The sequence below is a fragment of the Polaromonas sp. A23 genome, from assembly GCF_002001015.1.
GTDB lineage: Bacteria > Pseudomonadota > Gammaproteobacteria > Burkholderiales > Burkholderiaceae_C > Polaromonas.
Genome location: NZ_MUNO01000037.1, coordinates 113,757 through 171,427, shown reverse-complemented (window position 1 = coordinate 171,427; position 57,671 = coordinate 113,757). Strand labels below are relative to the sequence as shown.

General features: G+C 60.3%; 42 protein-coding genes (2 of these 42 cut by a window edge). 32 read left to right on the top strand and 10 right to left on the bottom strand.

The annotated features are described in order from the left end of the window. From bamA to B0B52_RS17620, 12 genes are all read left to right on the top strand, one after another. A protein-coding gene (gene bamA / locus B0B52_RS17680) for an outer membrane protein assembly factor BamA (RefSeq protein WP_077594985.1) crosses the window boundary here: on the top strand, window positions 1–2,271 show its 3' portion. Its footprint begins 36 nt before the window's first position; the window shows 2,271 of its 2,307 coding nt (coding positions 37–2,307); the start codon falls outside the window, past its left edge; the stop codon is at window positions 2,269–2,271. Continuing rightward, window positions 2,271–2,777: an OmpH family outer membrane protein gene (locus B0B52_RS17675; protein ID WP_077594984.1), complete on the top strand. Its 507-nt coding sequence runs from the start codon at window positions 2,271–2,273 to the stop codon at window positions 2,775–2,777. The genes bamA and B0B52_RS17675 overlap by 1 nt, the downstream gene beginning before the upstream one ends. A 23-nt stretch (window positions 2,778–2,800) precedes the next feature. After that, complete coding sequence (gene lpxD / locus B0B52_RS17670; protein ID WP_077594983.1) at window positions 2,801–3,868, top strand: UDP-3-O-(3-hydroxymyristoyl)glucosamine N-acyltransferase; 1,068 nt, start codon at window positions 2,801–2,803, stop codon at window positions 3,866–3,868. After that, window positions 3,865–4,305: a 3-hydroxyacyl-ACP dehydratase FabZ gene (gene fabZ, locus B0B52_RS17665; protein ID WP_077594982.1), complete on the top strand. Its 441-nt coding sequence runs from the start codon at window positions 3,865–3,867 to the stop codon at window positions 4,303–4,305. The genes lpxD and fabZ overlap by 4 nt, the downstream gene beginning before the upstream one ends. Before the next feature lie 155 nt (window positions 4,306–4,460). Then, entirely contained in the window at window positions 4,461–5,255 is a 795-nt protein-coding gene (gene lpxA, locus B0B52_RS17660) for an acyl-ACP--UDP-N-acetylglucosamine O-acyltransferase (protein WP_077594981.1), read from the top strand. 84 nt (window positions 5,256–5,339) lie between these two features. Then, on the top strand, window positions 5,340–6,470 hold the full coding sequence (gene lpxB / locus B0B52_RS17655) for a lipid-A-disaccharide synthase (RefSeq protein WP_077595049.1): 1,131 nt from the start codon (window positions 5,340–5,342) through the stop codon (window positions 6,468–6,470). Next, on the top strand, window positions 6,442–7,059 hold the full coding sequence (gene rnhB / locus B0B52_RS17650; RefSeq protein ID WP_077594980.1) for a ribonuclease HII: 618 nt from the start codon (window positions 6,442–6,444) through the stop codon (window positions 7,057–7,059). Before lpxB ends, rnhB begins: the two co-directional genes overlap by 29 nt. Beyond that, entirely contained in the window at window positions 7,056–7,844 is a 789-nt protein-coding gene (locus tag B0B52_RS17645) for an RNA methyltransferase (RefSeq protein ID WP_254425747.1), read from the top strand. Before rnhB ends, B0B52_RS17645 begins: the two co-directional genes overlap by 4 nt. Window positions 7,845–8,032: 188 nt before the next feature. Then, on the top strand, window positions 8,033–9,214 hold the full coding sequence (carA, locus tag B0B52_RS17640) for a glutamine-hydrolyzing carbamoyl-phosphate synthase small subunit (protein ID WP_077594978.1): 1,182 nt from the start codon (window positions 8,033–8,035) through the stop codon (window positions 9,212–9,214). Continuing rightward, the gene (gene carB, locus B0B52_RS17635; RefSeq protein WP_077594977.1) at window positions 9,207–12,437 is read left to right on the top strand and encodes a carbamoyl-phosphate synthase large subunit; all 3,231 of its coding nucleotides are present in this window, start codon (window positions 9,207–9,209) and stop codon (window positions 12,435–12,437) included. The genes carA and carB overlap by 8 nt, the downstream gene beginning before the upstream one ends. Before the next feature lie 321 nt (window positions 12,438–12,758). After that, window positions 12,759–13,235, top strand: a complete 477-nt coding sequence (gene greA, locus B0B52_RS17625; RefSeq protein ID WP_077594975.1) for a transcription elongation factor GreA — start codon at window positions 12,759–12,761, stop codon at window positions 13,233–13,235. A 12-nt stretch (window positions 13,236–13,247) separates the two neighbouring features. After that, the gene (locus tag B0B52_RS17620) at window positions 13,248–13,685 is read left to right on the top strand and encodes a DUF4149 domain-containing protein (protein ID WP_077594974.1); all 438 of its coding nucleotides are present in this window, start codon (window positions 13,248–13,250) and stop codon (window positions 13,683–13,685) included. 79 nt (window positions 13,686–13,764) lie between these two features. Here B0B52_RS17620 and folD read toward each other — a convergent pair whose 3' ends face one another. The 3 genes from folD to B0B52_RS17605 all read right to left on the bottom strand — a co-directional run bounded on the left by folD (window position 13,765) and on the right by B0B52_RS17605 (window position 17,940). Beyond that, the gene (folD, locus tag B0B52_RS17615) at window positions 13,765–14,631 is read right to left on the bottom strand and encodes a bifunctional methylenetetrahydrofolate dehydrogenase/methenyltetrahydrofolate cyclohydrolase FolD (protein WP_077594973.1); all 867 of its coding nucleotides are present in this window, start codon (window positions 14,629–14,631) and stop codon (window positions 13,765–13,767) included. Between the two features lie 84 nt (window positions 14,632–14,715). Continuing rightward, complete coding sequence (locus tag B0B52_RS17610; RefSeq protein WP_077594972.1) at window positions 14,716–15,342, bottom strand: response regulator transcription factor; 627 nt, start codon at window positions 15,340–15,342, stop codon at window positions 14,716–14,718. Between the two features lie 36 nt (window positions 15,343–15,378). After that, window positions 15,379–17,940 (bottom strand): PAS domain S-box protein, encoded by a 2,562-nt coding sequence (locus tag B0B52_RS17605; RefSeq protein WP_077594971.1) that lies wholly within the window; start codon window positions 17,938–17,940, stop codon window positions 15,379–15,381. Window positions 17,941–18,213: 273 nt separating this feature from the next. Here B0B52_RS17605 and aceE point away from each other — a divergent pair, with 273 nt between their 5' ends. From aceE to B0B52_RS17560, 8 genes are all read left to right on the top strand, one after another. Further along, window positions 18,214–20,964, top strand: coding sequence for a pyruvate dehydrogenase (acetyl-transferring), homodimeric type (gene aceE, locus B0B52_RS17600; RefSeq protein WP_077594970.1), 2,751 nt, complete (start codon window positions 18,214–18,216; stop codon window positions 20,962–20,964). Window positions 20,965–21,008: 44 nt separating this feature from the next. Further along, complete coding sequence (gene aceF / locus B0B52_RS17595; RefSeq protein ID WP_077594969.1) at window positions 21,009–22,673, top strand: dihydrolipoyllysine-residue acetyltransferase; 1,665 nt, start codon at window positions 21,009–21,011, stop codon at window positions 22,671–22,673. Window positions 22,674–22,862: 189 nt separating this feature from the next. Further along, on the top strand, window positions 22,863–23,447 hold the full coding sequence (locus B0B52_RS17590) for an MFS transporter (protein ID WP_077594968.1): 585 nt from the start codon (window positions 22,863–22,865) through the stop codon (window positions 23,445–23,447). Window positions 23,448–23,475: 28 nt separating this feature from the next. After that, a complete protein-coding gene (gene lpdA / locus B0B52_RS17585; RefSeq protein WP_077594967.1) occupies window positions 23,476–25,293 on the top strand; it encodes a dihydrolipoyl dehydrogenase in 1,818 nt (605 codons plus the stop codon). A 554-nt stretch (window positions 25,294–25,847) separates the two neighbouring features. Beyond that, window positions 25,848–27,260 carry a reverse transcriptase family protein gene (locus tag B0B52_RS17580; protein WP_077594966.1) on the top strand — a complete coding sequence of 471 codons (1,413 nt, stop codon included), beginning with the start codon at window positions 25,848–25,850 and terminating at the stop codon, window positions 27,258–27,260. Between the two features lie 723 nt (window positions 27,261–27,983). Beyond that, window positions 27,984–29,690: a ShlB/FhaC/HecB family hemolysin secretion/activation protein gene (locus B0B52_RS17570; protein ID WP_077594965.1), complete on the top strand. Its 1,707-nt coding sequence runs from the start codon at window positions 27,984–27,986 to the stop codon at window positions 29,688–29,690. Between the two features lie 110 nt (window positions 29,691–29,800). Next, complete coding sequence (locus B0B52_RS17565) at window positions 29,801–33,790, top strand: filamentous hemagglutinin N-terminal domain-containing protein (RefSeq protein ID WP_168173581.1); 3,990 nt, start codon at window positions 29,801–29,803, stop codon at window positions 33,788–33,790. A 155-nt stretch (window positions 33,791–33,945) separates the two neighbouring features. Continuing rightward, a complete protein-coding gene (locus tag B0B52_RS17560) occupies window positions 33,946–34,944 on the top strand; it encodes a tripartite tricarboxylate transporter substrate binding protein (protein WP_077594963.1) in 999 nt (332 codons plus the stop codon). Window positions 34,945–34,967: 23 nt separating this feature from the next. Here B0B52_RS17560 and B0B52_RS17555 read toward each other — a convergent pair whose 3' ends face one another. Together B0B52_RS17555 and B0B52_RS17550 are read right to left on the bottom strand one after the other, a co-directional pair. Then, window positions 34,968–35,726: a DUF4239 domain-containing protein gene (locus B0B52_RS17555; protein ID WP_077594962.1), complete on the bottom strand. Its 759-nt coding sequence runs from the start codon at window positions 35,724–35,726 to the stop codon at window positions 34,968–34,970. Between the two features lie 91 nt (window positions 35,727–35,817). Further along, the gene (locus B0B52_RS17550; protein WP_077594961.1) at window positions 35,818–36,372 is read right to left on the bottom strand and encodes a C40 family peptidase; all 555 of its coding nucleotides are present in this window, start codon (window positions 36,370–36,372) and stop codon (window positions 35,818–35,820) included. A gap of 224 nt (window positions 36,373–36,596) precedes the next feature. Between B0B52_RS17550 and B0B52_RS17545 the strand changes: the two genes are divergently transcribed. After that, window positions 36,597–37,733 (top strand): PQQ-dependent sugar dehydrogenase, encoded by a 1,137-nt coding sequence (locus B0B52_RS17545; RefSeq protein WP_077594960.1) that lies wholly within the window; start codon window positions 36,597–36,599, stop codon window positions 37,731–37,733. A gap of 45 nt (window positions 37,734–37,778) precedes the next feature. Here the strand turns inward: B0B52_RS17545 and B0B52_RS17540 are convergent, their stop codons facing one another. Further along, entirely contained in the window at window positions 37,779–38,648 is an 870-nt protein-coding gene (locus B0B52_RS17540) for a helix-turn-helix domain-containing protein (RefSeq protein ID WP_077594959.1), read from the bottom strand. 14 nt (window positions 38,649–38,662) lie between these two features. After that, window positions 38,663–39,019, bottom strand: coding sequence for a nuclear transport factor 2 family protein (locus tag B0B52_RS17535; protein WP_077594958.1), 357 nt, complete (start codon window positions 39,017–39,019; stop codon window positions 38,663–38,665). Window positions 39,020–39,261: 242 nt separating this feature from the next. Between B0B52_RS17535 and asd the strand changes: the two genes are divergently transcribed. Further along, complete coding sequence (asd, locus tag B0B52_RS17530; protein WP_077594957.1) at window positions 39,262–40,116, top strand: archaetidylserine decarboxylase; 855 nt, start codon at window positions 39,262–39,264, stop codon at window positions 40,114–40,116. Window positions 40,117–40,291: 175 nt separating this feature from the next. Here asd and B0B52_RS22775 read toward each other — a convergent pair whose 3' ends face one another. Continuing rightward, window positions 40,292–40,414 carry a hypothetical protein gene (locus tag B0B52_RS22775; protein ID WP_256387528.1) on the bottom strand — a complete coding sequence of 41 codons (123 nt, stop codon included), beginning with the start codon at window positions 40,412–40,414 and terminating at the stop codon, window positions 40,292–40,294. Here B0B52_RS22775 and B0B52_RS17525 point away from each other — a divergent pair. After that, the gene (locus tag B0B52_RS17525) at window positions 40,413–41,369 is read left to right on the top strand and encodes a class I SAM-dependent methyltransferase (protein ID WP_077594956.1); all 957 of its coding nucleotides are present in this window, start codon (window positions 40,413–40,415) and stop codon (window positions 41,367–41,369) included. The genes B0B52_RS22775 and B0B52_RS17525 overlap by 2 nt on opposite strands. Before the next feature lie 11 nt (window positions 41,370–41,380). Here the strand turns inward: B0B52_RS17525 and B0B52_RS22300 are convergent, their stop codons facing one another. Continuing rightward, on the bottom strand, window positions 41,381–41,599 hold the full coding sequence (locus B0B52_RS22300) for a hypothetical protein (RefSeq protein ID WP_168173580.1): 219 nt from the start codon (window positions 41,597–41,599) through the stop codon (window positions 41,381–41,383). A gap of 115 nt (window positions 41,600–41,714) precedes the next feature. Between B0B52_RS22300 and B0B52_RS17520 the strand changes: the two genes are divergently transcribed. From B0B52_RS17520 to B0B52_RS17495, 6 genes are all read left to right on the top strand, one after another. Further along, window positions 41,715–47,723, top strand: coding sequence for a HAMP domain-containing protein (locus B0B52_RS17520; RefSeq protein WP_217349812.1), 6,009 nt, complete (start codon window positions 41,715–41,717; stop codon window positions 47,721–47,723). Continuing rightward, the gene (locus B0B52_RS17515; RefSeq protein ID WP_254425746.1) at window positions 47,708–49,882 is read left to right on the top strand and encodes a response regulator; all 2,175 of its coding nucleotides are present in this window, start codon (window positions 47,708–47,710) and stop codon (window positions 49,880–49,882) included. Before B0B52_RS17520 ends, B0B52_RS17515 begins: the two co-directional genes overlap by 16 nt. A 119-nt stretch (window positions 49,883–50,001) precedes the next feature. Further along, on the top strand, window positions 50,002–50,805 hold the full coding sequence (locus tag B0B52_RS17510) for an ABC transporter permease (protein WP_139351997.1): 804 nt from the start codon (window positions 50,002–50,004) through the stop codon (window positions 50,803–50,805). A 30-nt stretch (window positions 50,806–50,835) separates the two neighbouring features. After that, window positions 50,836–51,840, top strand: coding sequence for an MlaD family protein (locus B0B52_RS17505; protein ID WP_077594953.1), 1,005 nt, complete (start codon window positions 50,836–50,838; stop codon window positions 51,838–51,840). Next, window positions 51,837–52,517: a hypothetical protein gene (locus tag B0B52_RS17500; RefSeq protein WP_077594952.1), complete on the top strand. Its 681-nt coding sequence runs from the start codon at window positions 51,837–51,839 to the stop codon at window positions 52,515–52,517. The genes B0B52_RS17505 and B0B52_RS17500 overlap by 4 nt, the downstream gene beginning before the upstream one ends. After that, window positions 52,514–53,755 carry a YbfB/YjiJ family MFS transporter gene (locus tag B0B52_RS17495; RefSeq protein WP_371327408.1) on the top strand — a complete coding sequence of 414 codons (1,242 nt, stop codon included), beginning with the start codon at window positions 52,514–52,516 and terminating at the stop codon, window positions 53,753–53,755. The genes B0B52_RS17500 and B0B52_RS17495 overlap by 4 nt, the downstream gene beginning before the upstream one ends. Before the next feature lie 95 nt (window positions 53,756–53,850). On the opposite strand, the gene B0B52_RS17490 is transcribed toward B0B52_RS17495, so the two are convergent. Next, on the bottom strand, window positions 53,851–54,438 hold the full coding sequence (locus tag B0B52_RS17490; RefSeq protein ID WP_077594951.1) for a restriction endonuclease: 588 nt from the start codon (window positions 54,436–54,438) through the stop codon (window positions 53,851–53,853). A 138-nt stretch (window positions 54,439–54,576) separates the two neighbouring features. Between B0B52_RS17490 and B0B52_RS22520 the strand changes: the two genes are divergently transcribed. The 3 genes from B0B52_RS22520 to serA all read left to right on the top strand — a co-directional run. After that, window positions 54,577–54,753: a hypothetical protein gene (locus B0B52_RS22520; RefSeq protein WP_168173579.1), complete on the top strand. Its 177-nt coding sequence runs from the start codon at window positions 54,577–54,579 to the stop codon at window positions 54,751–54,753. After that, on the top strand, window positions 54,750–57,002 hold the full coding sequence (locus B0B52_RS17485) for an ATP-binding protein (protein WP_077594950.1): 2,253 nt from the start codon (window positions 54,750–54,752) through the stop codon (window positions 57,000–57,002). The genes B0B52_RS22520 and B0B52_RS17485 overlap by 4 nt, the downstream gene beginning before the upstream one ends. Window positions 57,003–57,285: 283 nt before the next feature. Then, window positions 57,286–57,671, top strand: partial view of a phosphoglycerate dehydrogenase gene (gene serA / locus B0B52_RS17480; protein WP_077594949.1) — the 5' end (the start) only. It continues 844 nt past the right edge of the window; the window shows 386 of its 1,230 coding nt (coding positions 1–386); it begins with the start codon at window positions 57,286–57,288; its stop codon lies off the right edge, out of view.

The following is a 57,671-nucleotide window of genomic DNA, read 5'->3' as shown; positions in this document are numbered from 1 at the left end:
GTTTCTGCGGTCGTGGCCAGTTTTCTGATAGCGCATGCCGCCTGGGCGGTGGATCCTTTTACAGTGCGCGATATTCGCGTTGAAGGCCTGCAGCGGGTTGAGCCTGGAACCATTTTTGCCTCGTTGCCTTTTCGCGTGGGCGAAACCTATACCGATGACAAGGGCGCCGGCGCGATTCGCGCACTGTTTGGTCTGGGCTTGTTCAAGGATGTACGGCTGGAAGTCAGTGGTGACGTACTGGTGGTGATTGTCGAGGAGCGCCCAACAGTGGCCGACGTGGACTTCGTCGGCGCCAAAGAGTTTGACAAGGAAGTGCTGAAGAAAGCCCTGCGCGAGATCGGCTTGGCCGACGGCCGGCCCTTCGACAAGGCCCTGGCTGACCGGGCGGAGCAGGAACTCAAGCGCCAGTACATCAACCGCAGTCTGTACGGCGCCGAGGTGCTGACCACCGTGACACCGATCGAGCGCAACCGGGTCAATGTGACCTTCAGCGTCGTCGAAGGCGATGTCGCCAAGATCAAGGAAATCCGCATCGTTGGAAACAAGGCTTTCAGCGAGTCAACATTGAGAAACCTGTTTGACTTGGATACCGGCGGCTGGCTCAGCTGGTACACCAAGTCTGACCGTTACTCTCGCGCCAAGTTCAATGCCGATATTGAGACCTTGCGTTCCTATTATTTGACTCGGGGCTATCTCGAGTTCAAGGTTGACTCCACCCAGGTCGCCATATCGCCAAACAAGCAAGATATTTCCTTGACGCTCAACATCACAGAAGGTGAGCGTTTTACTGTGTCCGGTGTCAAGCTGGAAGGTAATTATCTTGAGCGTGAGGAAGAGTTCAAGACTCTGGTGACCATCAAACCCGGTGAGGCTTACAACGCCGACCAGGTCGCGCAAACCGTCAAGGCGTTTACCGAGTATTTCGGCAGTTTCGGCTACGCGTTCGCTAAGGTGGAAGCCCGCCCTGAAATTGACCGCACCAATAACAGGGTGGCATTTGTCCTGCAGGGCGAACCTTCCCGTCGGGCCTATGTGCGCCGCATCAATGTCAGCGGGAACAATCGTACACGTGATGAAGTGGTCCGCCGCGAATTCAGGCAGTTTGAAGCTTCGTGGTATGACGGTGACAAGATCCGCCTCTCGCGAGACCGCGTGGATCGTCTGGGCTATTTCACCGAAGTCAACATTGACACGCAAGAAGTTCCCGGCACAACCGATCAGGTGGACCTGAATATGGCCGTGGTCGAAAAACCAACAGGAAATCTTCAATTGGGTGCGGGCTATTCCAGCGCCGACAAGGTGTCGCTTTCTTTTGGTTTCAAGCAGGAAAACGCCTTTGGTACGGGCAACTACCTTGGCCTTGAAGTTAATACCGGAAAATACAACCGGCAGCTCGTCGTGAGCACGGTCGACCCCTATTTCACGGCAGATGGCATTTCCCGGACGATTGACGTCTATACGCGCACATCCCGGCCTTACGACAGCCAGAAGGGTACGTTTGGTGCTGATTACGCGCTTAAAACAACCGGCGCAAGCATTCGGTTCGGCGTGCCTTTCAGCGAAGTTGATACGGTTTACTTCGGTGCTGGGGTGGAGCAAATCGATATTTCGGGAACCAATCTGCCGGTGGTCTACCAAGACTACACCCGTACTTTTGGCGCCAAAAGTAACACCTTTCCTTTAACAATAGGCTGGTCGCGTGATGAACGCGACAGCGCATTGGTCCCCACAAGCGGGCGTTTCCAGCGGGTATACGGCGACTGGGGCGTACTGGGCGACGCCAGATTCCTGCGTAGCAACTACCAGTTCCAGCAGTACATTCCGCTGAACAAGCAGTTCACCATTGCCGTGAACACCGAGCTAGGTTGGGGCAAGGGGCTCAATGGACAGCCATTCCCGGTGTTCAAGAACTCCTACTCAGGTGGTTTGGGTTCAGTCCGGGGTTTTGAGCCTGGTTCACTTGGGCCACGCGACTCCCAGGGCAACTCCATCGGCGGCCCGAAAAAAATCACGCTCAATGCCGAATTGCTGGCTCCCTTCCCTGGCGCCGGCAATGACAGGACATTGCGGTTGTTTGGTTTTGTGGACGCAGGCAATGTGTTTGGCGAGAACGAAAAATACAACCTTCGCGAGCTTCGAGCCTCCACCGGTATAGGTGTCAGCTGGATTTCTCCGCTGGGGCCGCTGCGCCTGGCATTCGCCCATCCCGTGAAGAAGAAGCCGGGGGATAAAATCCAGAGATTGCAATTTCAGATTGGTACATCGTTCTAATGAAACATCTTTCATACAAGTTTCTTCTGGCTGCCGTCATGGCACTTGTCACTTTCGCTGCGGGTGCGCAGGAGTTCAAGGTCGGCATCGTCAATATTGACCGGATCTTCCGCGAGGCCAATAGCGCCAAGGCGGCGCAAGCCAAGCTGGAGCAGGAGTTCGGCAAGCGGGAGAAGGAACTTACCGACCTTGGCACGCAGCTCAAGTCGCTAGCGGATAAATTTGACCGTGAGGCACCGACACTTGCTGAAAGCCAGCGTGCCACGCGCCAGAAGCAGCTGGTGGAACAGGACCGCGAATTCCAGCGCAAGCGCCGTGAATTCCAGGAAGACCTCAATGCACGGAAAAATGAAGAACTGCAACAGGTCATTGAACGCGCGAACAAAGTTGTTAAGGCCGTTGCCGAGGCCGAAAAATACGATCTGGTGTTGCAGGAAGCGGTTTATGCCAATCCCAAGCATGACATCACCGACAAGGTCATCAAGGCACTCAACGCCGCCCGATAGGCGCTCACACGGACAAGCCAGGTGTGACGCTTAGACTCGGGGACATTGTTGCGTCGCTCGCCGGCGAATTTGACGCCCGGCTGGTGGGGAATCCGGATGTCCTCATTGAAAGGCTCGCCCCGCTCGAATCGGCCGGAGCCGCCGAACTCACTTTTCTAAGTCATCCCAAGTACCAGGCTAAGCTCGGCCAGTCCGCTGCGGCCTGCGTGGTGGTGGGCCCGGGAGCTGCAGAACCCGCCATGCAGCGCGGGGCCTGCATCATCGTCGATGACCCCTACTTGTACTTTGCCCGTATCACCCAGTTCTGGAAGCAGCGCCACCAGCCACTTCATACGCCCGGTGTACACCCCAGTGCCTTCATCGACCCCCTGGCAAAGCTGGCGCCCGACGTGACGGTTGGGGCTTTTTCGAGCGTGGGTTCCCATGCGGTATTGGGCTCAGGCGTCCGTGTGGGTGCGCATGGCGTGATCGGTAATGATGTTCGAATCGGTACAGACACCCATCTGTCGGCCCGTGTGACCGTGGCAGACGGGTGTTCTCTCGGGGCGCGCTGTATCGTGCATCCCGGCGCCGTGATCGGTGCCGATGGCTTTGGTTTTGCGCCGCATGAAGGCCGCTGGGAGAAAATTGAACAGCTGGGGGTAGTGCGCATTGGCAACGACGTGGAGATTGGTGCCAACACCTGCATTGACCGGGGTTCGCTGCAGGACACGGTGATCGAAGACGGCGTCAAGCTGGACAACCTGGTGCAGATCGGCCATAACGTGCGGATAGGGCGGCATTCGGCCCTCGCAGGCTGTGCGGGAGTGGCGGGCAGTGCCATCATCGGCGCCCATTGCACCGTGGGCGGCGGTGCTGTGGTGCTGGGGCATTTGAGCCTTGCTGATCATGTGCATGTTTCGGCTGCTTCGGTGGTAACGCGGTCGATTCACAAGCCGGGGCATTACACCGGGCTGTTTCCCATCGACGACAATGCACAGTGGGAAAAAAATGCAGCCACGCTCAAGCAGCTTCACGCTTTGCGTGAACGCCTCAAATTGCTCGAGCAAACGACTGAAAAAGCCTCTGGAAAGACCGAAGAAAAATCATGATGGACATTCACCAAATTCTCAAGCAACTCCCGCACCGTTTCCCCTTTCTGCTGGTGGATCGTGTGCTTGAGCTCGACAAGGGCAAACGCATCAAGGCTCTGAAAAATGTCACGATCAACGAGCCTTTTTTCACCGGGCACTTTCCGCACAGGCCAGTGATGCCGGGCGTGCTGATGCTTGAAGCCATGGCCCAGGTAGCAGCTTTGCTGGCTTTCGATATGCAGGGTGTGACACCCGATGACAAGACGGTGTATTACTTTGCCGGAATCGACGGCGCGCGTTTCAAGCGGCCGGTGGAGCCAGGTGACCAGTTGATCATGGAGCTGACACTGGACCGGCTGAAGGCCGGCGTATTCAAGTTCAAGGGAACGGCGCATGTCGAGGGCAACATGGTCTGTGAGGCCGAACTCATGTGCACCATGCGCACTATTGCTTGAATGGCCCCCACGCTTTTCGCTTCGCGTAATGCGCTGCCCCCCGAGGGGGCCGCTGCGCCTGCGGCCCGGCAAAGCCGGTTCCGCGGCCCCGGCTTGAAGGGGAGTTTGCCCGCAGTGCCGCTGGCCCATGTCTTCGCTGCACAGTACATTTTTTCATGACCACCATTCATTCCACAGCGCTGGTTGACCCCCAGGCCCAGCTCGACAGTAGCGTCAGCGTTGGGCCCTATACCGTCATCGGCCCGAACGTCAAGGTTGCCGCCGGCACCACCATAGGCGCGCACTGCGTCATCGAAGGCCACACGACGATAGGACGTGATAACCGCATTTTTCAGTTCAATTCGCTGGGTGCGATTCCGCAGGACAAGAAGTATGCCGGCGAGCCTGGCGAGCTGGTGATCGGCGACCGCAACACCATTCGCGAGTTTTGCACTTTCAATATCGGCACGCCTGGCGGCGGCGGGGTGACCAGGCTGGGCAACGACAACTGGATGATGGCGTACGTGCACCTGGCGCACGATTGCCTGGTGGGCAACAACACCACCTTCGCCAATAACTCGCAACTGGCCGGTCACGTGACGGTCGACGACTGGGTGATTCTTGGCGGCTTTACCGTGGTCCACCAGTTTGTGCGGATCGGCGCGCACAGCATGACGGCCATGTGTTCGTTGCTGTTTGCCGATTTGCCGCCTTTTGTGATGTGCCAGGGGCAGCCCGCCGAGGCGCGTTCGATGAATTTTGAGGGCCTGCGCCGGCGGGGGTTCTCTCCCGAGCGCATTGCCGCGGTGAAGGCCATGCACAAGGCTCTGTACCGTGAGGACTTGCCCCTGGACACGGCTCAGACGCAGATTGCTGGTCTGAGCGAAAAGTACCCTGAGTCCGTTCCGGACGTGCAGATGATGCTCTCATTTTTGCAGCAGACCACACCGCAGCGCGGTATCGTCCGGTAGGCGCTGATGTCTCTGGTGTCAACCCCTCTGCCCAGCCGTCCTGAGGCGGGTGGGCCCGCTGCGCAGCACGCACCCGACATGGTGATGGTGGCTGGCGAAACTTCCGGGGATTTGCTCGCCAGCTTGCTGCTTGACGGTTTTCGCACGCGCTGGCCGGGTCTGCGGGTCAGTGGCATAGGCGGGCCCCAGATGGTGAGCCGGGGTTTTGAGGCCTTGTGGCCCAGTGAAAAACTGGCGGTGCGCGGGTATGTCGAGGTGCTACGGCACTACCGGGAAATTGTCGGCATTCGCAGGCAATTAAAGGAAAAACTGCTGCAGCAACGCCCCGACGTTTTTATTGGGGTGGATGCCCCCGACTTCAACCTCGACCTGGAGGTTGACCTCAAGGCGGTCGGCATCCGCACCGTGCATTTCATCAGCCCGTCGGTCTGGGCCTGGCGTGCTGATCGGGTGGAAAAAATCCGCCGCAGTGTTGATCACGTTTTGTGCATTTTTCCTTTTGAGCCGGCCTTGCTGGCGCAGCACGGTATTGCCGCCACCTACGTGGGCCACCCGCTGGCCAGCATGATCCCGATGCAGCCCAATCGATTGCAGGCTCGCCAGCAGCTGGGGTTGCAGGCCGACGACCTGGTGCTGGCGGTGTTGCCGGGCAGCCGGCGTTCCGAGATCCAGTACCTGGCTGACCGGTTCTTTCAGGCTGCAGTCCTTGTCAGGCGGTCGCATCCAGCTATCAAAATAATAGTTCCCGCCGTGCCCGCCCTGCGCGAACTCATCGCCCAGGCGGTGAGGGCGGCCGGCATGCAGGATGATGTGCAGATTGTTGCCGGGCAATCCCACGCAGTGCTGGCGGCCTGCGACGTCACCCTGATTGCCAGCGGCACCGCAACGCTGGAGGCGGCGCTGTTCAAGCGGCCCATGGTGATCGCCTACAACATGAACTGGCTGTCCTGGCAGATCATGCGCCGCAAGAAGCTGCAGCCCTGGGTCGGTCTGCCCAACATTCTGTGCCGCGATTTTGTGGTGCCCGAACTGCTGCAGGACGCTGCCACGCCAAAAGCGCTGGCCGATGCTGTTTTGCAGTGGATAGATGCGAAAATCTCCGCACCCGAAAAAATTGCCGCCGTCGAACAACGATTCAGCCAGCTGCACCAAGAGTTGCAGCGCGATACCGCCCAACTAGCCACCGATGCGATCCAGAACATTCTTGAAAGCTGAGCAGGTCACCCTGTCCTGGGACACCCCCGGCCTGTGGGCCGGTGTCGACGAGGCCGGGCGTGGGCCGCTGGCCGGCCCGGTGGTGGCGGCTGCGGTGATCCTGGACGACCTCAAGCCCATCAAGGGCCTGGCCGATTCCAAGGTGCTGACGGCACTGCGCCGGGAAAAGCTTTACGACGAAATCCTCGCCAAGGCCCTGTGCTGCTCGATCGCCCAGGCCAGCGTGGAAGAAATCGACAGCCTCAATATTCTGCAGGCCACGATGCTGGCGATGAAACGTGCCGTGGAGGGTTTGCGCCTGAAGCCGGTGAAGGTGCTGGTCGATGGCAATCGCCTGCCGGTGCTCAGCATGCTGGCGGAAGCGATCGTCAAAGGCGATGCGTTGGTGCCATCAATTTCCGCCGCGTCCATTCTGGCCAAAGTCCATCGGGACCGCTGGTGCGAGCAATTCCACCTTGAGTATCCGCAATACGGCTTCGCCGGCCACAAAGGCTACGGCACGGCCGAGCACCTGGCGGCCTTGCGCGAGCACGGCGCATGCCCGCAGCATCGCCGTTCCTTCAGCCCGGTGGCCGAGGTTCTGCGTTGAGTGCTGCGTCGGCAGCCCCCGTCTTTGTCACATCGCGCGACAACGCCCTGGTCAAGGAGCTGCGCAGGCTGTCGCAGGACAGCACGGCCTACCGCAAGCAGGGGCGGGTCTGGCTGGAAGGCGACCATTTGTGCCGTGCGGCGCTGGCGCGCGGCCTGAAACCGCAGATTGCCGTTTTTTCCGAATCATTCTGGCCTGTAGCCCCTGTCGAATGGGCACAGTCCGCTATCAAAACCATAGTCATTTCGGATGCCTTGCTGCCCGACATCAGTGGCCTGGAATCTCCGGCGCGCATGGGGTTTGTGCTGGATCTGCCGGCACCTGCTGCCTTGTTGCCCGGCGCAGCCTCGCTGATCCTGGACCGCGTGCAGGACGCCGGCAACGTCGGCTCCATGCTGCGCAGCGCTGCGGCCTTCGGTTTCAGCCAGGTGATTGCGCTCAAGGGCACGGCTGCGCTCTGGTCGCCCAAGGTGCTGCGCGCCGGCATGGGTGCGCATTTTTCGCTGCAGCTGCTGGAGGCGGTGGAGCCGCAGGCGCTGGACGCACTGACAGTACCCATCCTCGTAACCAGTTCACACGATGGCGGCTCTTTGCACCAGCAAAGCCTGCCCATGCCCTGCGCCTGGGCCATGGGGCACGAGGGGCAGGGCGTCGGCGACGAGCTGATGGCGAGAGCCCGCCTGAAGGTGCGCATTGACCAGCCCGGCGGAGAGGAGTCGCTCAATGTTGCCGCTGCCGCAGCGATCTGCCTGTACGCTAGCTCCTTGGCAACGCAACCGGGCTGAAGTAGGGGGGCATGTCTTAAATGCATAAAGACCTTCGCTTCCTCAAGCTATAATCAAGGGCTTTTCAAAACACAGCTTCGCCCGAGCGCACACCAAGCCAACACCCTCACAAAAGCAGCCCGCAAGAGTCTTGACCGAGACGTTTCTTGTGCACGCTTGGGCGAACCGTAACCAATCCGGAGAACCCAGTGCTTTTGTCTCTACAGGGAAATACCCCGCACGCCATCCTGGCGCTCGCAGACGGCACGGTCTTTATCGGCAATTCCATCGGAGCCGCGGGCTCCACGGTCGGTGAGGTGGTGTTCAACACCGCCATGACCGGCTACCAGGAAATCCTCACGGATCCCAGCTACTGCCAGCAGATCGTCACCCTCACGTACCCCCACATCGGTAACTACGGCATCAGTGCCGAGGATGTGGAAGCCGACAAGGTCCATGCAGCCGGCCTGATCATCAAGGACCTGCCGCTGATCGCGTCGAACTTCCGCAGCACCATGACCCTGTCCGAGTACCTGGTCAGGGAAAAAACGGTGGCGATTGCCAACATCGACACGCGCCAGCTCACCCGCATGCTGCGTACCAAGGGCGCGCAGAACGGCTGTATCCTGGCCCTGCCGCTGGGCGAGGCAGTGTCGCCGGAAGCGATTGAGAAAGCCGTGGCCGCTGCCCGCGGCGTGCCCAGCATGGCTGGCCTGGACCTGGCCAAGGTCGTCTCCTGCAAGCAGGCCTACGAATGGACCCAGACCGAGTGGAAGCTGGGCTCGGGTTACGGTGTGCAGATCACGCCGAAATTTCACGTGGTGGCGTTTGACTTCGGTGTGAAGAAAAACATCCTGCGCATGATGGCCGCGCGTGGCGCGCGCATCACCGTGGTGCCGGCACAAACCCCTGCGGCCGACGTGCTCAAGCTCAAGCCTGACGGCATCTTCCTGGCCAATGGCCCCGGAGATCCCGAGCCCTGCGACTACGCGATCACAGCCGTGCGCGAGCTGATCGAAACCGGCATCCCGACCTTCGGCATCTGCCTGGGTCACCAGATCATGGCACTGGCCAGCGGCGCCAAAACCTTCAAGATGAAGTTCGGCCACCACGGTGCCAACCATCCGGTGAAAGACCTCGACAATGGCCGCGTCAGCATCACCAGCCAGAACCACGGTTTTGCGGTGGACGAAAAAACACTGCCGGCCAATCTGCGGCCGACCCACATCAGCCTGTTCGACGGCACGCTGCAGGGTTTGGCCCGCACTGACAAGCCGGCTTTCTGCTTCCAGGGTCACCCGGAAGCATCACCTGGCCCGCACGACATTTCGTATTTGTTTGACCGTTTCACCGCGCTGATGGAACAGGCTCAGGAGAAGAAGAATGCCTAAGCGCACAGACATCAAAAGCGTCCTCATCATCGGGGCCGGCCCCATCATCATCGGCCAGGCCTGCGAGTTCGACTACTCCGGCGTACAGGCCTGCAAGGCGCTGCGCGAAGAGGGCTACAAGGTCATCCTGATCAACAGCAATCCGGCGACCATCATGACCGACCCGGCCACGGCCGACGTCACTTACATCGAGCCCATCACCTGGCAGACAGTCGAGAAAATCATTGCCAAGGAGCGTCCCGACGCGATCCTGCCGACCATGGGTGGGCAGACCGCGCTCAACTGCGCGCTCGACTTGTGGCACAACGGCGTGCTCGACAAATACAAGGTTGAACTGATTGGCGCCACCCCGGAGGCGATCGACAAGGCCGAAGACCGGCTGAAGTTCAAGGACGCGATGACCAAGATCGGCCTGGGCTCCGCACGCTCGGGCATTGCGCACAGCATGGACGAAGCCTGGGCGGTTCAGAAAACGCTCGGTTTCCCGACCGTGATTCGCCCCAGCTTCACACTGGGCGGCACTGGCGGCGGCATTGCCTATAACTCGGAAGAGTTCGAGGTCATCTGCAAGCGCGGCCTGGAAGCCTCGCCGACCAACGAGCTGCTGATTGAAGAGTCACTGCTGGGCTGGAAAGAGTACGAGATGGAAGTGGTGCGCGACAAGGCGGACAACTGCATCATCGTCTGCTCGATTGAAAACCTGGACCCCATGGGTGTGCATACCGGCGACTCGATCACCGTGGCGCCTGCACAGACCCTGACCGACAAGGAATACCAGATTCTCCGCAATGCCTCGCTGGCCGTGTTGCGCGAGATCGGCGTGGACACCGGCGGCTCCAACGTGCAGTTCTCGATCAACCCGGTTGATGGCCGAATGGTCGTGATCGAGATGAATCCGCGTGTCTCGCGTTCCTCGGCATTGGCTTCCAAGGCCACGGGTTTCCCGATCGCCAAGGTCGCGGCCAAGTTGGCCATCGGCTACACGCTGGACGAGCTGCGCAACGAAATCACCGGTGGTGCAACGCCGGCGAGTTTCGAGCCCAGTATCGATTACGTGGTCACCAAGATTCCGCGTTTTGCCTTCGAGAAATTTCCGGCAGCCGATTCGCGCCTGACCACGCAGATGAAGTCGGTCGGCGAAGTCATGGCCATGGGCCGTACCTTCCAGGAGTCCTTCCAGAAAGCCCTGCGCGGCCTGGAAGTCGGCGTGGACGGCATGAACGAAAAAACCCAGGATCGCGAGGTGCTCGAGAAAGAACTGGGCGCGCCCGGCCCGGACCGCATCTGGTACGTCGGCGACGCTTTCGCGCTCGGCATGAGCGTTGACGAAGTGTTTGCGCTGACCAAGATCGACCCCTGGTTCCTGGTGCAGATCGAACAGATCGTCAAGATCGAACTTGAACTGGAAACCACTTCGCTGGACAAAATTGACGAACCGACACTGCGCGCACTCAAGCAAAAGGGCTTTTCGGACCGGCGCCTGGCCAAGCAGCTCAAAACCACGGACACCGCCATCCGCGAGAAGCGGCTTGAGTTGGGCGTGCGCCCGGTCTACAAACGGGTGGACACCTGCGCCGCCGAGTTTGCGACCAACACCGCCTACATGTATTCGACCTATGAAGGCGAGGGCAGCGAGTGCGAAGCCGAACCGACCGACAACAAAAAAATCATGGTGCTGGGCGGCGGGCCCAATCGCATCGGCCAGGGCATCGAGTTTGACTATTGCTGCGTGCATGCCGCGCTCGCCATGCGCGAGGATGGCTACGAGACCATCATGGTCAACTGCAACCCCGAAACCGTTTCTACCGACTATGACACCAGCGACCGCCTGTATTTCGAGCCGCTGACGCTGGAAGACGTGCTGGAAATTGTCGACAAGGAAAAACCACTGGGCGTGATCGTCCAGTACGGTGGGCAGACGCCTTTGAAACTCGCGCTGGATCTCGAGAAAAACGGCGTGCCCATCATCGGTACCTCGCCCGACATGATCGACGCGGCCGAAGACCGCGAGCGCTTCCAGAAACTGCTGCATGAGCTCAAGCTGCGTCAGCCGCCTAATGCGACGGCCCGCACCGAGCCTGAAGCGCTGGAAAAAGCCGCAGCGCTGGGTTATCCGCTGGTGGTGCGCCCCAGTTACGTGCTGGGCGGTCGTGCGATGGAAATCGTGCACGAGCAGCGCGACCTGGAGCGCTACATGCGCGAAGCCGTCAAGGTCAGCCATGACTCGCCGGTGCTGCTGGATCGCTTTCTGAACGACGCGATTGAATGTGACGTCGATTGCATCCGCGATTCGGAAGGCGTGACTTTTATCGGTGGCGTGATGGAGCACATCGAGCAAGCCGGGGTTCACAGCGGCGACTCGGCCTGTTCATTGCCGCCTTATTCACTGAATGCGGAAACGGTCACCGAGATCAAGCGCCAGACCGCGGCCATGGCCAAAGCCCTGAACGTGGTGGGGCTGATGAACGTGCAGTTCGCCATCCAGCATGTGGACGGCAAGGACGTGATCTACGTGCTCGAGGTGAACCCGCGTGCATCGCGTACTGTGCCTTTTGTCAGCAAGGCCACTGGCATCCAGCTAGCCAAGGTGGCCGCGCGCTGCATGGTGGGCCAGACGCTGGCGTCGCAGGGCATCAAAAACGAAGTGACACCGCCGTACTTCAGCGTCAAGGAAGCAGTGTTTCCTTTCGTCAAGTTCCCTGGCGTGGACACCATTCTCGGTCCCGAGATGAAGTCAACCGGCGAGGTCATGGGTGTGGGCAAGACTTTCGGCGAGGCTTTTGTGAAGTCGCAGCTCGGTGCCGGCACCAAGCTGCCGACCTCGGGCACGGTTTTCCTGACGGTCAAGAACAACGACAAGCCGCGCGCTGTGGAAGTGGCGCGTGCGCTGGCGGCGCTGAAGTTCGACATTGTTGCCACCAAGGGCACGGCCGCAGCCATCAACGCAGCCGGCATCCCCTGCGGCGTGGTCAACAAGGTCACCGAGGGCCGGCCGCATGTGGTGGACATGATCAAGAACAACGAGATTGCACTGGTCATCAACACGGTGGAAGAGCGGCGAAACGCGATTGCCGATTCGCGGCAGATCCGCACCTCGGCGTTGCTGGCCCGGGTCACCACCTACACGACCATCGCCGGCGCCGAAGCGGCGGTGGAGGGCATGAAATACCTGGACAACCTGACGGTTTATTCGGTTCAGGAACTTCACGCCCAGCTGGCCTGAAAGGCCCCCACGGTCGTTCGCTTCGCGTAACTCCCGAGGCCTTGCAGGCCGCGGCTCACGAGACGCTTTGCCTCTGTCGCCCGTCCAAGCCAGCGCAGGCAGGCTTGGAGCCGTGGGCTCCAGCCCCTCAGGGGCCGCTGCGCCTGCAGACTGGCAAGCCAGCTTGGCTGGTAGGGGAAGACCCCATCGGTGTTTGCTTTGCCGTGGCTTGCCTGGATGGTTCTGCTCCCGATTTTTTGCATTAAACTGGCGCCAAGACAACATGTAATGACGCCGCCGCCAGGTGACTGGTGGCGGTTTCGCTTTTGGAGGACTCAAACCATGGCAACCATTCCTATTACCAAACGGGGCGCAGAAAAGCTCAAGGTCGAACTGCACCAGCTCAAGACCGTGGATCGCCCCTGGGTGATCAACTCGATTTCCGAAGCCCGTGCGCAGGGTGACCTGAGCGAAAACGCTGAATACGATGCTGCCAAGGACCGCCAGGGTTTTATCGAAGGCCGTATCCAGGAAATTGAAGGCAAGCTGTCGGCTGCGCAGATCATCGATCCTTCCGAAGTCGATGCCGGCGGCAAGGTGGTGTTCGGCTCGACCATCGAGCTCGAAGACGAAGACACCGGCGACAAGGTGACCTACCAGATCGTGGGCGAGGACGAGGCCGACATCAAACTGGGCCTGGTCAACATCAGCTCACCAATTGCGCGTGCGCTGATCGGCAAGGACGAGGGCGATACCGCCGAGGTGCAGGCACCGGGCGGCATCAAGCGCTACGAGATCATTGCGGTGATGTACATCTAGCCTTCTGCACGCATGAAATCACGCCTGAGCATTGTGCTGGCCGCCCTCTGGTGGGGCAGCCTGACGGGCTTGGGGTTTGTCGTGGTGCCCATGCTATTTGCCCATCTGCCCAGCCCGGCGATGGCCGGCACCATGGCGGCAAAACTTTTCACTGCGCAAACCTGGCTCAGCATTGCCTGCAGCTTCCTGCTGCTCCTGGTTCTCAATAAAAACAGGGCTCAAGCCCTTTCCCCGCTTGCGCAAGCTGCTATCAAATATGTAGTGGCCGGCCTGTTGCTGGCGGTGCTGGTGGAGTTTGGCGTGGCACCGAACATCGTCACTGCGCGCGCCAGCGGCGGTGACCTCCGCTTCTGGCACGGCCTGGGCACGGCGATGCATATCGCGCAGTGGCTGGCCGCCGGCTGGACCTTGTGGTGTCTGAGCCGCTCGACGAACGCCGGCGAAGCTTGAACCGCTTCTGACAAGCAGGGGCCGCGGATCCGGCTCCGCCGGTCCGCAGGCGCAGCGGCCCCCACGGGGGGGCAGGGAGTTACACGGAGTGAACGACCGTGGGGGCTTTTTCAGCGGCCTCAAGCGTATTGACCAGCAGCATCGTGATGGTCATGGGCCCGACGCCGCCGGGTACCGGCGTGATCCAGCCGGCCACTTCCTTCACGCCGTCAAAATCCACGTCGCCGCAGAGTTTGCCTTCGTCATTGCGGTTCATGCCCACGTCGATCACCACCGCGCCGGGCTTGACCATGTCGGCCGTCAGCACATTGCGCTTGCCCACGGCAGCGACCACCACATCGGCCTGAAGCGTCAGGGCCTTGAGGTTTTGCGTGCCGCTGTGGCAGATGGTGACCGTGGCGTTTTTCTGCAGCAGCATCAGCGCCATCGGCTTGCCGACGATGTTGCTGCGGCCTATCACTACCGCATGTTTGCCCTTCAGGTCATAACCAATGCTTTCCAGCATCTTCATGCAGCCATAGGGCGTGCAGGGCCAGAAGCCGGGCTGGCCGACCATCAGGGCACCGGCGCTGGCCACGTGAAATCCGTCGACATCCTTGGCGGGCGAGATGGCTTCAATCACCTTCTGCGCATCGATGTGCGCAGGCAGGGGGAGTTGCACCAGGATGCCGTGGATGGCCGGGTCGCGGTTCAGCGCGTCCACGCGGGCCAGCAAATCGGCTTCGCTCAGTGTGGCTGGGTGGCGCTCCAGCACCGAATGCAGGCCGCTGTCTTCGCAGGCCTTGACCTTGTTGCGCACATACACCTGGCTGGCCGGGTTTTCGCCCACCAGCACCACGGCCAGGCCCGGGACGATGCCGCGTGCACGCAGCGCGGCGGCGCGCCGGGTGACATCTCCGCGCAATTGTTTGGACAGGGCGTTGCCATCAATGAGTTGTGCAGTCATGGTTCCGTTCTTCAAGTAAAAACGCCCGCTGGTCAAGTAACCACGGGCGCAGTCAGCTATCTAAACGATAGCGGCAAGAAAAGTTCAGGCCTTGGGTGCGCTCGAACCCAGGGCGATTTTCAGCAGGTCGGCCACGGTGTTGGCGTTGAGCTTTTCCATGATGTTGGCGCGGTGCGCCTCCACCGTCTTGATGCTGATGCCCAGGTCGTCGGCGATCTGCTTGTTCAGGCGACCGGCGACGATGCGTTCGAGCACCTGGGCTTCACGCGAGGTCAGCTTGGCGAGTAGGGCGTCGCGGCTGGCGGACTGCTGGTGTTCGCTGAAGGCTTCCTTGGCCTGGTCCAGCATGCGTTCAACCAGGCTGACAAGGGCTTCTTCCTGAAAAGGCTTCTGGATGAAATCCATGGCGCCTTTCTTCATGGTGTTCACGGCCATGGGCACGTCGCCATGGCCGGTGATGAAGACGATAGGCAAGGGCGATTTGCGTTCGACCAGGCGGTCCTGCAGTTCCAGGCCGGTCATGCCGCCCATGCGGATGTCGACGATCAGGCAGGCGACCTCGCGCGGGTCGTAACGGCTGAGGAAAGTTTCGGCGGAGTCGTAGCATCGGACGCGGTAGTCCTTGCCTTCGAGCAGCCACTGGAGCGAGTCACGCACGCCCTCGTCGTCATCAACGACATAGACGGTACCTTTTTTCGGAATCAAGCTCATGCCAAACCTTTGCGTGGACGGTATCGAAATACCTTGTCAGGAAATGCCAGTTGGGGTGGCGGGCGCTTCTGCAGCGGCGGCTGGCAAAAGCAGGGGTGTCACAGGAATCCAGAAGGTAAACCGGCACCCCACCACTTCGTCACCATTGTAGAGGTTCTCGGCCTGCATCCTGCCCTGGTGCGACTCGACAATGCTGCGGCACAGTTTCAGGCCGATGCCCATGCCTTCGGCCTTGGTCGAGTAGAAGGCTTCGTAGAGGCGGCTCATTACCTCGGGCGACAGTCCCTTGCCCGAATCCAGCACCGAAAACTCGATCACATCCTGGTCAGCGATGTTCTTCGGCACCACGCGCAACTCCACACTGCGGCGTGCGGTGGGCCGACGTGCCTGCGCGATCGATTCGGCACCGTTTTTCATCAGGTTGATCAGCACCTGCTCGATCAGGATGGGGTCCACCATCACGGACGGCAGGCGCGCGGCGATGTAGTGGCTCAGCCGCACGTTGTGGCGGCGCAGTTCAATGTCGGCCAGCTCCATTGCGTTGCTCACCATGGTGGCAACGTCGGACGAGGTCCGGTTCGGCTCGCTGCGTTTCACGAAAGAACGTATACGCTGGATGATCTGCCCGGCGCGGTGCGCCTGCTTCGCGGTTTTCTCCAGCGCTACCAACAAGTCCTCGTTGCTGATCTGTTGGCCCTTGATGCGCGACACCATGCCGTTGCAATAGTTGTTGATGGCCGTCAGCGGCTGGTTCAGCTCATGCGCCACGCTGGACGCCATCTCGCCCATGGTGATCAGGCGGCTGGCAGACTGCGCTCGTTCGGCTTGCTGGGCGGCCTGCTCTTCGGCATGGCGGCGCGGCGTGATGTCAGTGGCAATCACCATCTGCGCCAGCCGGCCGTCCACCCAGGTCAGGTAGCGCGAGCGCACTTCCAGCCATTTGCCGAGTTCGGGTACAAAAATCTCGGCATTTTCTGTCTGCGCGGCGGTCAGCGTATCCGTTGGAAAGCCCGCCAGGCCGTCGACAGCATCCAGGGTGTCGTCGGTCGGTGTCACAGCGGGCACGCCAGCCTGGGCAATCAGGTTCATGTGCCCGGCGACTTCGCCGCCAAACCAGGCGCGGTACAGCTTGTTGGCAAACAGCAGCTCTTCGCTGCCCAGCGGCGCGACCGACACGGCGGCGTCCAGGCCCTCCAGCACCGTGGTGAAGCGTTCGTAGGAGGCTGACAGCTCTTCGCGGACCCGCTTGGGCTCGGTGATGTCGGTGACCGAGGTCATCCAGCCGGTTTGCTGTCCACGCGGGTCGATCAGCGGCGAGACATACATGCGGGCGTCGAAAATCGCGCCGCTTTTGCGTTTGATGTGTACCTCGAAGCCGCCCGGCGTGGAGCGGCCGTGCAGCTCGTCGTCAAGCCGCGCCGCCAGTGTTTCCCTGTCCTGTTCGGGCCAGTAAGGGAAAGGGGCGGTGCGGCCCACCAGCTCGCCCTCGCTCCATCCGGTCATCTGGCAAAACGCCGGGTTGACGTAAGTGATGCGGCCCTGCAGGTCGAGCGCACGCATGCCAGTCAACATGGAGTTTTCCATCGCCCGGCGGAAATTGGTCTCCGAGATCAGCGCTTCCTGCGCCTGGACGCGGCGACGGGTGTGGCGCCAGGTGCCCAGCAGCATCCAGACCGTCAGCGCACTCAGCGCACTGACCAGCCAGAAAAAACCGCTGCCGACCACGCCCAGAGAAGCGCGATACCCTTGCGCCTTGAGCAGCAGGCCATTGCCGACGGGGGACACGGGAATTTCGTACTCCTGGGCCTCGTCGGACAGCGGCAGCAATCTGGCCGCCCGGTTTCTGGCCGGCGGCAGGTGGCCTGCCAACACCTTGCCCTGGTCATCAAGCAGCGCTACTGCATATTTGGCGGTGACCTCATTGGGCACACCAAAGCGCAGCAGTCCGTCGATGGAATATTCACCCATGATGACGCCATCAAATCGACCCTGGTCGTCCAGTGGCACCTGCAGCTGCAGACTGGGCGCGTTGTAGCTGGAGTCGTCCTTGACCGTCAGCGGGCGTGAATAAACAGGCTGGCGCAAATCACGCGCCAGGCCGAAGGTGCTTTCCGTCTCACCGCGCTTGAGCTGTTCGCCCGCCGACTGCACCTGCGATGCATTGGCGCTGGGCGAAACGTAGGAAGATTTCACCCGGCGGCGCGAATCAATCCAGGTGACCGACAGAAGTTCGGGGTATTGGTTCACCAGCGACTCTGCCTGTGCGATGAATTCATCGCTGTCTACATCCTTGTTGGAGACATCGCGGCCCAGCCGCATCAGCTGTTCCTGGCGCTCCAGCAGGCGAAGGCGCAGCCTTTGCTGGGCGTATTCAACGTCGCGCTTCACCGCCTGTTGTTCGCGGTCAATTTCCTCGACGCGCAGGTAGGCAAATGCCGCAATCACGGCAGCCAGAAAGAGCATCACCGCCAACAGGGGGCCGAGCGTAACGAAGCGGTCCTGCCTCGTCGGCGATTGGCGGCGCCACCAGCGCCGCCAGCGGGTCAGCGGCGTGCTGCCCGGCGGCGAGTCAAAGGTGGAGTTTTGGGGCAGGGTCATGTCGGGCTGACAAGTTTAAGTGAGTTCCTTTGAGGTGAGGCCTTTCATGGGCTTCTGCCCCGCAGATTTGTGAGTGGAGGGCGAGAAACTTCAGGTCCGGCAGTGCTCAGATACGGTCTTTAATGCATTTCATAATGCGAAAGTAAAAAGCACTATTTGAAATTTTGAAAAAAATGTGGGAAACTAGAGGCTTGAATCTAAATTGCGTTAACGTGATGAAGACGCCAGTCAATCAACAGCTAGCCAACTAGCTACCAGCAGGAGACAAAACCAATGGCTGCAAATCCGGAACAGGCACGTGTCGACACTTTGGGCAGTGCCGCCAATGACGTCCAGGACAAGGACACCCAGGAAACCCGTGAGTGGATGGACGCGCTGTCCGCCGTCATCGAAAGCGAAGGTCCCGAGCGTGCGCATTTCCTGCTCGAGCAACTCCTGGAGCACGCCCGTCAGAAAAGCATCGACATGCCTTTCTCGGCCAATACGGGCTACGTCAACACCATCGAGGCTGATCACGAAGAGCGTTCCCCTGGCAATCTCGAGATCGAAGAACGCTTGCGCGCCTATATGCGCTGGAACGCCATGGCCATGGTGGTCAAGGCCAACCGACTCCATCCAGCCGACGGCGGCGACCTGGGCGGCCACATCGGCTCCTTTGCCTCGCTGGCCAGCCTGTTCGGCGCCGGCTTCAATCATTTCTGGCACGCAGAGAGCGAAAACCATGGCGGCGACTGCCTCTACATCCAGGGCCACGTGTCGCCCGGTGTCTACGCCCGCGCTTACCTTGAAGGCCGTCTGACCGAAGAGCAATTGCTCAACTTCCGCCAGGAAGTCGACGGCAAGGGCCTGTCCAGCTATCCGCACCCCAAGCTGATGCCCGAGTTCTGGCAGTTCCCTACCGTCTCGATGGGCCTCGGCCCATTGATGGCTATTTACCAGGCCCGTTTCCTGAAGTACCTGCACGCCCGCGGCATCGCCAACACTGAAAACCGCAAGATCTGGGTTTTTTGCGGTGACGGCGAGATGGATGAAGTTGAGTCGATGGGCGCCATCGGCCTGGCCGCGCGCGAGAAGCTCGACAACCTCGTCTTCGTCATCAACTGCAACCTGCAGCGCCTGGACGGCCCTGTGCGCGGCAACGGCAAGATCATCCAGGAGCTCGAAGGTGAGTTCCGCGGTGCCGGCTGGAATGTCATCAAGCTCATCTGGGGCAGCAACTGGGATCCGCTGCTGGCGCGCGACAAGGACGGCGCGCTGCGCAAGGTCATGATGGATACGCTGGACGGCGACTATCAGGCCATGAAGGCCAATGACGGCGCCTATGTCCGCAAGCACTTCTTCGGCCAGGACCCACGCACGCTCGAGATGGTCGCCAAGATGAGCGACGACGACATCTGGAACCTGCGCCGCGGCGGCCACGACTCGCAAAAGGTCTATGCGGCCTTCCACGCAGCCGTCAAGCACGAGGGCCAGCCTACCGTCCTGCTGATCAAGACCGTCAAGGGCTTCGGCATGGGCAAAATCGGCGAAGGCAAGAACAACGTCCACCAGACCAAGAAGCTGGCCGACGAAGACATCAAGGCTTTCCGCGACCGCTTCAATATCCCGATTCCCGACAGCCAGCTGGCCGACATCCCGTTCTACAAGCCGGCTGAAGACACGCCCGAGATGCGTTACCTGCACGAGCGCCGCAAGGCCCTGGGCGGCTACCTGCCGCATCGCCGCGTTAAGGCCGACGAGCAGTTCACCGTGCCGTCACTCGAAACCTTCAAATCGGTGATCGAACCCACGGCCGAAGGCCGCGAAATCTCGACCACGCAAGCCTATGTGCGCTTCCTCACGCAGTTGCTGCGCGACCAGGCCCTGGGCCCGCGCGTGGTGCCCATCCTGGTGGACGAAGCCCGCACCTTCGGCATGGAAGGCCTGTTCCGCCAAATCGGCATCTACAACCCCGATGGCCAGAAGTACACGCCGGTCGACAAAGACCAGGTCATGTACTACAAGGAAGACAAGCAGGGCCAGATCCTGCAGGAAGGTATCAACGAAGCCGGCGGCATGAGCAGCTGGATTGCGGCGGCCACCTCGTACAGCACCAACAACCGGATCATGATCCCGTTCTACGTGTACTACTCGATGTTCGGCTTCCAGCGCGTCGGCGACCTGGCCTGGGCGGCCGGCGACATGCAGGCGCGCGGTTTCCTGCTGGGTGGCACTTCGGGCCGCACCACGCTGAACGGCGAAGGCCTGCAGCACGAAGACGGCCATAGCCACATCATGGCGGGCACCATTCCCAACTGCATCAGCTACGACCCGACCTTCGCGCATGAAGTCGGCGTCATCCTGCACCATGGCCTCAAGCGCATGGTGGAAAAACAGGACAACGTGTATTTCTACCTGACGCTGCTCAATGAAAACTACGCCATGCCCGGCCTCAAGGCCGGCACCGAAGAGCAGATCATCAAGGGCATGTACCTCTGCAAGGAAGGCGCCAACGTGCCATCGAAGGGCACCTCCGGGCCTGCGCCGCGCGTGCAACTCCTCGGCTCCGGCACCATCCTGCGCGAATCCATTGCGGCGCAGGAGCTGCTTGAAAAAGAATGGGGCGTTGCCGCCAACGTGTGGAGCTGCCCGAGCTTCAACGAGCTGGCCAGAGACGGCCAGGATGCCGAGCGCTGGAACCTGCTCCACCCGAGCGACAAGCCCCGCGTGCCCTTCGTAGGCCAGCAGCTCGAAAAGCACGCCGGCCCTGTCGTGGCGTCTACCGACTACATGAAGGCCTACGCCGAGCAGATCCGCTCCTTCATTCCCAAGGGCCGCACTTTCAAAGTTCTGGGCACCGACGGTTTCGGCCGCAGCGACTTCCGCAGCAAGCTGCGCGAGCACTTCGAGATCAACCGCCACTACATCGTGGTTGCGGCGCTCAAGGCTCTCAGCGAGGAAGGCACGGTCCCGGTCGCCAAGGTGACTGAAGCCATCAAGAAGTACGGCATTAAGGCCGACAAGATCAATCCCCTTTATGCTTGATATACAACCTTGCGTAGAAGCCTGAAGCAATCGGAGACAAGAACATGGCATTGGTAGATATTCAAGTTCCTGACATCGGGGATTTCGACGAAGTGACGGTGATTGAGCTGTTGGTCAAGCCCGGCGATACCGTCAAGGCGGAGCAGTCGCTCATCACCGTGGAGTCCGACAAGGCATCCATGGAAATCCCGTCCAGCCATGCTGGCGTGGTCAAGGAGCTCAAAGTCAAGCTGGGCGACAAGGTCAAGCAGGGCTCCGTGGTCCTGACGCTGGAAGTGGCCGGCGCCGAAGCCGCCCCTTCAGCATCAAAACCGGCTGCGGCCCAGACTACACCTGCGCAAGCTGCTAGTAAATCTGTAGCAGCACCAGTCCCGGCGCCGGCGCCTGCTGCAGCCCCCGCCGCTTCCGGTCCGGTGGAAGTCCGTGTGCCCGACATCGGCGACTTCAAGGACGTGTCCGTCATTGAAGTCCTGGTCAAGCCAGGCGACACCATCAAGGCCGAGCAGTCGCTGATCACCGTGGAGTCCGACAAGGCTTCGATGGAAATCCCGTCGTCTGCCGCAGGTGTGCTCAAGGAACTCAAGGTCAAGATGGGCGACGTCGTCAACATCGGCGACCTGCTGGCCATCCTGGAAGGTTCCACGGCTGCAAGCGCATCGCCCGCACCAGCCCCCGCTGCCGCGCCGGCCGCAGCATCTGCTGCTGCCCCTGCACCGGCAACTTCATCCGCTCCAACGAGCCAGCCAGTCCACAACCCCACCACTGCGCCTCAGGGCAATCTGCCGCATGCTTCGCCCTCGGTGCGCAAGTTTGCGCGCGAGCTCGGTGTACCGCTTGGTGAAGTCAAGGGCAGCGGTCCGAAAGGCCGCATCACGCTGGACGATGTACAGAGTTTTACCAAATCCGTCATGGCCGGCGACGTGCGTACCCAGGCACAGGCGGCCAAGGCGCCTGCCTCGTCAGGCGGCGGTGCAGGTTTGGACCTGCTGCCGTGGCCCAAGGTCGACTTCACCAAGTTCGGCCCGGTTGAGCGCAAGGACATGTCGCGCATCAAGAAGATCAGCGGCGCCAATCTGCATCGCAACTGGGTGATGATTCCGCATGTCTGCAATCACGACGATGCCGACATCACCGAGCTCGAAACCTTCCGCGTGCTGATGAACAAGGAGAACGAGAAGGCCGGCATCAAGATCACCATGCTTGCGTTCCTGATCAAGGCGTCCGTCGCGGCACTCAAGAAATTTCCGGAGTTCAATGCCTCGCTTGACGGGGACCAATTGGTCCTCAAGCAGTACTACAACGTTGCGTTTGCGGCAGACACACCGAATGGCCTGGTGGTCCCGGTCATCAAGGACGCTGACAAAAAAGGCGTGGTGCAGATCTCGCAGGAAATGGGCGAGCTGGCCAAGAAAGCGCGCGACGGCAAGTTGAGTCCGGCGGACATGCAGGGTGCCTGTTTCACAATCTCTTCGCTGGGCGGCATTGGTGGGCGTTATTTCACGCCCATCATCAACGCGCCGGAAGTCGCCATTCTTGGCGTGTGCAAGTCCAGCACGGAGCCCGTCTGGGACGGTAAGGCCTTCCAGCCCCGCCTTATGCTGCCGCTCTCCCTGAGCTGGGACCACCGCGTGATAGACGGCGCGGCCGCGGCGCGTTTCAATGCCTACCTGGGCCAGATCCTGGGCGACTTCCGCCGGGTATTGCTTTGACCCCCACGCTTTTCACTTCGTGTAATGCGCGAGGCCTTGCAGGCCGCGACTCGCGAGACGCTTCGCCTCTGTCGCCTGTCCAAACCTGCTCAAGCAGGTTTGGAGCCGCAGGCTCCAGCCCCTCGGGGGCGCTGCGCCTGCGGTCTGGCAGAGCCAGTCCCGCAGCCCTGGCTTGAAGGGATTCGCTTCATGACGACTTTGGTTGCCGTGAGGAAAGCCGGGCAGGCCGTGATTGCCACGGATGCGTTGATCACTTTTGGAGATACGCGTCTGACCAATCGCTTCGAGGTCAACGACAAGATCTTCAAGGTCGACTCCCCGACCGGCGGCAGTTACGTGGGCATGGCTGGCACGGCGGCGCATTTTCCTGTGCTGCGCAAAGCCATGATGGCATTGCCCAAGGACCAGCTTCGGCTGGGCAGCAAAGACGAAATATTTGACACCTTCAACAAGCTGCATCCCGTGCTGAAGGAGAGTTTTTTCCTGCAGACCAAGGAAGATGACAACGACCCCTACGAGTCCAGCCAGCTGAGTGCCCTGATTGTCAATGCCACCGGCATTTACGGCATCTACAGCTACCGAGAGGTCTTTGAATTCAAGGAATTCTGGGCCATCGGTTCGGGTCGCAGCTTTGCGCTTGGCGCCATGCATGCCACCTGGGGCAAGGCCAAAACGGCGCGTGAGGTGGCATTGGCCGGCGTGCACGCGGGGTGCGAGTTTGACAAAAATTCCGGTGGTCCGGTAGAACTGTTCACGGTCAAGCTGAAAAAGTAAGCGGACCATATTTGCGGAGACAAGAAACATGGCATTGATAGACATCACCATTCCCGACATTGGCGACTTCGACGAAGTTTCCGTTATTGAACTGCTGGTCAAACCCGGCGACACCATCAAGGCTGACCAGAGCTTGTTGACGGTCGAAAGCGACAAGGCCTCGATGGAAATTCCATCGAGCCACGCCGGCGTCGTGAAAGAGCTGAAGGTCAAGCTCGGCGACAAGGTCAAGCAAGGGTCCGTGGTGCTGGTGCTTGATGCGGCGGGTGCTGCAGCTCCTGCTTCAGCACAAAAACAGGCGCCAGCCCCAGCCGCGCCTGCGCCGGCAGCTCCTGAAAAAGTAGCAGCGCCAACGGCGGCCAGTTTTGGCGGCAAGGCTGACCTTGAGTGTGATTTGCTGGTACTGGGCGCCGGCCCTGGCGGTTATTCGGCGGCTTTCCGCGCGGCCGACCTCGGTCTCAAGGTGGTACTGGTCGAGCGTTACGCCACCCTGGGCGGTGTTTGCCTGAATGTCGGTTGCATCCCGTCCAAAGCCCTGCTGCATGTCGCCGCCGTGATGGACGAGGTCAAGCACTTTGACAGCCTGGGCGTGAGTTTTGGGGAGCCCAAGCTCGACATCGGCAAACTGCGCACCCACAAGGAAAAAGTCGTCGGCAAGCTGACCGGCGGGCTGGCCGCCATGGCCAAGATGCGCAAGGTGACGGTGGTGCGCGGCTACGGCAGTTTTGTCGGCGCCAATCATGTCGAGGTTGAGGAGACCTCCGGTGGCGCGCAGGAGAAAAGCGGCAAGAAGCAGACCATCACCTTCAAGAACTGCATCATCGCGGCCGGTTCGCAGGCTGTGCGCCTGCCTTTCATGCCTGAAGACCCGCGCGTTGTCGATTCGACCGGTGCGCTGAACCTCAAGGAAGTCCCGAAGCGCATGCTCATCCTGGGCGGCGGCATCATTGGCCTCGAGATGGGCACGGTCTACAGCACGCTGGGCGCGCGTCTCGACGTGGTTGAGATGATGGACGGCCTGATGCAGGGCGCCGACCGCGACCTCGTCAAGGTCTGGCAGAAGATGAACGCGCCACGGTTCGACAACATCATGCTCAAAACAAAAACCGTCGGTGCCAAGGCAACTGCCAAAGGCATCGAGGTGACGTTTGAAGGCGAGGGCGCTCCGGCGCCGCAAACTTACGACCTCGTGCTTCAGGCCGTGGGCCGCACACCCAACGGCAAGAAGATTGCGGCCGAGAAGGCTGGCGTTGCCGTGACCGACCGCGGCTTCGTTCCGGTGGACATCCAGATGCGCACCAACGTACCGCACATTTTCGCCATCGGTGACATCGTGGGCCAGCCCATGCTGGCTCACAAGGCCGTGCATGAAGCGCATGTGGCTGCCGAAGTAATCGCCGGTGAACTGCAGGGCAACAAGGAACTGGCCAGCGCAGCCTTCAACGCCCGCGTGATCCCCAGCGTGGCCTACACCGACCCTGAAATCGCTTGGGTTGGCCTCACTGAAGACCAGGCCAAAGCACAGGGCATCAAGGTCAAGAAAGGGCTGTTCCCGTGGAATGCTTCCGGCCGCGCCATTGCCAATGGCCGCGACGAAGGTTTCACCAAGCTGCTGTTCGATGACTCTCCAGAAGCGCATGGCCACGGCAAGATCCTGGGGGGTGGCATTGTCGGCACCCATGCCGGCGACATGATCGGCGAGATCGCACTGGCCATCGAAATGGGCGCAGATGCTGTCGATATCGGCAAAACCATCCACCCACACCCCACGCTCGGCGAAAGCATGGGCATGGCGGCGGAAGTGGCGCATGGCAGTTGCACCGATTTGCCGCCTACGCGCAAGTGACGCTAAAAAGTTGCCAGAGGCGCTACCAGGTCAGTAGCCTGCCGCGCAGACACCGCAAGGGTTGCGCGGCTTTCTTATGGGTTGAATCTGAATGCAGTCCTGAGAAAGCCTTACGCAACCCTAGGCTGGCATGTAGCTGATGCCTTGCATACGCCGGTTCGGCACTCCGATCTTCAGGTAAAAAGTGCCTCTGGCCCTTATCCGGTGAGCGCAATCAGCTATTAAATTGATAGCGCTTTGCGTTCTCTTGGTTGGCATATTTTTTTGACACGCGCGGGCCGCGTAGACGCACATCAAAAGCATTTCCTGTTGTTTTGGCACCTTCACAGCGCTGGACAACAGCTCGTTGCAAGGAGCAAGCCATTAGAATTTCGGCGACGCCAGCATTTCAAGTGTTGCGAGCGGGACGCGATTCGTTGCTGCCTGTCCGCGCCATGGGGTACCCCCATGGTTGTTTTGTACTTTGTGATTTCGGCGCGTGAGCGGCATGCGCATTCTGCGCACCGCGCTCACGCAGGACCTGCTGGTTGGGATGCTGGTGTCAACTCAATTCCATGCGCGAAGCCAGCTTCCGACATTTGATTGCACGCGGCCTGGCTCGCGCACTGCTCGCCGATGCGGACAAGGCGGGTGGCACCACCTTGGGCGCCCTTCAGGCCAGGGCTGCAGCAGCCCTCGGGCAACGCCCTGCGTGGCTGCGAGAGTTGCTTGAACCGCTGGCTGTTCTGTCGGCCATCACATGGCAGAAATTTGATGTCATCTCGCTTGCGCGACGGCTGGAGGATTCACCTGCCTTTGGATTGGCCTTCGGAGCGGAGGACGAAGAAGAAGCGGGGGATTCCGATGAGCTGCAAGGTTCCCTGTCGGACGATGACCGGGATGACCCCGAGCCGGAAAGGCCACCACGAATTCGCCGGTTGATCCTGCGACCGGCGGTGATGCGCCCCCGGCCGATGGGGCTGGAGGCTTGCACTTTGCCCGACATTGCAACGAATGCGGATCTTGCATGCTGGCTCCAACTCCCACCCGAGAAACTGGGTTGGCTGGCCCCGGCGACGCCGGCAGTTGTTGAGCACTATCGCTACAGCCTGCAGCCCAAGCAGACCGGTGGCCTTCGGTTGCTGGAGACGCCCAAGGTAGAGCTCAAGCGTGTGCAGCGTCACATCCTGCATACGCTGCTGAGCCAGGTGCCTGTGCATGAAGCCGCGCACGGTTTTACCGTCGGTCGCTCAGTCAAAACTCATGCGGCAGCTCATGTCGGGCAAGCCGTGGTGATCCGTTTCGATGTGCAAGATTTCTTTGGCAGCGTAGGGGCAGCCCAGGTCAATGCCATCTGGCGCACGCTGGGCTACCCCGAAGGTGTGGCGCGAAGCCTGACCGCGCTCTGCACACACCGCACGGCAGGGATGGTCGTCGAGCGTTTGCGCGACGATGGCGGACTTGACTGGATAGGGGCCAAGCGCCTTGGTTCTGCGCATTTGCCGCAGGGCGCGCCCACCTCACCGGCGCTGGCCAACCTCTGTGCTTTCAATCTCGATTTGCGGCTTGAGGGATTGGCCTGGGTGTTCGGCGCGAGCTATACGCGCTACGCCGATGACCTGGTATTTTCAGGTCCAGAGTCGCTGCGACAGCAGTTTCGCGCCTTGCACGCCTGGGTTGCAGAAATTGTCCGCGATGAAGGCTTTACCCTGCATCCGGACAAGACGCGTTGCCTGCCCCGGCATCAGCGGCAGCGCGTGACCGGAGTCGTGGTCAACATGCGACCGAATGTCCCGCGTGATGATTTCGATCGGCTTAAAGCGTGTTTGCATCAAAGCGTGCTGCACGGCCCGGTGTCGCAAAACAAAGATCGACTCGCCGACTTTCGTTCGCACCTGCTGGGCCGGATCGGTTGGATCGCGCAATTCAGCAAAACGCGGCAGGCCAGACTCATGCGCCTGTTTGAGCAGATCAACTGGTCGACCTGAAGGCTGCTAGGGCCGCACACCGGGCGACTCCAACGCCATGCCTTTCGCGCGGGCATTCAGGTACAGCTCCAGCGCTACCAGCTCTTGAGCGCCACAGGGCAAGGGGTTCGGCGCGCACACCGCTCATGCAGTTGCGCAGGCGCCGCTGCAGCGAACCGAGGGCCTGCCACTCCTGCCGGTAGACCGGGTACCGGTCGGGTGGGCCTGTGGGATCAGGCTGCTGCCCAGACGGCCTCCGGCATTGTTGTCGTGGCATTGCGCGCATGAAAGGTTGAGCTGGCCCATGCGCTGCACAAAACGCAGCTGGCCCTGCTGCCGGAACGGCTCGAGCCGCTTGTCAGCCGGAGACACAGTGCAACAAGAGTTGTCTGTTTGTGTTTTCGATTTCCCGTTTCAATGACTTCGCACGAGCAGATAAAAAAAATTATTCAGAAATAGAGAATCTGGCGTGAGCCGATGGGAATAGACCGGAGGTAAACAGCGCGCCTCCGAAAGCATGGTTCTATAAAACAGAAGCTCGCAACGATGTAAGTCGTAAGAATTCAAGACGATCGTTCCTCGTAAAGGAGGAGGTTGAGAAGCGTGCGAATTAATCACTTTCTCCCGGCGATTTTTCATTTCACAATTGGTTACCGTGAACTAATTAACGGAAAGCCGGAGCCCTCCGGACACTGTTGGGACATCCCTCTTCAGTACATCAAGCGTGTTTTCGGGGATCAAAGCATGAAAAGTTCGGATTGTGTGGGCCTGGAACTATCGCGCGCGCCGCTTGCTGTGCTGTTGATATTTTTGTTCGCGAGTCAGGCCCTTGCGCAACCAGCCCCTTCCACTGCCGACCCGGGCCACCTTCGCGAACGGTTTGACATTCAGCCACAACCCGAGCCCGAACCTGCGCCTACCGAGCGAAAGGATCAGCAGCCGGACGCGTTGCCGGATTCGCTCCGGGCCATTCGTGTGACCTTGAAATCGATTGAAATCGAAGCTGCAACGGTATTGCCTGACGGAGTGTTGCAGGCGCAGGCAGACAGCTATACGCAGCGGGAAATCACAGGCAGCGACATCCTCACGCTGGCGTCGACCTTGACTGCGATGTACCGCAATGCGGGTTACATGCTCTCGCTCGTGGTCATCCCGCCGCAGTCGCTGGCCGAGGGCACGCTCACCTTGCGTGTGATCGAGGGCTACATCGACCGTGTCAATGTGCAGGCCGCCGAGGGCGTGAGCCCGAATGTCGGTGCCAGGCTGGCGGCGATCGGAGAAGAAATCAGGGCATCGCGGCCATTGCAGGCTTCTGTGCTTGAACGCTATCTGCTGATCGCCAATGATTTTCCAGGGGTCGAGCTGCGCAGCGTCCTCACGCCCTCGAAGACGCCGGCAGCGGCCGACCTCACCCTGATTGCCCAGGTGAAAACCTTTGAAGGTTTTGCTGCCCTGGACAACTACGGCTCGCGGTACCTTGGTCCAGGTCAGCTCACGGTCGGGTTGATCGGAAATCAGCTCCTGGGAGTGAACGATCAGTGGCGGGTGATTGGCGTGGGCACGGGTAATTCCGAAATGGCCTACGCCCAACTGTCTTACAGCCAGGTGGTTGGTGCCAATGGGCTCAAGTTGTCGGCGGCGGTGTCAAGGGCCCGTACCCAACCGGGCGACATCCTCAAGTCGTTTGATGTGCGCGGCAGCGCAGATGCGTTTTCCCTCTCCATGAGTTACCCCTTGCTGAGGACGCGCAATGAGAGCCTCATCGCGCGCGCCACCTACGACCATTCCGATGTTCACACCGATATTTTGGGAGCGCGGGTGATCGAGGACCGAATACGGGCATTGCGGCTTGGTTTGAGCTGGCGCCTGCTGGACAGCCTTGATGGGCAAAACAATCTGGAGCTGGATTTCAGTCAGGGCCTGGGCGGCACTGAAGAGTCGGAACTGCTTAAAAGCCGGGTGGGCGCGAAGGGCGTTTTCAACAAGCTGGTTTTTGACTATGAACGCACGCAGTTTTTTAACTCCAACTTGAGCCTGGCGATCGGTGTGGGTGGGCAGTGGGCCAACACGCCGCTGCTTTCCTCCGAACAGTACGCCCTCGGTGGCCGTCGTTATGGGCGCGCCTATGAGCCTGCCGAGCTGGTAGGCGAGCGCGCTCTTGCCTTCCGTATCGAGCCGCGTTATGCCGGGGCCATCAACTCGCCAGGCTTCAGGTCTTACCAGGTGTTCGGCTTTTACGACATTGGCAAGGTGTGGAAGCTGGGCTCACCAACACCCGGCGTGCCCAGCAGCCAGAGCTTGGCTTCAGCCGGCCTGGGTATCCGGCTTTTCATGCAGAAAAACACCGTGGCGAGCCTGGAGGCGGCATTCCCTTTGACCAAATCCATAGCGAGTGACGGAGGCAACCCCAGGGACGTCAGGCTTCTGGGTTCCATGCTGGTCCGGTTCTGAGTCTTACTTTGTTTAACGGCTTTTTCCTGAATTGAGGTGACTCCATGAAAACGGTTCTTCGGCCCCACGCGCGCCCTCCGCACAACCGAAGGCAAAGATCCAGAGCCTTCATGCTGAAGGCGTTGCCGTCGGCGATGATGCTGGTTTTTGCACAGCCTGGGTGGACCCAGACCAACATCAATGCTGGCGGTGCCACCGGCCTGCCGGTCAATGGCAGCGTGACCGCGGGAACCGCCACGGAAACGCTTAACAACGGTACCCAGCTCACCATCACCCAGTCAACCAACCGGGCGATCATTCACTGGAATTCGTTCAATATCGGCGCGGGAAAGACAGTGGAATTTGTTCAACCCGGTGCGACCGCTGCCGTCCTGAATCGCGTGACCGGTGCGGCCAATCCATCGGAGATATTTGGCACGCTCAATGCCAATGGCATCGTGATGCTGATGAATACCAACGGCATTGCATTCAAGCCGGGTTCCTCCGTCAATGTGGGCTCCCTCATTGCCACCACGGGGGTGGTTGATGAGGATCATTTCTTCAATAGCGGTAACGGCAACGGCAACGGCAATGGAAATGGCAACGGAAACGGAAACGGAAACGGAAACGGAAACGGGCCGATCCAGGTCCGCATTACGCCGGGTACCGGCGGCAGTATCATCAATGAAGGCACTATCACCGCGGCCGCCGGCGGCCTGATCGCTCTTGTGGCGCCGTCGGTGGTCAACAAGAAGCCTATCACTGAGGCCGGCGGGATCATCAGTGCGGTCAGCGGGACCATCGCCCTGCTCGGCACCGACTCAGCCACCATTTCACTGAACAACGGTTTGTATGAGTTCGCGTTGCCCCCTGGTGCAGCCGGAGTTGCAGTGTCGAACATGGCTAACGCCAGCTTGAACGCCGCAAACATCCAACTCGGCGTGGGGGATGCAGCCAACCTGTTGTCGGGTGTGATTAACCTCGAAGGCGTGCAACAGGCGACCAATGCCATCATCGTTAACGGCCATACCGTGGAGCTCAAGTCGGCGCTGCAGGCGCCGAACCTCAGCGGCAATTCGAATATCGTGAATGTTTCCAGTGGCGCGCGCATTCAGGACGCCGTCAAGATCGCAAAAACCGGCGTACCGGGGGCTGGGGGAACGGTCAATGTCGGCGCGGGCACCTACGCCGAACAGGTGGTTCTCAACAAGGCCAACATGACCATCGCCGGGCAGGCGGGGGCCAATCTCAATGTCGCTGAAGGTCAAACCGGATTTGAAATCTCGGCCAATGGCGTGAAGGTCGAGGGCATGCAGATCACTGGTCCATACAGCCAGAATTTCACAACGGTCAACTGGAATGCTGCGCCAACAACGACCGGCATCACCGTGAAGGAAAACGTTTCCAGCGCGCGCATACACAACAACAACATTAAAAATGTCCGGATTGGCGTACAAGTTCTGGATAACGCCGCAGTCGAAGTCACCGGAAATACCTTCGACAACACCAAGGGCTCGATTCTTGTGCGCTCCGACAACGTGACGATGTCTGGGAACACCAGGGGCCCGTCGGGAAACGAGTGGGATATCGTGTTTTTGAACCACGTAACCAACGGCGCTTACTTTACGTCTCCGCATGTCAGCCAGACGGATTATGGCGCGGGCATGATGGCGATGTCTCGCGCCAATGGCGACATGCACATTCTTGACCGGCGCTACGGCTCCAACGGACTTCTGGGCTCAACACCGCAGTTCGGAAACCGCACCCACATTGTTGTCAGCGCAGGCTCGAACTTCACTGCGGTGGATGATTTCAATCTCGGTAATGGGCTCGGCAATGCCCGCCAGCCCCTGGGTTTCATAGGTGACGGCATCAATGCGGTCGTTTCTGGCGGGGTCGTTGAGGTCAAAGCCGGTACATACGCCGAGAGCCTGAGCATCACGAAGGCGCTGACCCTGCAGGGAGCGGGCGCCGGGCAATCCGTGATAACACCTGCCACCGGTGATGCGGTCGCAGTGAGCGGCAATATCGGTGCGTCTGCCGAAGTACTTATAGACGGTTTCACCTTTCGCAATGCGCCAGGCTCAGGCGTACGGGTTGCGAACAACACGGTCCTCAACAGGTTGACAGTCCGGAACAGCGATTTTCTTCATAACGGGAAATTCGGCTTCTTTGCCGACGGTTTGGCGACGGCGGGTATCCCGGGGCTTCAGAATGTTTCGCTTCTCAACAGCACGTTCACCGGCAACGGCGCGCCCTACACAAGCGCCACTTCGCTAGGCCAGGGCGACATCAATTTCAACTACTACAACGGCAACGCAACACTGAAGGATCTGCGAATAACCGGCGAGACCGAATTCGTTGGAATCCAGTTCCGCGGCTACCACGACAACGTTGCGAGCGGAGGCGTTCATGATGCCGGTACGCTTGAGTTCGACAACGTCACCATTGAAGGAAGCTTCCGTCGCCCAAGCGGCAGTGCCGGAACCTGGAATCCGCAAGGCCCAGGCGACGCGATTCACCTGCTTGAGTACAGGTCAGTCGCCAACGTATCTTTCAACAATGTAGTCATCAATCCGTCAGTGGGCCACGGCATGTTCCTGGAAGGGCTGGGCTCGACACTGGACATCGGCAATACCCGCTTTGGCGCGCCCGACAGCGCGATCTCCGGCACGGGCAGCAACCCGACGCGGTCGTGGAATATCTACGCGGGCTCCAATGAGCGAAACAATGTGAAAACCAATGTCAATGCGACACGCGCCAGTTTCACCGGGGCCGCCAACGGCTTTGCCATCGAAGATCGCGTTCACCATGCGCTAGACGTTGCGGGGCTTGGCGTCGTCAGTTGGGACGCAGGCAATCTTTATGTCACACAAGCCAGCGGAAGCATCCAGCGCGGTGTTGATACAGCAAGTACAGGCAACACGGTAAACGTCGCCGGCGGTGTTTTTGCTGAAGACGTGGTGCTCAATGACCGCTACAACCTGCTTTTCAACGATACGCGCTTGCGCAGCCTGACGCTCAATGGCGGTGCGCAAGGATCCGGTATCGGCGGTGCGGCAACCGCGGAAGGCGCGGGCGGCTTCCTGTTTGATACGGCGGTCAATCTGCTGGCCGATACCACGCTGACCACGCTGGGCGCGAACATTTCCTTCAATGGCGACATCCAGAATGCAGGCGGTGCTGCACGCGGTTTGCGCCTGATCGCAGGATCGGGCGGTACCCGCGGCAACGTGCACATGACAACAGGTGGCTCGGAGGCAAGTCCTCTTGGCCAGTTCGATATCAGTGCCAATGAGTTCAGCCTCGCCAGTACCTTGTGGGTCAAGGGTTACAAAATTGATGCACTCGGCAAAGTGGCCCTGAGCAATCACACCTTGCGCGCGCAGGACGTTAGCGCGGCAAATACCTTGAATGCCGGAGGCGACGTGACAGGGTCGACCATCAGCCAGGGCAGCGTGGCGGTTACCAGCGCAGGCGATATCAGCGGAAATATCAGCGGTACCAACGTGGTGGCAGAGGCTCAAGGTGACATGAATGTGGTGGTGACGGCCTCACAGACCGCATCGTTGACGGCTGACACCATCGTCGCCACCATCACAGCGGCAGACGTGGTGGCGGACTCTCAGGGCAACATGAACGTGGTAGTGGCAGCCTCCAATTCCGCATCTCTGGCGGGCGACACGGTGACGGCCAATGTGACTGCGCCCGTTGTGGCTGTTGAAGCCGTCAACGATGCGCAAATTTCTGGCTCCGCGTCACAAATCACACTGGATGCGCCCAGGGGCAGTGTCAGCGGCAGCTTCGGGCAGGTGACCAATTCCGGCGGGGGGCTTCTCAACGTGAATGGCAAGCCACAGGGGAATCAGACGCTGTCTAACAACACGGAGAACAACCGCGTCATTCCCAGCAGCAACACGGTGGACGACGCCGGTTCCGACCAGGGGGGTCTTCAGGTGGCCAGCGCCAGTGGCTTCGCGACTCTGGGCGAAAGCGGCGGCGTCAGCCTGAGTTCACCCGAAGCTGCGGGCGACGCCATCGACAGCGGCAAGGCGGTCGAGCTGGACCTGTCGCCGAAAAAACAGCGCGAAGAAGAGAAGGACAAGGCGGCCAAACCTTAGCTGTTGTCCGGTTCTCGTGGGCGCGTTCTGCTTTGCAGAATTGCAGGCGTCGCGCAGGTGTCAACCTGTCCCTTCAGACGCCCGACTCAGGGGCAAACCCCCGGGGTTGGTGCTGGAGGGATAGCCCAGAATAGGTTTCTTCTTATGGAGAAGCCATGCCTGAACTGAAGCCCCCGCACTCGTTGTCCCGTCGCCGTTTCAACCTGGCCGTCACGGCCGGTGCTGCGTCTGTCTGCGCGCCACTGTTTGCCCAGTCGGCATGGCCGAACAAGCCGATACGCATCATCGTGCCCTACACCCCGGGAGGCTTTACCGACCAGATGGCTCGCATGGTGCAGGCGGGTCTGCAAAACCGCTTGCAGCAGACCGTCACCATTGACAACAAGCCGGGCGCCAACAGCATCATCGGGGTGGACATGCTTGCCAAGGCACCGGCCGACGGCAGCACTTTTGCAGTGGTCATTGCCGCCTATGCGGCCAACACCACGCTGTATCCCAAGCTGCCTTATGACCCGCGCAAGGACTTGACCGGTGTTTCCCTGATGGGCGTGTCGCCGCTGCTGGCTGCTGTCAATAACGATGCGCCGTTCAAAACTGCGAAAGAGCTGATTGACTATGCCCGCGTCCATCCCGGCAAGGTCAGTTTCGGTTCATCTGGAAACGGCTCGGCAGCCCATCTGACCAGCGAGTTGCTCAAGGCCATCACCAAAACCTACATGGTCCACATTCCCTACCGGGGCGCAGTGCCGGCACTGACCGATTTGATCGGCGGGCAGATACAGCTGTTTTTTGATGCGCCGACGGGCTTGATCAATCAGGGCAAGGCAGGGCGAGTCCGGCTGATTGGCGTATCGAGTGACCGCCGCCTGCCGGCAATGCCCGATGTTCCCACCTTCATCGAGCAGGGGTTTGCGGGCTTCACCGGCAGCACCTGGGCCGGCATGCTGGCGCCCGCGGCGACGCCAAAAGACATCGTGCGGCGCATGTCGGAAGAAGTGGGGCGCATCATCCGCAGTGATGAAACACGCGCGCGGCTCGATGCCATGGGTACTTTCGGCGCGGGCGGAACGCCGGAAGAATTTGATGCATTTATTGCGCTTGAAACCACCAAATGGGCCAAGGTCATCAAGGACGCCGGCGTCAAGGCCGACTGAGTGAGCGCGGGTGAAAGTTTTTCTCAACCGCTTTCGTTCATGAGGCGCTGTCGCACCAGCTTGTAGGCGTCTGGCGAGACGCTTTCCTCTCCCCGAAACGGATTGTCCATGGCCGCGATGAAAAAAAGCATGAGACCGACAAACAGGGCCAGTATGCCCGACAGCGCCAAGTGAGCTGACAGCTTGTCGAGTGAAAAAAACCACAGCAGGGAAAAGTTCAATGCCGCTCCGATGCAAACCACCCACCACAGCACGCTGGACAGCGCGGTAGTGACGCTTTGCAGGCGCTGATAACGTGCCTCCAGGAACACATTGAACTGGCGCAGAGTCTCCGCGTGCACGATTTCATCGCGTCGGCTGGTCGGCTCGAAGGCCAGCAGATCGTGGTGCAGGGCCGTGACGCGGGCTGACCCGCCGGGGTGAATTTGGCCTTGCTGCTGGGCCGGCCAGGCCTCATTGATCAGAAAGTTGACATAGTCCTGCATGTGTTTCTGAAGTCGGCCACGCACCGGGTCGGGATAAGCCGACATGTCACGGTACAGGGTAGCAATGGAGGTTGCTTCCTTGCTGACCGTGGTTTCGACGTTGGAAAAATTTTGGTAAGTCGCAACCGCAATCAGGCCGAGCACCAGCCCGTAGAAGACACCGTAGGCCGACAGGAAGTAGCTGGCGAAGTCGTTGATGCCCGGTTCCGGGCCTAGCCAGCGGCGTACCCATGGCCGCAGCAGCAGCACGCCGCCCCAAGTGAACAGCAGGCATGCCCCGCAAAAAAGCGCCGCCATGGCGCTTATAGGAATGTCATATAGCCAGTAAAAAACAGCCCCTCCTTTCGCCGCAATCCGGCGCGCACATCTCGATGCCTGGTTGTTTTTGCTACTGCGGTGTTGCTGGAGGCTCCACCAAAGCCGCGTTGTTTACGCGCCGGGCGCCGTCAAATCGACGTGCCCAGTAAGACACGCTCATGCTTTCAACCCGGACTTCGGCACCGGGTTTGGGGGCGTGGATGAATTTCCCCTCGCCGACATAGATGCCGACATGGCTGAAAGCCCGCTTCATGGTGTTGAAAAACACCAGGTCGCCTGGCTGGAGCTCGTTCTTGTCGATGTTCTGGGTGGCTGCAGCTTGCTGCTCGGCGCGGCGGGGCAGCACCAGCCCAATGGTTTGTTCGTAAATGGCTTTCACAAAACCACTGCAGTCGACGCCGGCTTCAGCCGTATTGCCGCCGCGACGGTAAGGCACGCCAAGAAAGCCCATGGCGTTGACGACCAGCTCCGAAGCCTTGTGGCCGACGGACTGGCTCACCTGCCCAATCTTGCCCAGCAAGCCTTTGTCGGCCAGGAATTTGTCCATGTCGTCACCGGATTGGCCGGGCGCTGCGTGCGCCGTGGCGGCAAGCAGTAGGCTGGTGAGGAGCAGGGTTAAACGCATGGCCGCTAGGGTAATTGAAGGACCAGTCCTACGTCAAGCTAAAGTTTTTTCTAGATTGCCCTGTTAACTCATTGATTTGTAACGATTTAGAACAAACCCGTGGCGGAAGGAAGCCTGTATGCCCGAAAGCCCGCAAGGCCAACACAGGAGAGACTGCAGTGGCATATTGCAGTTTGCGATGAGGGCGCCGTGCCTCCTGCTTTAACCAAATAAAGGGACAAAATATGCTTCAATCCCTTATTCGACGGGCGTCAGCAGCTATATTATTTATAGCAACCTTCGGCGCCTCGGCACAGCCGGTACGCACGGAGGCGGTAGCTACCGGCCTGCAAAACCCATGGGCTGTGGCGTTTTTGCCGCAGGGCCGTTTCCTGGTCACCGAACGCCCGGGCCGGATGCGCGTGGTTGAGCCGGATGGGCGGTTGGGGCCTGCTCTGGCTGGGTTGCCCACGGTCGATGTCGGTGGCCAGGGCGGACTGCTCGATGTGATCACCGACGCCGATTTTGCCGGCACCCGGCGGATTTACTTCTGTTATTCAGAACCGGCGGCTTCGGGCAGCGGGAATAGCACGGCGCTGGCGCGCGCCAGCCTGTCGCCAGACCGCAGCCGGCTGGAAGACGTGCAGGTGCTTTTCAGCCAGAAGCCCAAGTTCTCAAGCAGTGCGCATTTTGGCTGCCGCATCGTCGAAGGCCGGAAGGATGCAAAACCGGACGGGACGCTGTTTCTAACCCTGGGCGATCGTTATTCGCGCATGCAGGATGCGCAAACACTCGACAACCACCACGGCAAAGTGATCCGCATCAACAAGGACGGCACGGTTCCCAAAGACAACCCCTTTGTCGGGCGGGCCGGGGCGTTGCCGGAAATCTGGAGCTACGGCCACCGCAACATGCAGGGCGCAACCCTGGCGCCCGACGGCACTTACTGGACCCATGAACACGGCCCGCAGGGCGGCGATGAAATCAACTTGCCGCAGCCGGGCCGCAATTACGGCTGGCCGGTCATCACTTATGGCGAGAACTATGGCGGCGGCAAGATAGGTGACGGCCTGACTGCCAAAACCGGCATGGAGCAGCCTCTGCATTACTGGGTGCCCTCGATGGCGCCTTCCGGGATGGCATTTCTGACCAGTGAAAATTACGGCAGCGGGTCGCGCGGCAACCTGTTTGTCGGTTCGCTGAAATTCGGTTACCTCAACCGCATTGAATTGTCCGAACCGTTCGGCGGAAAGGTCGTGCGCGAGCACCGGCTGCTGGAAGGTGTGGGGCGTATCCGTGACGTGCGGCAGGGCCCTGATGGCCTTTTATATGTGCTGACGGACAGCGCCCAGGGCCGCTTGCTGCGTCTGCAGCCGCAGTAAACCTGCGCAACTGGACGCTCACGCAGCCTGCCGGCAACCGCAGGATCAGCGTATCGGAATGGCGTAGTGCATCAGCGACGTGTCCGAGGTGGCGCTGTAGCGAGAGTCATACATCTCCAGGTCCACGCCACCGCTGTGCGAGGTGCCGGAGGACAACAGCCAACTGGAGTAAATGTAGTTGACCGTGTTGTCGATACCTTGTGGGGGGCCTTGGTGGCCAAACCTGGCATACCGTGCGCCCGGCACCTCTAGCGCCTGCATGCCCTGGGGCAGCGCCGCTTGCTGGCTAACCTCAACGGCCGCAAAGTACTGCAGTTGATCAGAAAACTCCCGCACCGGGCTGACCACGCCGTAGCACACCCCGGGGACAGCATGTGGCACTTCACCCAGCCGGGACAAAAAACTGGCCCATAGCGGCGGCAGTTTTTTGGCAAGGTTGTTTTTTTCCGAGTCGATGCCGTAGAACAGGGTGCGCATGGCCACCAGTTGCATGGCCGGTTGCTCGTACAGCTCTGGAACCAGCGAAACATTACGGTGAATGTGGCGCAGATAGTCGGCATCCAGCTCTATTTTTCTCACAAACAAAGACCGGCTGCCAAAGGCGCGGTACTGCCCAGGTGTGAGCCGAAAACAGGACTTGAATGCGCGCGTAAAGCTCTCTTGCGTTTCATAGCCCGCCGCAAACGCTATGTCCAGAATAGGCAGCTTGGTGCTCAGCAGCTGGTCCAATGCCTTGGCAAAGCGGCGGGACCGTATGTAGGTTTTCAAGGTCTCGTTGGTCAAGGCCCTGAACACCCGCTGGAAGTGCCACTGGCTCAGACCCGCCGCCTTGGCCACGTCCGACAACTCGATCACCGTGTCCAGATGGGCTTCAATAAAGTCAATGCCTTGCTGGACGCGCTTGAGATAGTGCACGGGGTGGGTTTCTTTCAGGCAGCTGCAAAAAAACCGGTCATGGCCACCAGCTTACCCTGGTCGTTGTACTTGCCGTAGCTCGTGCCTTCGCCAATCACCTGGCCATTGCCGTCCAGCATGTTCCAGGTGGCCATGCTTTGCTGGTGGTGGCTGACAAAGGTCTTGGTCTGAAAGTGGCCACCGGGAACCTGTTGGTGAAACGCTTCCATATAAGCCGTCAGTTCCCGCCACCCTTGGGCGGCAACATTGGGGTCGTTGTAAACACATTGCGGGTCGAGGCTTTGCGCGAACAAGGTTTGCTTTTCTGTGGGGGTGGCGGCTTTCCAGGAGGCGGTGTAGGTTTCCCAGGTCAGCTTCAATGGGTGGGTCATGGCAGTTCCTAAGTGGTAAAGCACTTATTGTTCTTTGCCGTAAGCCATGCTTTTGACATTTTGTGCTTTTGATTTCAAAACCTCCGTCCCCACTCGCCCCCCCCCCTCGCGCCAACCGCGGATCGAGGCCGTTGCGCCTTCTGAGGCGGCTCAGGCTGGTCGCGTGAACGCGACGCGGTCTCTGGGCTCAGTGCTGAGACTGCTATATAGAATGGTCGCTTTCCAGCCTACAGCGAGTCCGCGTGTCCGAACGATTTGAAGTTTTTTTGCAATATCTGATGCCCAAGCGGGCCATGACGGAATTTGGCAGCCACATTGCCAACATGCGCGGAGGTGCAATAACCACCGGCATCATCCGGTGGTTCATCGGCAAGTACGGCGTTAATATGGCCGAGGCGGCCAACCCGGACATCACCAGCTATCCAAGCTTCAATGAGTTTTTTACCCGGGCGCTCAAGCCTGGTGCCCGCCCGCTTGCCGCAGCCGACCTGATTTGCCCGGTCGACGGCGCCATCAGCCAGTTCGGTGCCATTAACGGTGATCGGATCTTTCAGGCCAAGGGGCATGACTACACAACCACTGCGCTGGTTGGCGGCGACCAGCAACTCGCCGCGCAATTCGAAGGTGGCAGTTTCGCCACGATTTACCTCAGCCCAAAGGATTACCACCGCATTCACATGCCCGCTGCCGGGCGTTTGCTGCGGATGATCTACGTACCGGGTGCGCTGTTTTCAGTCAATCCAGCCACTGCCCGCGGCGTGCCCGGGCTGTTTGCGCGCAACGAACGCGTCGTCTGCGTATTTGAGGGTGAGCACGGGCCTTTTGTGCTGGTGCTGGTGGGCGCGACCATTGTGGGCAGCATGGCCACCGTCTGGCACGGCGTGGTTAACCCGCCGCGAACGAAGAATATCCGCGAGTGGCGTTACGACGCGCAAGCGCCGGTGCAGCTCAATCAGGGCGACGAAATGGGCCGGTTTTTGCTCGGCTCAACGGTCGTCATGCTGTTTCCCAAAGGTCCGTTCCGCTTCAATCCGGCTTGGGCTCCGGAAGCGCCGGTGGTGCTCGGCGAGATGATGGCCGACCGCTCAGCGCTTTGAGCCGGTCGCAAGCCGGGTTTCCTGGTCTGCTACTTATTTGATAGCTACTTGCGACCGAAAACAAAGGACTTTAGGCGGTTTTGATGCATGAAAATTGCCAAAACCCGTGCTGGCGGGTTCATTCCTGCCTACTTGCCTTTCGTCTTTGTCCTACAGACCTTCCTTTTCGGCAGGCCTAGCCTTTGCCTTCCGGAGGAAGCGCGTGGCGATGAACCTCCCTGTCAGCAACCAGGAGGGTATGTGTTGAACAACCATTTCGATAAACAGAAATTTTTATTTTTCCGGCGTTGAGTGCCATGGGCGACTCCATTGCTGCAGAAGCAGCCACTACCAGCGCGGCGCTTCTTGAGCTGCTCGTTTACCTGCGGGATGCAGGGTATGAATTCACGACGGTCACGCCGCTCACGCAGGTGCGGGTGCTGGCAAACCGGCGCGGTGAGGATGCCGCGGGGCTGCGCGACATTTTTGGCTGGTCCATGCCCTTCAAGCCAGGCCTGCTGCCCGCGCAACTGCTGTCGCTCCTGAGGCAGGCTGGCGTTGTGGTTCAGGCCGGTGAAATGCTACGCAGCACGGTCCGGGTGGCCACGCTGGCAGACGATCTGTTTGTCCACTCCGCATTTCCCACCACCGCGTCCGATGCTGTTTTCTTCGGGCCGGATACCTGCCGCTTTTTCAACCTGATTCGCGACAACCTGCCCGCAGCCGTGACGGGTAGCCCCCTGCGCATGGTTGACATCGGATGCGGGAGCGGGGCCGGCGGCATCATGGCCGCCCGCTTGCGGGTCGGTGCACAGGTTTTGCTCAATGACATCAATCCGCGGGCGCTGCTTTATGCAGGCGTCAACGCGGCGAGCGCGGACATGGAAGTCGAGCTGGCATTGGGCGACGCCTTTTCTGCCGTGGCGGGAGATTTCGATGTTGTCATGTGCAATCCGCCCTACCTGGTGGACGACGCGGCTCGCGCCTACCGGCACGGCGGCGGAGATCTTGGCAGGGAGTTCGGCGTGAGGATGGCTTCACAGGCACTGCAACGCCTGCGGTCCGGCGGGCGCCTGATTCTTTACACCGGCGTTGCCATCGTTGATGGGGTAGACCATTTCGTCAAAGACATGGAACCGCATCTCGGCCGCGCAGGCTGTACCTATACCTACGCCGAAACGGATCCTGACGTTTTCGGAGAAGAACTCGAGCGTCCGGCTTACCGCCACGCCGAGCGTATTGCGGCAGTCGGCCTCGTGGCCGTCAAGGCATGAAGCTACACGCCTCATTCATTAAAAGCAGCGGTGAAATCATCGTGCTCAAAATAATCTGTGGCCGTTGATTGGGGTTGATGGTTGATGGCTGTTGAAAGAGCCAACGCATGAACCTTCAAGCATCCACTGAATCGTGCTTCGCGCCTCGAAAAACTTTTCAATATAAAACGTTTCAGAAACTTTTTCCGTAGTCCAAATCCTACAGATTTGCTTTTTTTGGTGGCGTCCAACACCAGGAAAAATTTTCTGCAAAAACGCTCTTTCTGATGTTGCTTCGGCGGATTGTCAACGGTAATCTCGTGGGCCGTTGCTTACAAAGATTACCAATTATTTAGAGAGGCAGCTATGGAGGCTTTAGCAAGATTGCCCTTGGTTGAGCGCGATACCGAGCTCAAAACGGTGTTGAAAGCCTTGAGTGCACTCAGGCGCGGAGACGCCAAAGTAAGCTTGCCCACGGAGTGGGAAGGCCTGTACGGAAAAATCGCCGCAGAGTTTAACCAGCTGACGGAAGTTAGCATTGGTACTTCGGAGAGATTGAAAACCCTCAAGACGCGGAAGCCTTCGCGCAGCAAAGCGGCAGCCCGCCCTGACGAAATTCGTTTGACGGGTTTCTGGCGGGAGAACCTCTCCGCCATGGACAGCGCGCTCGCGGAAACCGAGGCTGCCGCAGAACAGAACAAGGTGTTTCTCGCGGCCCTGCTGGCCCTGAAAAAAGGCGATGTGAACGCAGCCTTGCCCATGGACTGGACTGGCCTTTCGGGCAAGCTTGCTGATGCCTTCAACGATGTGGTGGCTGAAAACGTGCGCATGGCCGACGAGCTCTCGCGCCTGAGCCGGGTGGTTGGCAAGGAAGGCAAGCTCAAGGAACGTGCCCGCGTGCCCAATGCCAGCGGCTTCTGGCGTGATTCGGCTGAATCCATCAACTCGCTCATCGCCGATCTGGTGCACCCCACCAGTGAGGTGGCACGCGTGATTGGCGCGGTGGCGCAAGGCGACCTTTCAAAGAGCATGGCGCTGGAAGCGGAAGGCCGCGCCCTGGAGGGTGAGTTTTTGCGCACGGCGATGATCATCAACAAGATGGTGGAGCAATTGGGTACTTTCTCCGCCGAGGTCACCCGTGTGGCGCGCGAAGTGGGTACCGAAGGCAAGCTGGGCGGCCAGGCCGATGTACAGGGTGTGGCGGGTACGTGGAAGGATTTGACCGACTCGGTCAACTCCATGGGTTCCAATCTGACGGCGCAGGTGCGCAACATCGCCGAGGTGACGAAGGCGGTGGCGGCCGGTGATTTGTCCAAAAAGATCACGGTGGACGTGAAGGGCGAGATTCTCGAGCTCAAGAACACCATCAACACCATGGTGGACCAGCTGCGCTCCTTTGCTTCGGAAGTGACGCGGGTCGCGCGCGAGGTGGGCACCGAAGGCAAGCTGGGCGGCCAGGCCGATGTGCAGGGCGTGGCCGGCACGTGGAAGGACTTGACCGATTCGGTCAACTCTATGGGTTCCAACCTGACCGGCCAAGTGCGAAACATTGCCGAAGTGACAACCGCGGTGGCGGCTGGCGACTTGTCCAAGAAGATCACAGTGGACGTGAAGGGTGAAATTCTCGAGCTCAAGAACACCATCAACACCATGGTGGACCAACTGCGCTCCTTTGCTTCGGAAGTGACGCGGGTCGCGCGCGAGGTGGGTACCGAAGGCAAGCTGGGCGGCCAGGCCGATGTGCAGGGTGTAGCCGGCACATGGAAGGACTTGACCGACTCGGTGAACTCCATGGGTTCCAACCTGACCGCGCAGGTGCGCAACATTGCCGAAGTGACAACCGCGGTGGCGGCCGGTGACTTGTCCAAAAAGATCACAGTGGACGTGAAGGGTGAAATTCTCGAGCTCAAGAACACCATCAACACCATGGTGGACCAGCTTTCATCCTTCGCCTCCGAAGTGACGCGGGTGGCGCGAGAAGTGGGTACCGAAGGCAAGCTCGGTGGACAGGCCGATGTGCAGGGTGTGGCCGGTACCTGGAAGGATTTGACCGACTCGGTCAACTCCATGGGTTCTAACCTCACAGGCCAGGTGCGCAACATTGCCGAGGTGACCACTGCTGTGGCGGCCGGTGACTTGTCCAAGAAAATCACGGTGGACGTGAAGGGAGAGATTCTCGAGCTCAAGAACACCATCAACACGATGGTGGACCAGCTTTCATCCTTCGCCTCCGAAGTGACGCGGGTGGCGCGAGAAGTGGGTACCGAAGGCAAGCTGGGCGGCCAGGCCGATGTGCAGGGTGTGGCCGGTACCTGGAAGGATTTGACCGACTCGGTCAACTCCATGGGCTCGAATCTGACCGCCCAGGTGCGCAATATTGCCGAGGTGACCACTGCTGTAGCGGCCGGTGACTTGTCCAAGAAAATCACGGTGGACGGAAAAGGAGAAATCCTGGAGTTGAAGAACACGATCAACACTCTGGTGGACCAACTGCGTTCGTTCGCGTCCGAGGTGACACGTGTGGCGCGCGAAGTGGGTACCGAAGGAAACCTGGGTGGCCAGGCCGATGTGCAGGGCGTAGCCGGCACCTGGAAAGACTTGACCGACAACGTGAACTTCATGGCCGGTAACCTGACCAGCCAGGTGCGCAACATTGCCGACGTGACCAAAGCGGTGGCGGCGGGTGACCTGTCCAAGAAGATCACGGTGGACGTGAAGGGAGAGATTCTCGAGCTCAAGAACACCATTAACACCATGGTGGACCAGCTGCGCTCCTTTGCTTCGGAAGTGACCCGCGTCGCGCGGGAAGTGGGCACCGAAGGCAAGCTCGGCGGCCAGGCCGATGTGCAGGGCGTGGCCGGCACCTGGAAAGACTTGACCGACAACGTGAACTTCATGGCCGGTAACCTGACCAGCCAGGTGCGCAACATTGCCGACGTGACGAAAGCCGTGGCGGCCGGCGACCTCTCCAAGAAGATCACGGTGGACGTGAAGGGCGAGATTCTCGAACTCAAGAACACCATCAACACCATGGTGGACCAGCTGCGCTCCTTTGCTTCGGAAGTGACCCGCGTCGCGCGGGAAGTGGGCACCGAAGGCAAGCTCGGCGGCCAGGCCGATGTGCAGGGCGTAGCCGGCACCTGGAAAGACTTGACCGACAACGTGAACTTCATGGCCGGCAACCTGACCAGCCAGGTGCGCGGTATTGCACGCGTGGTCACCGCCGTGGCCAACGGCGACCTCGGGCGCAAGCTGACGGTGGAAGCCAAAGGCGAGATTGCGGCGCTGGCAGACACCATCAACGGCATGACGGACACACTGGCGACCTTTGCCGACCAGGTGACAACGGTGGCACGCGAAGTGGGCGTGGAAGGCAAGCTGGGCGGACAGGCCAAGGTGCCGGGTGCCTCGGGCACATGGAAGGGCCTGACGGAAAACGTCAACCAGCTCGCGGCCAACCTGACCACCCAGGTGCGGGCCATTGCCGAGGTTGCGACCGCCGTGACGCAGGGCGACTTGACACGCTCCATCACGGTGGAAGCACTGGGCGAGGTAGCTGCGCTGAAGGACACCATCAACGAGATGATCCGCAACCTCAAGGACACGACCCAGGTCAATACCGAGCAGGACTGGCTCAAAACCAACCTGGCCAAGTTCAGCCGGATGTTGCAGGGCCAGAAAGACCTGGTGGCGGTGGGTCACTTGATCCTGTCCGAACTGGCGCCGGTTGTGGGCGCACAGCAAGCAGAGTTTTATGTGCTGCGTTACACCCAGGACAAACCGCGCCTGCGCCTCATGGCCAGCTACGCGTCCGAGGGGCAGGGCGCTTACGGAAAAGAGGTTGATCTGGGCCAGGGCCTGGTTGGCCAGTGCGCGTATGACAAGCAGAAGATCCTGCTGACTTCTTCCATGCCGGAAAGCCTCAAGATTTCTTCAGGCCTGACCGAGGTTGCGCCGCTCAATATCCTCGTGTTGCCCATCATCTTCGAAGGGCAGGTTCGTGGAGTGATGGAGCTCGCCTCGATTGAACGCTTCAATCCGGCGCATCAGGCTTTCCTGGACCAGCTGACCGAGAGTATCGGTATCGTGATCAACACGATTGAAGCGAACATGCGAACCGAAGACCTGCTGACCCAGTCCCAGTCGCTGGCGCAGGAACTGCAGAGCCGCCAGGAAGAACTTCAGCAAACCAACGAAGAGCTGCAGGAAAAAGCCAGGTTGCTGGCGCACCAGAACCACGAGGTGGAGCGCAAGAACCAGGAGGTTGAACAGGCACGCCAGGCCCTGGAGGAAAAAGCCAAGCAGCTTTCGCTGACCTCGAAATACAAGTCGGAATTCCTGGCCAACATGTCGCACGAGCTGCGTACGCCGCTGAACAGCCTGCTGATCCTGTCCGACCAGCTTTGCAAGAACCAGGAAGGCAACCTGCGGCCCAAACAGGTTGAGTTTGCCAAGACCATCCACTCTTCGGGCAACGACCTGTTGATGCTCATTAACGACATTCTTGATCTCTCCAAGATCGAGTCGGGCACCGTGGTGGTCGATATCAGCGAGATCCGCCTGTCCGACCTCCAGCAGTATGTGGAACGCACCTTCCGCCATGTGGCCGAGGCAAAAAATGTCGAGTTCCTGATCACCAATGGCGCCGAACTGCCGACGTCCATGATCACTGACCTGAAGCGCTTGCAGCAAATTCTCAAGAACCTGCTGTCCAACGCCTTCAAGTTTACGCATCAGGGGCATGTTGCACTTGCCATAGAAGAGGCCTATTCCGGCTGGAGCTCCGATCACGACGAACTCAATCGCGCGCAACAGGTGCTTTCCTTTACCGTGACCGATACCGGCATCGGCATTTCTGCGGACAAGCAGCAGATTATTTTCGAGGCCTTCCAGCAGGCCGATGGCAGTACCAGCCGCAAATATGGCGGCACGGGCCTGGGTCTGGCCATCAGCCGCGAGTTGTCACGGTTGCTGGGCGGTGAAATCCGCCTGTCGAGCGCGCCGGGGGAGGGAAGCAGTTTCGTGCTGTATCTGCCCTTGAACTTTGCCACCACCCGCGCAGTGCGCAGGCCGGCTGCTCTGCTTGACCGGCCGGAAGTGCCGCGCATGTTGTCCCATCAGATGGACGCTTTGCCTGCGGACGACGAGCTGGCCGTTCCCCTGGATGAGGCTTTGGACGATCGCCACAACATTCAGCCGGGAGACCATGTTCTGCTGATTGTTGAAAACGACCTGGCCTTTGCGAGCTTCCTGCTCGATGCAGCGCGGGCCAAGGGATTCAAGGGCCTTGTCACTTCACGCGGTGCAGGTGCACTGACGCTTGCCACCCAGTTTATGCCGTCGGCCATCACACTGGACATGTACCTGCCCGATATGGATGGATGGCGCGTGCTTGACCGGCTCAAGCAGGACATGGGTGTGCGGCACATTCCGGTTTGCGTTATTTCAACCGATGACTCCAAAGAGCGGGCCTACCGGTCAGGCGCTTTTGCATTTGTCACCAAACCCATCGCCGAAAAGGAAATCCTCGACCACATGCTGGAGCAACTGCATGCCTATGTTCTTCGAAGCAGCAAAAAAGTGCTGCTGCATATCGAAGACCAGAGCGTGTGCCGGCAAATTTGCACCTATCTGGAGGAAGAGCGTGTCAGCACAGTTAAGGCTGCTTCCAGTGGCGAGATTGCCGACTTGCTCCAGTCGGGCGACTTCGACTGCCTGATAGCTGATGAAGCCACGATGGATGCGGGCCTGGCGAACTGGCGGCAGGCCGTCGCAGCGCGAGGGTCGTTCGGGCCTTTGCCGCTTGTGGTTTACCGCGATGGGGTGATCGATGCCGAAGAATCACGTACTTGGCATTCTGAAGGCGAAATCAATGTACGCGAGGCCCGCTCTGTGCCCAAGCTGCTGGATCTTGCCGTCTATGCGCTGCACCTGAGTCCGGCGCGATTGTCTGAAACCCGGCATGCCATGCTCAAGACCCTCCACGAATCGAACAAGTCGCTTGCCGGGAAAAGAGTACTGATCGTGGACGACGACATGCGCAACATTTTTGCACTGGCGACGGTGCTTGAAGAGGAGGCCATGGACATTGTCTGGGCCGACAACGGGCGTGATGCCATTGCGCGTGTGGCGGAAGACCCGCTCATCAAGCTGGTTCTGATGGACATCATGATGCCCGAGATGGACGGCATGGCCACCATGCAGGAAATCCGGAAGCTCCCCGCGGGCAAGAACCTGCCGATGATTGCCGTGACCGCCAAGGCCATGAAAGGAGACCGGGAAAAATGCATTGAAGCCGGTGCCTGGGATTACCTTTCCAAACCGGTCAACACCGAGGACCTGCTGGCGGTGCTGCGCGCATGGCTTCCCCAATGAGTGCTGTGATGATAGCGGCCGAGACGCCGCAGCTCGCCCCGGAGATCATGGCCAACATCCTGGTGGTGGATGACCTTTCCGAAAAACATGTCGTGTTTGGCAGTGTGCTGGAGGAGCTGCAACAGAACGTGGTTCATGCCCGCTCGGGCAAGGAGGCCCTTCGCTTGATCCTCACCATGGAGTTCGCGGCCATCCTGCTCGATGTCAACATGCCGGACATCGACGGGCTGGAAACGGCAAAACTCATACGGCAATACAAGAAGACCGCGCAGACGCCGATTCTTTTCATCACGGCTTACGTCGACGAGCTGCAGGCCATCCAAGGCTATGCGCTCGGTGCGGTTGACTATATTTCCACGCCGGTTGTTCCAGAAATTCTCCGGTCCAAGGTGAGGGTTTTTGTCGACCTGTATCGCATGAACCGCCAGCTCCAGGTGCAAGTGCTCGAGCGCGAAGCCCTGGCGCGGTCGGAAGCGGCCAGGTCTGCGGCAGAAGAGACCATACGGCGCGCTGACTACCTTGCCGAAGCCAGCCGGCTTTTGTCGCTATCTCTCAATATTGACGAAACTGTGGGCGCGCTTTGTGAGCTATCGGTTCCTTCGCTGGGTGAGATGGCCGCTGTGGCCTTGCTTGACGGCCATGATGAGTTGATCTGCACCGGCGTGCGGTACGCGTCAGATGGCCCGGTGTCCCTGCCCGACCAGTCCTTGCCAGGAAGGCGAGAGCTCAGTCCTGCGATGGCACGGGCTGTGCGATCGGCTCTGGGTGCCCGCCAGCTTGAGTTGATGGATCCGCTGCCCTTGTGGGAAGAACGCCGGATTGGCGTTGCCGCCGGCGCCGCGTCCGATCTTTCCGGCGGCATGGAGCGGCTTGCCATCTGCCCGCTTTTTGCGGGCGATCGGCCGCTCGGTGCCTTGCTGCTTTTTGGCCAGGACAACCACTTTGAGGCTGCGCAGTTGTCATTGATCAATGAAGTGGTCAGCAGGGCTTCCATTGCCATGGAAAATGCGCGGCTTTACAGCCTGGTGCAGGACGCCGACAGGCGAAAGAACGAGTTCCTGGCCATGCTGGCTCACGAGCTACGCAACCCGCTTGCACCGATCCGAAATGCTGTGCGCATCATGCAGGGGCAGGCGCTGACCGATCCTACGGTGATCTGGGTCCGCGATGTCATCGGACGTCAGGTGGACCATATGTCCCGCATGGTGGATGACCTGCTCGACGTGTCCCGGATTGCGCGCGGCAAGGTTACCGTCCACCCGGAGCTGGTGGCCCTTCCGGCTTTGTGCCACCGGGCGGTTGAGGCGAGCGAGCCATTGATCAGCGCCAGGCAACAACAGTTGTCACTGGTCCTGCCTGATCAGCCTGTCGTGCTGGAGGGAGATCTTGTGCGGCTTTCGCAGGTGCTTTCCAATCTGCTGAACAATGCTTCCAAATTCACGCCGTCAAATGGCCAGATCACCCTGTCGGCGGTGCTTGAGGGCCCGCAGGTCCGTATTTGTGTCAAGGACAACGGTGAAGGTGTCGACCCCGCTTTCCTGCCGCACATGTTTGACTTGTTTGCGCAGGGCGACCAGGCGCTGGACCGGTCGCAAGGTGGTCTCGGCATTGGTCTGACCCTTGTGCGGCACCTGGTGGAACTGCATGGCGGCCAGGTGCGCGCTTTCAGCGAGGGCCCGGGCCGGGGAACCGAATTGATCGTGTACCTGCCGGCCCGGCTGGCGGATGTGTCCGTGCGGCAGCTTCCGGCGCTGCCCCAGATCCAGGTGAGGTCGCATTCCGGCCAACAGCGCGTTCTAGTGGTGGACGACCTGCTCGCATCGGCTGAAACCATGAAGGTCCTGCTGGAGTCGGAGGGCTACGTGGTTGAAATTGCCGCCGACGGCATGTCGGCACTCGCAAAGGCTCGCGAGTTCTTGCCCACGGTGGTCATTCTCGACATCGGGTTGCCGGGGATGAGCGGCTTTGAGGTGGCGCAGCAGATGCGCCGGATGCCCGAAACCAGCGCGGTCCTGCTGATTGCGCTGACAGGCTACGGCGAAGCCGAAAGCCGCATGCGCTCAAGGAACGCCGGGTTTGATCACCACGTGGTCAAGCCGGCGGATATTGATGTCTTGCTGGGCCTCGTCAGCCAGGCGCCGGGGCATGGCGAAGCCTGAATCCCGCGCCGGATCAATGCAAGCGCAGATTTTGACGTTCGCTGTCTGATGGGCGCCATCCTGCTGGTTCGTTTCTGTTGCCGACTGCAATGCGTGCATTGCGAAGTTATCATGGCCGCATGACTCCCTTGCCTGGCCGGCACGGCACGCTTGCAGAAATCAACCACAAGGCACGAGACTGGCTGGTGGGATGGTGGCGCCTGGTCTACCTCGGCGCACTGATTCTTGTGTTGTCACTGTCTCCGTCGAGTTATGGGCCTGACAACCGCCGCGTGCTCGCGCGGCATATCTACTTCAACACCGCACCCAATCTGCTTGGCTTTACCCTCATGTGCGCGCTGATCACTGTGGTCATCACGCGCATCGTGATCGCCACTGCGCTGAGCTACGGTTTGTCCCAATATGCGCTGCAGGTGGTCATTCGCGTGCTGGTGCTGGAGTTGATCCCGCTGACAGCGGCCATGTTTGTTGCACTGCGGTGCGCGATTGCAAGCGGTGTGGAGCTTTCGATGCTCCGCCAGCAAGGTGAATTGGATGCACTGCGGCAGCGTGGGCTGGATCCAGTCCGCCACGAAGTGTTGCCGCGTGTAACGGCTGGTATTTTCTCCACCATCACGCTTGCGGCACTGAGCTGCGTGGTTGCCCTGGTGATGGCCTACCTGGCGAGCTACGGTTTTACCTTGTCCGGAGTAGCGGTGTATACACGGCTTTTCGGCCAGGTGTTCAGTCCTGACGTGACATTGATCTTTGTGCTCAAGACCCTGTTCTTCAGTCTCGCGGTGTCGCTGATCCCCATGGCCTCGGCCCTGTACGATACGACGGAGCAGCGTTTTCGCGCCAGTGCCGAGCTTCGCATCCTTGTCCGCATGTTTGCCGTTATCCTGATCATTGAAGTGGTGTCCCTGGTAGGCAATTACTACTGAACAACTGGTCCGAACACTGAACCTGTACCCATGAGCGAACCCCTGCAAACTCCATCGCCTGCTGCGTCCGCTCCTCCTCCGGCGGGCTCCGCCATGGCGATGCCGCCTGTCGCCAACCTGGAGTTCAAGGCTTTGCTGTTGCTGGTTTTCATGGCCCTGCTGGTGGTGGGGTCGGCGCTTTACGTGCTTTATGCGCGTGGGGCGTTTGAGGCCACGCAGAAACTGGTTCTTCTGTCGGACGACTCCGAAGGCGTGGTGGTCGGCATGGACATGACGTTTGCGGGCTTCCCGATCGGCCGGGTGCGCCGCACTGAGTTGGCCGAAGACGGCAAGGTCCGCATCATCGTGGACGTGCCGAGCAAAGATGCGCACTGGTTGCGTACCTCCAGCGTCTTCACCCTGGTGCGCGGGCTGGTGGGCAGCACCAACATTCGTGCCTATACAGGCATGCTGAAAGACCCGCCATTGCCCGACGGCGCTGTGCGCGAGGTTTTGCGCGGCGACACCGCCGCCGAGATTCCCAAACTGGTGGCCGCAGCCAAAGACCTGCTGGAAAACCTCAACACCCTGACCGGCTCAGAAGGCGCTGTCGGCGCCAGCATGGGCAACCTGCAAAAACTCACCGAAAGGCTGAATGGCCCGGGTGGTGCGCTCAGTGTGCTGCTGGGTAATGACGCCGAAGCCAAGAAGTTGCTCGCTACGCTGGACCGCACCAACGCATTGCTGACCAAGCTCGACAGTCTGGCCGCCAAGACCGACACGCAGGTGTTTGGCGCCAACGGCGTGATGCCGGAAGCTCGAGCCACTGTGGTGCAGCTCAACACCCTGCTCGGCGAAGCGCGCAGCAGCCTGAAAAAAGTCGACGCGGTGCTGGTCGATGCCCAAGCCGTGGGCGCCAATGCCCGGGCCGCCACCGACGACCTGGGAGCGCTGCGCGCCGAGGTCGAGTCCAGCCTGCGCAAGGTGGACGGCCTGATCAACGAGATTAATCGCAAATGGCCGTTCGCCCGGGACACGGAGATCAAGCTGCCATGAGCTCGCTCACAAACAAGCTGCGGCTCTTTGCCATTCTGTTGTTGATGGCTCTGGGCGCCTGCAGCAGCGGCCCCAAAGCCCCCGACTGGCAGATGGAAGCCAAAAGTTCCATGGACCGCGCTCTGGGCGCCTACCTGGAAGGCAATACGCGTGTCGAGGCGATGGAGTTCGGTCGCGTGCGCAGCGAGCTTTCCAGCACCGGTCGTGCTGATCTGATGGCCCGGGCAGAACTGCTGCGCTGCGCTGGCCGCGTTGCCAGTCTGGTGCTGGAGCCTTGCGCGGGTTTTGAGCTTTTGCGGCAAGACGCGCCGGCCGCCGAGCGCGCTTATGCCGATTACCTTGAAGGCCGGTTGCAGCCACAGGACCTTGCCTTGCTGCCCGCATCGCAGCGCGCCGCTGCCGCGGCCGGTGCGGACGTGGCGGCCGTGAAGGGTATTGCAGACCCGCTGTCGCAACTGGTTGCCGCTGCTGTGATCTTTCGTTCCGGCCGCGCCAGCCCGGCGCTGCTGCAGCAGGCGGTGGACACCGCTTCCAGCCAGGGCTGGCGAAGGCCCTTGCTGGCCTGGCTGGGTGTGCAACTGCAGGTGGCGGAGAAGGGCGGCGATGCCGACGCTGTCGCGCGCCTGCGCCGCCGCATCGCGCTGACGCAAAACACAATCACGGGCACCAAACCGTGAGCCGGGCCGCCGTGGGCCGATGGGCGATTGCCATCGCCGGCATGCTGTCGCTGGCCACTGCCATGGGCATAGGCCGCTTTGCCTTCACGCCTCTGCTGCCCATGATGCTCAGCGATGGCGTGATTGACCTGCCTTCCGCCAGCTGGCTCGCCAGTGCCAACTATCTCGGTTACCTGGTGGGTGCGCTGCTGTGCACTTTCCAGCCCTGGATATGGAAGCACTTCCGCTTCTTGCCGGCAGTTGCAGCGTCGACCTGGGTGCGCACAGGCCTGGTGGCCACCACGCTGCTGACACTTGGCATGGCGGTGCAATGGCCGGTCGCCTGGCCGCTGCTTCGGTTTTTGGCCGGGGTGGCCAGCGCGCTGGTGTTTGTTTACACCTCGGGCTGGTGTTTGGCCCAGCTGGCCCGGCTGGACGCGTCTGCGATGGGCGGTGTCATGTACGCGGGGCCGGGCGCCGGCATTGCATTGAGTGGCCTGTTTGCCAGCGGCATGGTGGCGCTGCACTGGAAAGCCGCCACCGGCTGGCTGATTTTTGGTGTGCTGGCCGCCGTCTTGGCCGCGGTTGTATGGAGAACGTTTCAGGAGCGCGGCGAGGGGCAGGGCGGCGGCGCGCCCGGCGCTTCGGCGAACGCGGTCGCCAGCAGCCATGCACCGGCGGGCCGGCCACAAATGCTTTTTCTGGCACTGGCCTACGGGCTGGCTGGCTTTGGCTACATCATTACCGCCACTTTTTTGCCCGTGATTGCACGCGAGGCCATGCCGGGCTCGGCCTGGATTGATTTTTTCTGGCCGATCTTCGGCGGCGGGGTGGTGACCGGTGCGCTGCTTGCGACACGTATTCCTGCTACCGGGGATTTCCGTTACCTGCTCGCCGGCTGTTATGGCGTGCAGGCGCTGGGTATCGCTGCCAGCGTTTTCAGCCCCAATCTGGCTGGATTTGCCATCGGCAGCCTGTTGCTGGGCATTCCTTTTACCGCGATCACTTTTTTCGCGATGCAGGAAGTGCGGCGCTTGCGGCCTGCTGCCGCGGCAAGCTACATGGGTTTGCTGACAGCGGTGTACGGCATCGGGCAGATTGCCGGCCCGCCCATGGTGGCGGTGTTGTTGCGGCACAGCCAAAGCCTTGGGGAAGGCTTCACTCTCTCGCTGGAAATTGCCGCCGGCAGCTTGCTGGCCGGCGCGTTGATGTACCTGTGGATGGCCAGTGCCTACCCGGTGATGGGCAAGAGGGCCTAGACTGGGTTTTTTCGTTTTTATGAGGAAAAAAGGCTCTCAGCCCTTTGCCAGCGGTCGCAGTAAGCTATCAAAACCAGAGCAACCGGCATTCGCTCTTAGGCTTTCCGGGGTTCCAGCACAGGCCTGAGCAATTGCGCCAGCTCCGTGCCCTCGATCACCCTGATCTGTTGGGCCGCGGCAAACTGGCGTGCGTTGGCGGTGACCTCGCCGGTGGTGACGCAAATGCTGCTGTTGGCATCACACGCGCGGCGGGCAGCTTCCAGGGCCTGGAAAGGCTCCAGCCCCAGGCGCGCGGCCTTCCAGCGTTTGCCACTGAGCAGCACGGTGCGGCCGGCCTTGAGCAGTTCGAAATCAGCGGCCGCGCTGTCGAGGCGCCGCACCTCAAAACCCTCCAGTTTCAGGGCTTGTTCCAGGGCCGCAGAAAAATCGCGCCAGGACATCGCTCCTATCTGCGCCAGCGTGTCGGCCACGTGGGCGGTGCTGGGCGCGCGGAATTGCCGCCAGGCGGTGATCACGGCGATCACCACGAAGGGAAAGCCGCCCATGGCGCCGAATAAAAAGTACTGGGGCGGCAGCAAGGCCCTGGCGACCATCGCGATCGCGACGCTGATGGCCAGGCTGATCCACCACGGTGAACGCAGCAGGATGGCAAAAAGTGACTTTTCAGCCATTTTGAATTTCAAGGTCTTCCTTTCGGGTGAGGGGAGGTTGTATCACGGCGTTGCCTGGCGGCATCGCACCGGGGTGTCAATCGCGGCTTTCTGAAAAATCCGCTTTTGACCTACGTGGGCGCGGAGAAAGCCTCTTTATAGTAGGGCACCATGCACAGTCCCACAGATCCCATTGGCAACATTTCCCGGCCCCTGCGACTGGCTGAGGCCATGGCCGGGAGTGGCGCAGGGCCTTCCGAGCTGGAAGCGCTGTGTTCCCAGGCAATCGGCGATACGTTTGCACGCCTCGAAGGCGACGGTGCTGAACGCATGATCGAAGGCAGATGATGGTCCGGCCCGACAAGGAAGCGCGTGTGCTGCGCCCAGTCGCTATTCAGAATGCCGAGCGCATTCCTCCTGCGAGGCAGCTCGCCGACGACGCGCTGCTGGCCGCGCATGACGGACTGGAAGACAAGACCCGGGAGCTCAACTTTTCCCTCTCGATGATGCGCGCCACGCTGGACGCCAGCCGGGACGGCATCCTTGTCACCGATGACGATGCCCGCGTTACCGGCTTTAACCAGCAGTATGTGCAGATGTGGGGCATGACCGAAGAAATCATGGCCTCGCGAGACCATGAACGGCTGCTGTCTGTTGCCAGCCCCCAGGTAGAGGGCGCACAGCAGTATCTGGACCGGGTCCATGAAATTTACCGGACCGCGCCGGCGCAAAGTTTTGACCTGCTCGAACTGCGAGATGGCAGGGTCTACGAGCGGTCTTCCAAGACCCAGTTTGTTGAAGGCCGTCATGTTGGGCGGGTCTGGGTATTCCGGGACATCACCGAGCAGCGCCGTGCCGAGGATGCCTTGCGCAAAAAAGCCCGCGTGCTCGAACTGCTCAACAAGACCGGGACCATCCTCACGGCCAAGCTGGACGTGCATTTGCTGGCACAAGCCGTGATTGATGCCGCTACCGAAATCAGCGGCGCGAAGATTGGGGCGTTCTTCTACACCGCCGCGGCCGAGGGCGCCAAGGGATTCCTGCTTCAGGCCGTGTCGGGCATGCAGTTGAAAGACTTTGACACCTGCGGCCTACCGCGCACGGGTGCATTGTTTGACCTGACGCTCAGCGGCGCGCCGCTGGTCCATCTCGACGACCTGCTGAAAGACCCGCGTTATGAGAGGCCGGCCCGCAAGGACGGTTTTCGGGCTGTTGATGCTCCCGTCCGGAGTTACCTGGCCGTGCCGGTGGCGTCTGGTTCGGCGGAGGTCATTGGTGGGCTCTTTTTTGGCCATCCGGATGTAGGGGTTTTTGATGAACGTGCCGAAAGACTGGTGACAGGCATTGCAGCCCAGGCAGGTGTGTCGATTGACAATGCCCGGTTGTATGAGGTGGCCCGGCAGGCCGCCGAAGAAAGGGAAAAACTTCTGGAAAGCGAGCGTGCCGCACGCAACGAAGCGGAACAGATGAGTCAAATGAAGGATGAGTTTCTGGCGATGCTGGCCCACGAGTTGCGCAACCCGTTGGCGCCGCTGCGCAACAGCGTGGAAATTTTGCGCCGCGGGGGTGTTGAGCCGCCAGAGCTGGAGAAAACCCGCGCCATCATGGACCGCCAGCTTGCGCACATGACGCGCCTGGTTGACGACCTGCTCGATGTCAGCCGCATCAGCCGCGGCAAGCTGGAGTTGCGGCTTGAGCAGATCCGGCTGGACGACGCGATACGCAGCGCCGTCGAAACCAGCCGCCCCGTGCTCGCCGAGCGGCAGCATGTGTTTAACCTTCAGTTGCCGGATCAGCCGATCATCCTCACCGGGGACCTGGTGCGTCTGTCACAAGCCTTCACCAACCTGCTTAACAACGCGGCGAAATACACCCCTGCGGGTGGTTCTGTTCAGTCGCACGTCGTGGCCGATGGAGCCGGTGTGACGGTAAGCGTCGAAGACAACGGCGCGGGCATTCCCGATCACCTGCGCGACCGCATCTTTGACATGTTTGTACAAGGCGAGCACAACCCGGCAGCCCCGACGATCCAAGGCGGGCTGGGCATCGGACTGACGCTGGTTCGCAAGATTGTCGAGATGCATGGGGGCAGCATTCGTGTCGAAAACCGTCGCGATGGCCCCGGCAGCCGTTTTGTCGTCTGGCTGCCGGTCGCACAGGCCGCTTCGGCTTCGGTATTGCCTGATGTTGCAACCGGCACCGGGCAGCAGATCGGGGTCACGGATGCCACTTTCGAGCCGCGCCGTATCCTGGTCACCGACGACAACCAGGACGCAGCCCTGACGCTGGCAAACCTGCTCGGCATGATGGGGCACGAGGTTCGAACTGCCAACGATGGTGTCGAGGCCATTGCCCTGGCCGAAAGTTTCAAGCCGCAGTTTATTTTTCTCGACATCGGCATGCCGCGCATGGATGGGTACGAAGCTTGCCGCAGGATCCGCCAACTGGCCCAGGACCCGCCCCCCTTTGTGGTGGCGCTTACCGGATGGGGGCAGGCTGATGACAAGCGCAAGGCTGAGGCAGCCGGGTTTGACCTGCACTTCACCAAGCCCGTTGATCCGGAACGGCTGGAAGCCCTGGTAGGAAGCAATTTCTGAAATCCGTGACCGCATGGGTTTGGTGATGGGTTGGCCATGGACAGGTGCGCTTCAAAATTTATAGCTGTATGTGCTTGAATTCATTGGGCTGCAGCCATTTTTGATTGAATAATTTCCTTGGCGGCGCAGATATTTCCGGCGGAAAGAACGGGTTTCTTCTCCCTTGACCAGCACCTGGTGCAAGCGCGGACAACCTTGCGGCGATGGGGACAAAACCGCGATGGAAGCTTGATGCGCACCCTCCTGGTTCATACTTCGGTGCTTCACAACACGCCTGAGAGCCATGAGCAAAACCTCGACCGACAAGAAAAAGATCAAATTTCTCCTGCTGGAGGGCATTCACCCCTCAGCCGTGGATGTCCTTCGTGCAGCGGGGTACACACAGATCGAAAGCCTGTCCGGAGCGCTGGAAGGTGATGAACTCAAGGCAAAGATTGCCGACGCACATTTTGTGGGTATCCGCTCCCGCACGCAGCTTACGGCCGACGTCTTTGCCCATGCCACCAAACTCGCGGCGGTGGGTTGTTTTTGCATCGGAACCAACCAGGTTGACCTGAGCGCTGCACGTGAGCGCGGCGTTGCGGTTTTCAACGCGCCGTTTTCCAATACCCGCTCTGTGGCCGAACTGGTGCTGGCCGAAGCGATCCTGTTGCTGCGCGGCGTGCCCGA

Excerpts from the sequence above, each read along its gene's own strand:
- B0B52_RS17515 (WP_254425746.1), top strand. The coding sequence starts at position 47,708 with ATGGCTTCCCCAATGAGTGCTGTGATGATAGCGGCCGAGACGCCGCAG.
- carB (WP_077594977.1), top strand. The coding sequence starts at position 9,207 with ATGCCTAAGCGCACAGACATCAAAAGCGTCCTCATCATCGGGGCCGGC.
- folD (WP_077594973.1), bottom strand. The coding sequence starts at position 14,631 with ATGACTGCACAACTCATTGATGGCAACGCCCTGTCCAAACAATTGCGC.
- B0B52_RS17555 (WP_077594962.1), bottom strand. The coding sequence starts at position 35,726 with ATGGCGGCGCTTTTTTGCGGGGCATGCCTGCTGTTCACTTGGGGCGGC.
- B0B52_RS17485 (WP_077594950.1), top strand. The coding sequence starts at position 54,750 with ATGATGGTCCGGCCCGACAAGGAAGCGCGTGTGCTGCGCCCAGTCGCT.
- B0B52_RS17605 (WP_077594971.1), bottom strand. The coding sequence starts at position 17,940 with ATGACCCTGCCCCAAAACTCCACCTTTGACTCGCCGCCGGGCAGCACG.
- B0B52_RS17510 (WP_139351997.1), top strand. The coding sequence starts at position 50,002 with ATGACTCCCTTGCCTGGCCGGCACGGCACGCTTGCAGAAATCAACCAC.
- B0B52_RS22520 (WP_168173579.1), top strand. The coding sequence starts at position 54,577 with ATGCACAGTCCCACAGATCCCATTGGCAACATTTCCCGGCCCCTGCGA.
- lpxA (WP_077594981.1), top strand. The coding sequence starts at position 4,461 with ATGACCACCATTCATTCCACAGCGCTGGTTGACCCCCAGGCCCAGCTC.
- B0B52_RS22775 (WP_256387528.1), bottom strand. The coding sequence starts at position 40,414 with ATGGCACTCAACGCCGGAAAAATAAAAATTTCTGTTTATCGAAATGGT.
- B0B52_RS17500 (WP_077594952.1), top strand. The coding sequence starts at position 51,837 with ATGAGCTCGCTCACAAACAAGCTGCGGCTCTTTGCCATTCTGTTGTTG.
- B0B52_RS17520 (WP_217349812.1), top strand. The coding sequence starts at position 41,715 with ATGGAGGCTTTAGCAAGATTGCCCTTGGTTGAGCGCGATACCGAGCTC.
- B0B52_RS17505 (WP_077594953.1), top strand. The coding sequence starts at position 50,836 with ATGAGCGAACCCCTGCAAACTCCATCGCCTGCTGCGTCCGCTCCTCCT.
- B0B52_RS17545 (WP_077594960.1), top strand. The coding sequence starts at position 36,597 with ATGCTTCAATCCCTTATTCGACGGGCGTCAGCAGCTATATTATTTATA.
- B0B52_RS17550 (WP_077594961.1), bottom strand. The coding sequence starts at position 36,372 with ATGCGTTTAACCCTGCTCCTCACCAGCCTACTGCTTGCCGCCACGGCG.
- lpxB (WP_077595049.1), top strand. The coding sequence starts at position 5,340 with ATGGTGGCTGGCGAAACTTCCGGGGATTTGCTCGCCAGCTTGCTGCTT.
- fabZ (WP_077594982.1), top strand. The coding sequence starts at position 3,865 with ATGATGGACATTCACCAAATTCTCAAGCAACTCCCGCACCGTTTCCCC.
- B0B52_RS17590 (WP_077594968.1), top strand. The coding sequence starts at position 22,863 with ATGACGACTTTGGTTGCCGTGAGGAAAGCCGGGCAGGCCGTGATTGCC.
- B0B52_RS17525 (WP_077594956.1), top strand. The coding sequence starts at position 40,413 with ATGGGCGACTCCATTGCTGCAGAAGCAGCCACTACCAGCGCGGCGCTT.
- B0B52_RS17620 (WP_077594974.1), top strand. The coding sequence starts at position 13,248 with ATGAAATCACGCCTGAGCATTGTGCTGGCCGCCCTCTGGTGGGGCAGC.
- B0B52_RS17675 (WP_077594984.1), top strand. The coding sequence starts at position 2,271 with ATGAAACATCTTTCATACAAGTTTCTTCTGGCTGCCGTCATGGCACTT.
- B0B52_RS17535 (WP_077594958.1), bottom strand. The coding sequence starts at position 39,019 with ATGACCCACCCATTGAAGCTGACCTGGGAAACCTACACCGCCTCCTGG.
- B0B52_RS17560 (WP_077594963.1), top strand. The coding sequence starts at position 33,946 with ATGCCTGAACTGAAGCCCCCGCACTCGTTGTCCCGTCGCCGTTTCAAC.
- aceF (WP_077594969.1), top strand. The coding sequence starts at position 21,009 with ATGGCATTGGTAGATATTCAAGTTCCTGACATCGGGGATTTCGACGAA.
- lpdA (WP_077594967.1), top strand. The coding sequence starts at position 23,476 with ATGGCATTGATAGACATCACCATTCCCGACATTGGCGACTTCGACGAA.
- rnhB (WP_077594980.1), top strand. The coding sequence starts at position 6,442 with ATGCGATCCAGAACATTCTTGAAAGCTGAGCAGGTCACCCTGTCCTGG.
- aceE (WP_077594970.1), top strand. The coding sequence starts at position 18,214 with ATGGCTGCAAATCCGGAACAGGCACGTGTCGACACTTTGGGCAGTGCC.
- B0B52_RS17580 (WP_077594966.1), top strand. The coding sequence starts at position 25,848 with ATGCGCGAAGCCAGCTTCCGACATTTGATTGCACGCGGCCTGGCTCGC.
- B0B52_RS17570 (WP_077594965.1), top strand. The coding sequence starts at position 27,984 with ATGAAAAGTTCGGATTGTGTGGGCCTGGAACTATCGCGCGCGCCGCTT.
- B0B52_RS17610 (WP_077594972.1), bottom strand. The coding sequence starts at position 15,342 with ATGAGCTTGATTCCGAAAAAAGGTACCGTCTATGTCGTTGATGACGAC.
- greA (WP_077594975.1), top strand. The coding sequence starts at position 12,759 with ATGGCAACCATTCCTATTACCAAACGGGGCGCAGAAAAGCTCAAGGTC.
- B0B52_RS17565 (WP_168173581.1), top strand. The coding sequence starts at position 29,801 with ATGCTGAAGGCGTTGCCGTCGGCGATGATGCTGGTTTTTGCACAGCCT.